The organism is Paenibacillus sacheonensis (genome assembly GCF_009909195.1).
GTDB lineage: Bacteria > Bacillota > Bacilli > Paenibacillales > Paenibacillaceae > Paenibacillus_Z > Paenibacillus_Z sacheonensis.
In genome coordinates, this window is the sequence record NZ_JAAAMU010000012.1 from 1 (window position 1) to 57671 (window position 57671).

Genomic DNA, 57671 nt, shown 5'->3' on the forward strand with positions numbered 1-57671 from the left:
GGCGAGGCCGCCGATGCCGGCGCGCGCATCGGTGCCGCGGCTGCCGAGCGCCGAGGCGGCGGCGATTCCGCCGCCGACCGCGAGGTACGCGCGGCAGCCCCCGAGCGCGGCGCCGAACGAGAGGACCGAGCCGGCGCGCGCCCAGAACGGCCGCCACAGCGGGAGTTCCTCGCCGTCGACGGACGGCGGCATAGCCGCGCCGCAGACTGCGAGCAGCAGATCCTGCTCCAGAAGCAGCTCCGGACCCGCCAGCGTCAGTTCCAGACCGGCTTCGCCTTCGGCGTTGCCGACAAGCAGGTTCGCCGTGCGCAGCGCATAACGGTCCATCGCGCCGCCTTCCGCGACGCCGTCCTTCCGCCAGCCCGGCCTTCCCAAGTCCTGCACCGTCGTATAGAAGCCCGGCTTCAATACCTGCATACTCATCTATCCTTCTCCTCGCAGCTGCTGCAGCATGTCCTTCGCCGTGATGGGAAGGAATCGGAGCGTATCGCCAGCCCGCAGCAGGAACGGTTCCGCCCGATCGGGATCGAAGAGCCGAATCGGCGTCCGACCGATCAATTGCCAGCCGCCCGGCGACGCCAACGGATAGATGCCCGTCCCGCCGCCAGCGATACCGACGGAGCCCGCGGGCACGCGGCTGCGCGGCGAAGGCCGGCGCGGCTGGGCAAGGTCCTCCGGAAGCCCCGTCAAATAAGGAAAGCCCGGCATAAAGCCGATCATCGCGACCTCGTATTTCCCTCCGGCATGCAGCGCGACGAATGCCTCTTCCAATATATCGGATCGCATGGCGCACTCCGCCAGATCTGGTCCGTATTCTCCGCCGTAGCAGACCGGAATATCAACCGTGCGGGCACCTGTCCCGTCAGCCGCGGCCGGAAGCCGAAGCAGCGGCTCGATGAAGGCAGCGGCCGCCTCGTAAGGCGGCGCCGCCTCTCCCCTATGGCCGAAACCGAGCAGCACGGGGTCATACACGACCGTAACCGTGTCGTACGCCGGTACGACGTCCATGATCCACTGCGCACCTTGACTGCGAATAAGCAGCGACAGTCCCGCCGCGCGCTTCCATAATGGAACGCCGTCCTCTTGCTTCAGCCCGATCACGATTGCACGGTCCCCGAGCGGCCGGATCTCGTAGGACGAGGTAGGATCCGATTGTATTTTATTCTCCATGTTTCACCATTATTCGACAAATCGATTTTAATGCAAACACCAGTTTGATCCAGTGCTAATCACTTCTAGTTTGTACCATTCCGTTCTTCTTGTCCAGCTACTTTTCCATGCTTTACCAGATCTTTTTTTCGACAAAATGGTCCGTATTACGAAGCATATCGATTAATGACTTCCACCAGCAAATCGTTCAATGCTTTAACTTCGTATTCCCCGACCTCGGGCTTCAAATGATCGTTCCCGATGCCGCTGTGATCCGTCAGGAACAAATACGTGCCTCCCGTAGCCGACGCCAAGAAGCGCATGATATATTCCGTATGCTCGTCGACGCCGCTGGATGCAACCGGAATAATCCGAATGCCTTCCGCCGCGGCCGTCTCCGTCAATTCCCGCAGCCGCTTCGTCACCTTGCGTTCGTGATGCGGCGGCGCGTCCATAACCAGAAACAGCAGCCTTGCCCGCGCATCGCCGCTCCATTCATGCTTGTCGATCGCGCTCGCCAGCGCCTCGTCTACGGCCTCCGGAAAATCGCCGCCTCCGGCCGCCTTCTGTTCGGAGAGCTGGGAGACCACCTTATCGATATCATCCGTGAACGGGAAAGCCTTCACGACATAATCGTCCGCGTGGTCGCGGTAAAAGTTCGCGCTGACCCGAATCCCGAGCCGCTGCCCGTTGTCCCGGTCGACCCGCTTCACGACGTCCTTCAGCTCCGTCTTCAAATAGTTCAGCTCATCCTGCATCGATCCTGTTGTGTCGACTAGCAGCATCAGATCGAGGGCGTCCGGCCCTTTGACCTCGTTCTCCAATTCGACCTTCAGCGCTTTCGCGCGCGGGACCGGGACGTTCTCATACTGCTTCTTCTGATTGCCGGACGTGACCAGCACCCCGTATTCCTCCTGCGTGCCCTGCTCATCGAACAGCCCGGCATACACATAGGCGACACCTTCATTGTTCGTGCGGGCCTCCCACGCGGTCTCCCCGTCGCTGCCGATTAATTCCACGGTTGCATCCATTATAGGCTCTCCGCCTGCGCTGACGTCGACCTCGAGCCGATGCTGCGGATAGATCGACCAATACGACTCGTTCTCCCGTCCCTCCTGGCTGGACAGAAGCTGCTGCCAATCCTGCCAGGCGGCCATGTCGTCCCATTCGCCGGCCGTCAATTGACCGGGTCTGGAATCGTCGTATTGCGACGACTCGCCCTTCGCCGGCGGCGACGTCGAAGCGCCGTCGTCGTCGACCGCAGGCTCATCCGCTTTGTCTGAGGTGCCCGAACCGTCGTCCGCGGCGGCGGCGTTATTGGTCGAACTGCTGGTCCCCTCGTCACCCGTTGCGTTGGCGGAGGAATCGGACGAGCCGGAATCTTTCGCGGCATTGCCGGAGTTCGCGGCATCGTTGTTGCCATCGCTCGAACTGCACCCGCCCAGCGCCGTCGTCAGCGCGAGCACGGCGGCCAGCAGCAGCCCCGCGGCGGTTCTCTTCCTGATCTTCCATGCCTGCATAGTCCAGACCTGCAGCCCTATTAGCTTCTCTCTCTCTCTCTTAAGGTTCTTCACTTTACCTGTCGTTTCATTTACGGTTTCATTTACGGTTTCATTCGCATTTTCTTCTACTCTGCCGTCTACGCTCTCCGTTTCTTGCTTCATGCGCGGATTCCGTTCCATACCCATTTCTTAGTCCCCCTTTATATTGTTTGGACAGTAAAAAAATGTAAACGGCCATTCTCTCTCCTGACGCAGCGCGAAACCGTATTGTTGCAAACCCGGCATGTCCGCATTACAATGGGGGAATATGTTTTTCCCGGATATGAAAACGTGCGCCGTCCGATTAAGGGCCGCCGTCTTCCCGGATGGAAAGGAGGCGGAATCCGCCTTGGAAACCTATCAATTGACCGAGCTGTCCATCACGTACGGCGGCGCGGCGACAAGGCTGTCTTTCTCGTCGGCCCGGCTCGTCATCGTCTCGGACGCCGGCTACAAGCTTTGGTACGTCGAGGTCGACGGCATGACGCAGCATGACTTGCTCCGCCGGTTCAACGAAACCGATCAGCTCGGCGTCGCCTTGAACGGCATTACGGCGGGAGGGCGGCCATTCGCGGGCAGCGGCTACTTCCACCCCAACGAGCAGCACCATGCGGCCGCCATCCGCGGCGACGGCGAGCTCCCCGGCTTCTAAGCCGCGCAAAGCCTGCATCGCGCTGAATCGCGCAGCATTACACTTAAATTGAACTATGCAGTCCAAAAAAGCAGCTCCGGCAACCCTCGAGAGGGTCGAACCGAAGCTGCTTTTTTGCGCGGCCTTATCGCCGGGGAAATCCGGCGGCGGACGGCATTTCTATTCAGCGCCTCGCTGGGCCTCACTGGGGCGCAATGCCTTTAAAGAATAATTCGAAGCTCATCGTCATGCGCGTATCGAGCGGCTCGTCGCCTTCCTCCATCGCCCATATGATAAGCGTGCCGAAATACGATTGGAACGCCTGCTGCGCCAGCATCTCCGCGGGCATGTCCTTGCGGATCTCTCCGTTCTCCTGCGCCTGCAGGATGAGCGGAAGCAGCGCTTCCGACAGCGCGTTCAACAGTTTGTTATGGGTATTGAGCGCGCTGTCTCTGCTCAGCATCGCTTGGAACAAGGCGCGCGTCAAAGGCTTGTTCATCTCGAACCGCTTCACCAGCTCGAATACCAACAGCTGCAGCCGCGGCACGAGCGGCCCCGGCGTATCCTTCAGCTTCCCCGCCTCGCTGATGGCGAATATTCCCTGCAGATCGCATAGGAGATCGTCTTTGGAAGAAAAATAGTTGAAAAAGGTGCCTTTGGCAACGCCGGCCAGCTTGGCGATCGCTTCGACCGTCGTCGGCTCGTACCCTTGTTCGGAAAATAAGGACATCGCCGCCTCTTTGATTCGCGTCCGCGTCTGTTCTTTCTTAAGCTCTCTCTGCATGCCTGAGTTCCTCCGTCATTCAGCCGTTCGGTTACGCCCATTGTAGCATAGCCCCGGAGTCCCGTAAACATAGATGACCGACGGTCATTTATTTGCTTATTACCGTTAAACTTAGCATTGAAGCGAAGAGTATCAAGAGCATATAACCCTTATTGGACGAGGGTTTCATGAATGTGAAATAATTATGACCAAGAGTTCAATATATTGATTTCTTCGATTTCATGCGCTATAACTAAACGTAGAGAATACCCATGCAAGAGGAGGACGGAAAGATGACAGAACGGTTCATCCGCGGTCTCGCCCGCGCAAAATGGTTGATTCTGCTGGGATGGCTGGCGATCGCCGCCATCTCCATGCTGGCGCTGCCCGACCTGGGGAGCATCGTCCGCCAGACGGAGCAAAAATTCATTCCGACCGATTCCGAGTCCGTCGTGGCCAAGAGCATGCTCGATCGGATCAATCCCGAGTCGACGACCAAGTCGAGCGCGATCCTGGTCTACTCGCGGGATGGCGGCTTGACGGACGAAGACAGGACCTGGCTGAAAGCCAAAGCCGCCGAACTCGCCGGCCTTAGCGGCAAGGACGGCTTCAAATCCGTTCAGTCAGCTTACGGGACGCCCGAGCTTGCTTCCAAGTTCCGCAGCCAGGACGGTACGACCGAGATGATTCTCGTCGGCTTCTCCGGCACGGACAACGACGCGTTGACTCAGGACGCGGTCGATTCGCTGAATGAGCGAATCCAAGGATCGCCGGCAGGCAGCAAGGTGGAACTGACGGGCAGCGCGCCGATCGGCAAGGACTTCCAGCAAAGCTCCTCGGACGGCTTGAAGAAGACCGAGCTGCTCACCGTGGGACTCGTCCTCGTCATTCTGCTTATCGTCTTCCGTTCCCCCGTCGCGCCATTCATCCCGCTTATCACGATCGGCATCTCGCTCGTCATCACGAGAGGTCTCGTCGCCGCGGCGACCTATTGGGGCATGCCGGTGTCCTCGTTCACCGAATCGTTTCTGATCGCCGTCATGTTCGGGGCGGGGACGGACTACTGCATCCTGCTTATTCAGCGTTTCCGCGAGGAGCTGAGCCGCGACGGGGATAAGGTCGAGGCGCTCGTGCGCACGGTGCGCACCGTCGGCAAGACGGTCGCCTTCTCGGCCAGCACCGTGTTCGTCGCGTTCTTCCTCATCGGCTTCGCGCAGTTCGGTCTGTACCAGTCCGCCGCCGGCGTCTCCATCGGCGTAGCCGTTACGCTTATCGCGGGACTGACGCTGACGCCGGCGCTGCTCATGGCTTTCGGCCAAGCGACGTTCTGGCCGTCCAAGATCGCAAGCGGCCAAGGACACGGCGATTCCAAGCTGTGGGGATCGATGGCCGCGCTAGCCGCGCGCAGACCTGTCGCGATCCTGCTTGTAACGGTCATCCTGCTGGCGCCGCTCACGCTGCTCTATCACAATAAACGTTCCTTCGACGATTTGGCCGAAATCAGCCCTAAGCTCGGATCCGTTCAGGGCTTCCGGCAGGTTGAACGTTCCTTCGGGTCCGGGGAGGTGTTCCCGCTCTCCGTCGCGATCACTTCGGACGCTTCCATGCGCACGCCGGAGGCGCTCGCCGCCATGGAAACGGCCAGCGCCAGCTTAGCTTCGCTGAGCGGCGTCAAGGAAGTTCGCAGCGCGGTTCGGCCGCTCGGCGCTCAACTGGCCGACCTGACGGTATCCGGCCAATTGACCCAAACCTCGCAGGCCTTGCAGCAGCTCAAGGACGGCGTCGATAAGGTCGCCGGCGGCCTGCGCGATGCCGAAGCCTCCGTCGCCGGCGGACAGGGCGACGTCGACAAGCTCGCGAGCGGGCTCCGCACGATGGCTTCCAAGACGAAAGAAGCGCAGACCGGCTTGAATCAAATCCACGGCGGACTGCAGCAGGCGTCCAAAGGCGCCGGCCAGCTGGCCGGCGGACTCTCGCAGAGCGCCGCCGTATCGTCTTCCTTGCGCACCGATTTGGATGCGCTGCTGAAGAGCCATCCGGAGCTGAAGGATGAAGCGGCCATGAAGCAGCTGCTCGGCAAGCTGCAGGCCCTCGAACGCAGCTTGAAGCAGCTCGAAGGCGGCGCCGATCGATTGTCGGCCAGCTTCTCGCAGCTGAACCCCGGCGTCTCGAAGGCCGCCGGCGGCCTTGGGCAGCTGGCGGCAGGCCAAACCGACGCAGCGGAGGGAGCCGCAAAGCTTGGCGGCGGCCTGAAGGAGCTGACGAGCGGCCTGAGCGCAGGGGCCGGCGGGCTCGGCGATGTCTCGAAAGGCCTGACGCAGGTGAAGGAAGCGACGGCTTCCATCGGAGACAGCCAGATCCCCGGCTGGAATTTGCCGCAGTCCGCGCTGGATAGTCCCGAGCTGCAGCAGGCGCTGGACTATTATATTTCCGCGGACGGCAAGACCGCGAAGCTCGATGTCGTGCTCGCCGTCAATCCGTACTCGCCCGAAGCGCAGGATACCGTCGGCCGAATCCGGGATGCGCTGCGCGCCAGCTTGAGCGGAAGCTCCCTGGCAAACGCGAAAGTCTACCTCTCCGGAACCTCCGCGCAGATCACGGAGCTGAAGGCGATCTCGAAGAGCGACTTCGTACGGACGGGCGCGTTCGTGCTGATCGGTATTTTCATCGTCCTGCTGATCATGCTCCGCTCCATTCTGGCGCCGCTTTACCTGCTGCTCTCGCTCGGCTTCAATTTCCTCGTGACGATGGGCATCGTGGAATTCATATTCGTGAAGCTGCTGGGCAAGGAAGGCTTGTCCTGGAGCGCATCGTTCTTTATCTTCCTCATCATCGTCGCGCTCGGCGTCGACTACAGCATCTTCCTGATGGCGCGCTTCAAGGAAGAATACCGCCCTGGCGGCATTACGCATGCGATGACGAAGGCGATGTCCACGACCGGAGGCGTCATCGTATCGGCGGCGATCATCATGGGCGGCACGTTCGCCGCGCTCATGATGTCCGGCGTGAATACGCTGCTGCAGATCGGTGCCGGCATCGTGATCGGACTCATCCTGTACGCGTTCGTCTTCATGGGACTCGTCGTTCCGGCGCTCGCCAATCTATTTGGCGAAGCTAACTGGTGGCCGTTCAGACGTGTGCAGAAGGAAGCGACCGGCCGCGCCGCGAACCGCGATCGTTCGTTGCAGCCAGCCGACGGCACGGAATAATCGGCCCTAACGAAATAGGAGCTGCCCTAAGCCGAATCGCTTAGGGCAGCTCCTATTTGCTATGCCTGCAAGTCTATTGCTCCATTGCTGTTATTCCATCCAATCGCGGGCCGCATGCCGGGTGTGCGAGAACAGCTCCGTCAGCTCCAGATGCTGCACGTATTCGAGCGCGCTTCTCGTCTCCTCCGAAATCTTGCCGCTCTCTTGAAGCGATACCAGGGAGGTGAAGGCACTGGGGTTCCAGCGGGTTTGACGCGCGATCGCAGCCAAGCCGTCGCGAACGGCGCCGTCCGGCACATCGTTCAGGATGGTGCTGTTGCGCACCCAGTCCGCCGCCCTGTCCTGCAGCTTCTGCATCGCCGGATGGGATCCTGCTATGTGGAACCAGTAGTTCGCATTGGAGAAGTCGCCTTCCATCCGGTGCATGATGCCATGCCAATAACAGCCCGTCGGATCGTCCTCGATTTCCTGCGAATAGGAATGCGAGGCGGCGAGGCTTTCATTGAGCAGATGCAGTCCAGCCTTCAGTGCGATATGCGCTGGCCGCGCGCTGGGCGGAAGCTTGGCAATACGGCCGTCCAGGTCCGCGTCCCACGCTTTCTTCGGCATAAGCGCCTGCAGCGTCTGCCGGGATTCCAATCGTTCCGCGATTTGCTCCAAATCATTGTTCATGCTGCAACCGCTCCTTCCGGCGTCGTAACGCCAGCTGTTAGTAAGTAGGCAAATCGTTAAGCATGCAGGAAGCCAATACAGAAAATCCCCGCCGTTATGAGTACGGAGGCCAGCAATCGGCGCGCCCCCTGCCGCTCTCGAAGCACCGCGACGGCCAAGACGGTGCCGAACACCGTTCCGATCTCCCGCATCGGCGCAAGCACCGCGAGCGGCGCGCCGCTCTGGGCGTACAGAAACAGGATGTAGCCGCTTGGCGCGAGCACGGAGGCGGCGACAATCCAGCGCTTGTTCATCCGCCATTCCGCCCGCAGCGCCGCGGGGCGATAGGCCACGAACGAAAGCGCGATGAAATTGCCGATATTCGTCATCTCGTTGAGAAGCGGCGGCTCGACATAGGCCAGCGCCTGTCTGTCCACGAGCGTGTACGCCGCGATGCAGAGCCCGACGGCCAATGCATAGCCGGTAACCGCTGGGCTGGCCGACAAGCGCAGCCCGTTGATCGTCGCGATCCCTGCCAGGATGAGCAGAAGTCCGACCCATCCGAAGAACGACAGCGATTCATGAAACCAGGCAACGCTGAGCAGCGGGACGAGCAGCGGACTCGTTCCCCGCATGATGGGATACGCCTGCGAGAGATCTCCGACGGTGTACGACTTGGCGAGCAGCAGGCAGTAGCAGCCGTGGATGACGGCCGATGCGCATAGGAGAAGAGAGGATTCTATTGTAAAGGATGCGTCCTGCCAATTCAATATCGCCCACGGCATGAATCCGACGAGGGGGATAAGCTGACAGTACCACAGAAAGGCATTTTTGTCCGCGCTCGATTTCGTCATCAGGTTCCAGGAAGCATGGAAGAAGCCCGACAGCAGCACGAGCGCGATCGATGAAGCGGCAATGCTCATCGTTATCGTCCTCCTCCGCATGCGAACGCGGTAATTCGAACCGCTTATGTGATTAATATCACAACCATATTTTGGATTGTACGTTCTCGCCTGTACCCTGTCAACGATTACGTTCTCCGTGTCCGGAGAACGACAAAGCCGCGCAGAGAGCGAATCTGCACGGCTTGCTTGTCTTTCCGTATGTTATCCGTATGGACCGCGCGGGTGAAAGCCCAGCAGCCGGGTCAGCCGCGGATTATCCTTCGCCCCGTCGATGGTCGACTGCGGCATGACATAGTTGACGAACGGGTAGAACCGCTGCGATACCCAGCGCCGGCCATACGTAACCTGCTGGACCATGCGTACCCGGTCGCTCTCGTTCTTGGCGCCCCGATGCCAGGTTTGGCCGTTGAACAGCAGCATGTCGCCTTTCTTCGCGAGAATGGAGACCGGTCCTTGACCGTTGTAGTACGGCGTTTCCTTCGGCGATGCCGGTTCCCTGCCGCTCCTGTGGCTGCCCGGCACCAGCTGGGTAGGGCCCATATCCTCGGTCACGTCCTGCAAATAATACATGGCGCTGAACATAAAGCACGGCATCTGAATGCGCGGATCCAGCAGGGCGCCCTCCGGAATCTCGAAAAACAAATCCTCGTCGACATGCCAGAAATCGATGCCCGTGCCGGGCTTCGTGTACAAGCCGTTGTTCGAAAACATATGGCAGTTCTTCCCCAGCACCGCTTCGGCGAACGCCACGGCCTCCGGCCGGTCGATCATTCGCAGGAAGCTGTCGCCGCGCTCGAACATTTTGGTTCTCAGCGTGTCGCCGTAGCCGTCATGCGGCTTCTCCGTGAACTCCCGCTCGAATTCGATGCGATAGGCATCCACGAATTCCTCGCTCAGCACGTTCCTGACGAGCGTAAAGCCGTTGCGGAAAAATTCTTCCTTATGAAATTCCAAATCGAATGCGCTTGGATTGGCCGTTGCCTTCTGTTCCGTGCTCATGCGCTTTCCCATCTCCCCGTAGCTATTATTCGCGTTCAGTCCCGCCGGCTGCTCATTCCAGGCGCGCGGCAGATCTGATATAGTTAGCTTAACGCATACGAGACCTCGCAGAATTGGACGATTTGACGAAAGACTGGGACTTTTTGACGGATTGGAGGCTGCCGCGTGGACCACTATGTGAACGAGCAGTTCATGGATAACCCCGCTTTTCCGTTTCGGGCCTTTCGGGCGCCGGTCGGTCAGGATTACGATCTTCATATCCATGACTTCGTCGAGATTATCTATGTCACGGAAGGCCATGGCATCCATCTCTTCCAAGACCGCGAGCTGCCGATCCGGGAAGGGGATATCTTCATCATCCACCGCCATGTTCCGCACGGCTACCGGCGGCTGCCGGATACGCCCTTGACGGTCAATAACGTCATCTTCGATCCGTATTATTTCGAGCAGGAGCTCTCGCATATGGCGGGCGTCAACGGCTTCATCGATTTCTACTACCTGGAACCGTTCCTTCAAGGGCAGGCGCGCGTCGGCACCTTCATGAACCTCAGCAAGCTGGAGCGCAGCCAAGCCATCGCCATCCTGGACAGCCTCGTCCGCGAGGATACGGACCGCGAATCCAATTACGAGCTGATGGTGCGCACGCATCTGCTGCAGCTGTTCATCTATCTCAGCCGCTGCTATGAACGTTCCGCGCAGAAGCCGATGGCCCGCATGGATAACGAAGCCGCTTTGTTCCGAACCGTATGCGCTTTCACGAAGCAGCATTACGCCCAGCCGCTGAGCCTGCAGCAGATCAGCGAGTTCTGCAACCTCAGCCAAACGACGTTCACGACCAAATTCAAGCAGCAGATCGGCATGACGTTCATCGAATTCCGCAATCGGATCCGACTGCTGGAGGCGAAGAAGCTTCTCGAGACGTCCCCTGCCAAAATCACCGCCATCTCGCTGGAGGTCGGCTTCGAGGATCTCAGCTTCTTCAATCGGATGTTCAAGCGGGAATTCGGATTGACGCCGAGCGCATACCGGTCGCACTTCCGACGGCGGCTGCCGCATTCGGGCGAACTGCCGGTACCGGATCACCCGCCCGAGACAGCCAGCCGATAAGGATTCGGAGGAAATGGCACAGACGCTGACGCACGCGCTGCGTCTTGGGACGGCGCCTCATGCGCAAACGAAAGAAGCTCCCGGGCCGCGATGGCTCGGGAGCTTTCATATAGGTAGGCCGCTAAGCCTGTCGCATGCGGCAAGGCTTATTTGCTGTGCAGCACTTCGGGCGTCGTCAGCTTGTCGTAGAAATCGACCGCTTTGTCCCTGTCGTCGGATTCGCGCAGCGCCATCGCGGAACGAGGGTGCTCATCCAGCATGCCCGTAATCATGTACGGGATGATGTAGCCCCATTCTTCTTTCTCGCGAAGCGGAATCATGTATTTCTCGATCATGTCCAGCACCGGACGTACGTTGTATCTGGTGTTCTTGAGATGCGCGACGAGCAGCTCGGTCGGGCAGTTGCCTGCCGCGCGGCCCATGCCGTATACGGAAGCGTCCAGGAATTCAACGCCTTTGTCGACCGAAATCAGCGTGTTGGCGAATGCCAGCTGCATGTTGTTATGCGTATGCACGCCAAGGCGTTTGCTAGGCAGATGCTTCTGGAATTTGCTGACGAGGTAGTCGAAATCCTTCGGATCCAGGCTGCCGTAGGAGTCCACGACGTAAACGACGTCGACGACGCTCGCTTCGATCAGCTCGAACGCTTCCAGCAATTGATTCTCCATGACGTTGGAGAGCGCCATGATGTTAAGCGTCGTCTCGTAGCCGCGGGAATGGAACACGTTCACGAGCTCGAGCGCCTTCTCGACGTCCTGGATGTAGCAGGCAACGCGGATCAGGTCAAGCAAGCTCTCCTCGCGCGGCAGGATGTCGTTCTCGTCCACGCGGCCGATGTCCACAAGCGCCGAGAGCTTCGTGTTCAGCTTATGCGGAATGACCTTGCGCAGGAAGTCGTCGTCCAGAAAACGCCATGGTCCCGCGGATTCGGCGCCTTTAAGCAGCTTCGGCGAGTTTTTGTATCCGACTTCCATATATTCGACGCCGGCTTCATTCAACGTATGGTACAGATGCTGAACGAATTCGACACTGAAATCCCAGTTATTGACGAGGCCCCCGTCGCGGATCGTGCAGTCGACGATTTTGCAATTGCTGTTGTTTTTTGCGTTCATGTGCGTGTACTCCTTTGGCCCATACTTTTCTTTTCATCATACTTGAAATCTGCCATGAACGCAAAAAAAATTTTGTCGCTTTAAAGCGTATCAGTGCCCGGCATCAGCGCCGCAATCGACTTCATGACCTATCATGCAACCCGTTTATCCATTATACGCAGATGGCCGTGCTGGAATCGGTTCGTCATGCACGATCTGTCTAAGCTTGTCGGAAAACCGCCTATGCGATGGTCCGCAAACATGGATTCCCGTCTTGAATTCGACAAAATCGCCATGATGAATTCAGTCATAATTGACTAATCCTCACTGTTCGGGCCAGTCTTATGCCCTACACCGACCTCGCGATGCCTGTGAAGTCCTAGTTCAAAAATGGCGCTTATCGCATGGTTGACCCTAATGTCTTATAACGATATATTACGAATATTACAATTTTAATCCTCCTAATTGTTTACAAATGCATGCTTTCTCCCACATTCTTCGGCTTCCGTAAACGCTATTGAATCCTTCATGTCCACTGATAATGTAAGCGCATACTTATGGCGATCCAATTGATTTCATTCGCCCGTCCTTTCGATTGGTGAAGCATCCCCTTGGGGATTTTTCATAGCAGTTACCACTTCAAAAAATAAGGGGGCTTATCATCGCTGCATCAGACGCTTGACGCTTGACGGCAGGCGGCATCACAAATCAAGAGGAGGATGAACATGTATCAGATGCGTCATCGGAAAACGTGGAAGCTGGGAAGGCTGTCTGTCCTATTACTTATGATCGTAAGCTTGATTGCGGGATGCTCCTCCAATTCATCCAACGGAAATACCGGCAATACCGGAAATAACGGGAATAACGGGAACAAAGGGAATACGGCCGACAATGACGGCGGCAATGCAGGCAGCAGCAGCGGTAAAAAGCTGAGCTTCAGCTACCTCCGGCCGACCTGGGGTCCCGCGACATACACGAAGAACGGCGCTTACGAGAAAGAATTGTTCAAACAGGCCAACGTCGACATCGACGTCCGGATCATCCCCGTCGTCGATTACGATTCCACGATCAAGACGACTGCCGCTTCCGGCGACATGCCCGACGCCGTTTGGGCCACGGGTCCGGTCGATCCGTTCTGGAAGGATCTGCAGGACCAGGATGCCTTCACGAAGCTCAACGACCTGCTCGACAAATACCCTGCCGTCAAGGCCGCGGTTCCGGACGGCATCTGGGACAAGATGAAGGACGACAAGGGCGACATCTACTTCATTCCGAACCTGATTTACCCGGTCGTGCCGTTCTTCATCAACTACCGGGCCGATATTTTCGAGAAGCTCGGCATCGCCGAACCGACGTCCATCGCCGAGCTCGAGGCCGCGCTGCAGAAGATCAAGGAAAGCGAACCCGGCATCGTGCCGATGACGCACGGCAATACCATTCCTTTCTGGGCCGGCAAGGACGTGGCGACCTCCTTCGGGGACGCTTACGGCTGGGCGCCGTCGAAGGACGATCCCAACAAGCTGCTGCCGCCCGAAATGCAGGATGAACACTTGAACTACATGTTCTGGCTGCAGGATCTGAAGAAAAAAGGCCTGTTCGACGAAGAAGCCGGCGTCAACCCGGACGCCTCGTTCGGCGAGACCAAGTTCAAGGCCGGCAAGGCAGCCGTTATCCTCGGCGGCAACCTGCAATCGCTGCTCCCCGAGCTGCGGAAGGCGGACCCGAAAGCCACGATCAAGACGATGTCCCCGCTTGCGGGTCCGGACGGGCAGAAGGGCGGCACGCGCGTTGTATTCCCGCAGGACCGCGGCTTCTACATCAACAAGAAGGCGGAGGGCAAGGCCGACCAAATCTTCCAATTCCTGAACTGGTCGCTAACCGACGGCTCCGATTTCCGCAGATACGGCATCGAGGGCAAGACGTATACGGTGGACGATCAAGGCCGGAAGGTGCCGATTCCCGACGACGAGCGCGAAAGCGACTACAAGTCGTCCCAAATCGAACCGCTCCGCTTCCTCGACCCGATGAGCGAGAAGCTGGACTGGCAGGCGATCGAGCTGCAGTTCGCCGGCGGCGGGATGCAGGATCAATTCGCCTACTACAAGAGCATGTTCGAGAAATACGCCGCGACCCCGTACAACGACTACAAAGATCCGACCGTCTCGTCCCCGACCAACGCGAAGATCGGGGCGCAGATCTACGAGGATTACATGGCCAAGGTCAGCGGAAGCATCCTGACGGACATGAAGCTGACCAAGGACGACTACATCAAGGCCCGCCAAAAGTGGCTGGATGCCGGCGAGCAAAAAATCATCGACGAAGTGAACGAGCTTCAAAAGGATAAATCCGAGCCGAATTACGTCGACTGATCCAGTCGATCGGACGGGCAGGGCGGCCGGTACAGGGCGGCCTTGTCCCGTTTTTTTGCAGCGAGAGCCAGAAAGGAATGAAGCGATGTGAGTAAACGGATATGGCAGTCGCGTTACATCTACCTGCTGATCTTGCCGACGATCGTGTATTTCGCTATCTTCACGTATACGCCGTTCTACGGCATCACGATCGCGTTCAAGGATTTCAAGATCATGTCTGGCATCATGCACAGCCCATGGGTCGGCTTCGAGCATTTCCGGTCGATGTTCGACTCGGAGAAATTCCCGGAGCTGTTGAAGAATACGATCATCATCAGCTTGTACCGGCTCGTCTTCGGCTTCCCGGTTCCGATCCTGTTCGCTCTGCTGCTGAACGAAGTGAGGCATCTGTGGTTCAAGCGGATCGTGCAGACGGTCACGTACTTCCCGCACTTCCTCTCCTGGGTCGTATTCGGCGGCATCATTTACAATTTCATCGGGCCGAGCGGCATCATTAACCTGCTGCTGGTGAACGCCGGTCTTGATAAGTTCAACTTCACGACCAACGCGGACGTGTTCCGTACGGTCATCGTCATCACGGCGATCATGAAGGAGTTCGGCTGGGGCGCCATTATCTATTTGGCTGCTCTCTCCGGCATCGACGCCCAGCTCTACGAAGCGGCCAAGATCGACGGCGCGGGCAAGATGCGGCAGATCTGGCATGTCACCCTGCCGGGCATCCGGCCCATCATCGCACTCCTCTTCTGCTTGCAGCTGGCGGGCATATTGGATGCGGGCTTCGATCAAATCTTCATCTTCCTCAACCCGGCCGTCTATGACGTCGGCGATATCATCGACACCTACGTCTACCGGCTTGGCCTCCTGCAGTCGCAGTTCGAGCTCGCTACGGCCGTCGGCTTGTTCAAGGGCATTATCGGGGTCATCCTGATCGTCAGCGCGAATAACGTCATACGCCGGATGGGGGAGAAATCGCTATGGTAGAAGCAGAACAAACCCCCGGCTTGGAACGCGTGGCCGAGAAAGAGAAGGATCTCGCGGCCATCAGCAGCAAGCTGGACGCCAATCCCGTTTGGGCGCAGACGGTCATCTATGTCATCCTCGTCGCCGCGGGGCTCGTAACGCTGGTGCCGATCGTCAATGTCTGGGCGGTCTCGCTCAGCGAAGCGCATGCCGTGTACAGCGATCCGATGATGCTCTGGCCGAAGTCGTTCACGCTGGAGGCGTACAAATATATTTTCCATACGAGCGTGCTGATGAAGTCGTTCGGCATTACCGTGTTCGTCGCCGTCGTGGGGACGTTCCTGAATCTCGTGTTCACGGCAACGGGCGCATACGGCTTGTCCAAGACGCATATACCGGGACATCGTTTCCTGCTGTGGCTGGTCATCATTCCCATGCTCTTCGGCGCGGGACTCATCCCGATGTATATCCTGCTGAAGAATCTGGGCTTGATGAACAGCGTCTGGGTACTGATCCTGCCGCAGCTGGTGGCGCCGTTCAATCTCATCTTGATGCGGAATTTCTTCTGGAGCATTCCGGAAAGCCTGGAGGAATCCGCTCGAATCGACGGGGCTTCCGAGATGCGCGTCCTGTGGAGCCTGATTCTGCCCCTGTCCAAGCCCGTCATCGCCACGGTCGGCCTGTTCTACGCGGTCGGCCACTGGAACGACTTCTTCAACGCCTTGTTCTTCATTACCGACAACAGCAAATGGCCGCTCCAAATGGTGCTGCGCTCCATTGTCATCGACTTCAACATGCTGAATATGGGCAGCCAGAACACCAGCACGCTGAACGACAGCAGCCGCATGGTCGTGCAGCCCGAGAACATCAAGGCGGCGACGATCATTTTCGCCATCGTGCCGATTCTGATCGTGTACCCGTTTCTGCAGAAGTATTTCGTCAAGGGCATCATGCTCGGATCCGTCAAAGGTTAACGCTTGCAGAGTCTACGACTGGAGGGAACGAACAATGAAGATAACCGAGGTACAGACAACGACCGAGGAGATTTTGGCGCACTATCAGGCATTCGGCTATGCGGTCATTCCGGACGCCCTGTCGGCGGAGGAGCTGGATTACTTGAACCGGCTTGTCGAGAGCGACATGGCATCGCATCCGGACGGCTGGCATAAGCCGATCGAAGGGGCCGTCGGCAACGGCAGCCTGCTCATGAAATACCCGCGCGAGATGGACGCGTTCATCCGGCATCGCACGCTGTTCCCTCTCATTCAAGAGGTGCTGCTCGGCGAAGCCAGGTATGCCCAGTTCGATTTTCGGGATATCTCGATGGAACGGGCAAGCAGCAGCCAGATGGGCTTTCATCGCGACATCAGCTGGTACGGCTCGACGGTCGGCGGGAAGATCTGGGATCCGGAGAACCCCTACAAGAGCACGTACACCTGCGTCATCTATTATTTGAAGGACGTGCACGAATGCTGTCCCGCATTCTGCATCGTGCCCTGCAGCCACGAATACGGTTCGCTGGCGGAGGCCAAGGCGGGCTTGGGGGATCAATACCGGGAAGTGCCGATTCGGGGAAAAGCGGGGACGGCGATTCTGTACAATATTACGACTTATCATACGCGCAACGGCGGCAAGCCGGAGTGCACGCACGGCAGGCGGACGATGCACAATTACCACTCCCGGACGACGAGCGCGCCGCTCACCAACTGGGCGACCGTGCCGGAGGAATTGGCGCTGAGCGACGATCGGGACACGCGGCTGTTCTACTCGCAATGGACGCCGAACCAGATCAAGCACGCGCGGGACCATTACGCGAAGCCGGTGCCGTCGTATTATCCGGTTAATGCGATCAAGTAGGAGCAGCGGCAAATCAAACAAGTACATTTGAATTATCATGATCCTATTGGCACGCTGCAAAAGCATGCATAGCCCAAAACAAAGCGGGGCGGATCGGACGTTGGCAGGGCAGCTGCCCTTAACGTCCTGATCCGCCCCGCTTCGCTTTTCTATGCTCCCGCTCTACACCATCGCGTCCGCGCGCACGACCTCATCGAACTTCTCGGCGGTAATCAGGCCGCTCCGAATGGCGGCTTCGCGCAGCGTCAGCCCTTCCTTGTGGGCCGTCTTCGCGATCGTCGCGGCATTCTCGTAGCCGATATGCGGATTCAGCGCCGTCACGAGCATGAGCGATTCATTGAGCAGCCGCGCGATCGCCTCGCGATTCGGCTCGATGCCCACGGCGCAATGCTCGTCGAAGGAGCGCATGGCATCGCCCAGCAGCCGCGCGGACTGCAGGAAATTGTGGATGATGACCGGCTTGAACACGTTCAGCTCGAAATTGCCCTGGCTCGCGGCGAAGCCGATCGACGCGTCGTTGCCCATGACCTGGCAGACGACCATCGTCATCGCCTCGCACTGGGTCGGATTCACCTTGCCGGGCATGATGGAGCTGCCCGGTTCGTTCTCGGGAATCCGCAGCTCGCCGATGCCGCAGCGCGGGCCGCTCGCCAGCCAGCGAACGTCGTTGGCGATCTTCATGAGATCCGCGGCCAGCGCTTTGAAAGCGCCGTGCACGAAGACGATCTCGTCATGGCTCGTCAGGGCATGGAATTTATTCGGCGCGCTGACGAACCGCTTGCCCGTCATGCCGCCGATCGCTTCGGCGACCTTCTCGCCGAAGCCCTGAGGCGCGTTCAGCCCCGTGCCGACGGCCGTGCCTCCGATGGCCAGCTCGCGGAGTTCTTCGCGGGCGATGCCGATGTTCCGCTCGGCCTTCTCCAGCATGCGGACCCAGCCGCTGATCTCTTGGCCGAGCGTGAGCGGCGTCGCATCCTGCAGATGCGTGCGGCCGATTTTGATTATGTCGGCGAAGGCTCTGCTCTTCTCCGCCAGCGTTGCCTTCAGCTGAGCGATCGCAGGCAGCACCGTATCCTCGACGGCGATCAGCGCTGCCACGTGCATGGCGGTCGGGAAAGTGTCGTTGGAGCTTTGGGAACGGTTAACGTCATCGTTGGGGTGCACCTTGGCGCCTGCATCCTCCGTGTCGCCGCCCGCCAGCAGCTGGCCTGCCCGGCGCGCAATGACTTCGTTGACGTTCATGTTCGACTGCGTGCCGCTGCCGGTCTGCCAGACGGCGAGCGGGAATTCTCCATCCCATCGGCCTGCGATGATTTCGTCCGCCGCGGCCGTTATCGCCCCCGCCTTGGCTTCGTCCAGCTTGCCGAGCCCGCCGTTGACGGACGCCGCCGCCTTCTTCAAATAAGCGAACGCCTGAATGAGCTCGCGCGGCATTTTCTCCGTGCCGATCTTGAAGTTATGGAGACTGCGTTCGGTCTGCGCCCCCCACAGCCGGTTCGCGTCGACCTTGATTTCGCCCATGGAGTCTTTTTCGATTCGGTAATCCGCCATTATGCCTTGCCCCTTCCTCTGGTTCAAGTGATACGCTGCGCGCTTCTTATGTCCCTAACGCAATCTATGTCTATTATTCAAGTAAAGAGGCGATGCATGAATCACCATGCGCCGCCTCTCGTTATGATTTCCTATTTATGGTCATGCGATACGGCCGAGTTCAGCCCGATTCAGGACTGTTCCGGAAAATGCCGCCGCAGCTCCTCCGGGAGCGGCCGGCTCGTTCTTGCCTGCGCATCCATCGCGACGCAAGTGACGAGCGCATCCCCGCATCGTTCCCCCGCCTGATTCACGATGACCTGCTTCAGGACGTAGCTCGTGCTCCCCGCCCGCTCCGCCTCGGTCGTGATGAGGAGCCTGTCGCCCTGCCTGCATTCCTTACGATAATTGATGTTGATGTTCACCGTCACCGTCTGGATGCCCATCGCAAGAAACGTCTCGTACGCGAGTCCCGACCGTTCATACCATTCCTCGCGGCCCCATTCCAAATACTCCAGGTACTTGGCATTGTTCACGTGTCCGTTGACATCGATCTCCGTCGAACGGACGACGATTTCTAGATTAACGCTGCCGCTGCCGATGCCATTCACTCTCCTTCGCGGGGATGCGGCCCTGCTTGCAGCCGTCTTGTTATCGAACTGCTCCTATGGTAGCGCTCCGTGCGGGCGAAGTCAAAACGCCCGATTCGGATATGCTGCGCGCCATGCACCTTCCAGCAAGCAAACAAGCCTTATGAACGCAAAAAGTTGCACGAAATGCAACATTGTAGAGCCAAAACGAGGTTTCACCTGGTTTTAGAGCTGAAATGTTGTCCTTCATGCAACGATGTGGAATTTACGCCTCATCCAAGCGGCAACTATGAATGAAGACTTATTGATCGGCGTCCATCCGCATCGCTTGCCTGCCTAACGGAAGCGAAGACGTATCCGTCCTGCTCAACAGGCGCTCCACGGCATATACCAAGCCCAGTACGGCCACCAGACCCGCCAGCGAAGCGGCGACGGAAACCGGAGTAACCCATAGAACGGCGGGATGCGTCAAGAAGGGAATCAGGGCCACGGCAATGATCGGCGGCGCGTTCAGCTTCATCGTCCGGACGAGCCAGATCGTCAATAGCGTGCAAATAAACAACGATACCGTGCCGCTGTCAACGGCGTACGCCATCGATCCGACGATCGAGGACAGCACCGCGCCGCAGGCGATGCCCGCCAGCTCCTTCATGCTCGGCGAACGGGTGATGAAGAGGAAGCCAAAGGCCCCAAGCGTCGGAAAAAACATCATATGCATGCCGGAGGAATGCGTGGACAGCCAATAGATGAACATGATATATAAGCCCAAGCCAACGGATCTGATAAACATGAAGTCCTACCTTTCTCCCACTGGAATAGCAGCGTACAAACCTTACATGCGATAGCAGCTTTCAAGAGTTTAGATCAGTTCGGCGCCTGCGTCAATACCAAATTCGCGCCAGCTTGTCGAACCGGCCGATGAAGAGTCGTGACCTGCCGCCGGGTCCTTTGCGCTACAAAAAGGAATGGTTAGACAAGGCATCTCCGTTCCGAAACAAGCACCTCCGCGCATCAAAAAAAGGGATGGAGCAGCACAAACGCCTGCTCCATCCCTTTGCTCGTCCCGCTTCTACCACTCCGCGAACGAGCCATCCTCGTACGCCAATCTCGGCGTATCCCAATCGCCGCCGTAACCGCGCTCGATCAACGCTTCCTCGTTGATCTCGATGCCGAGGCCGGGACCCTGCGGAACGGCAATATTGCCCCCTTCGATCCGGAACGGCTGCTTCAGGTAGCCTTCGCCCAGATCCCATTTCTCCGCCATGGAGGGATGCTCCTGGATGAGGAAATTCGGCGTGCAGGCATCGAGCTGCAGACACGAGGCCAGCGAGATCGGGCCGAGCGGATTATGCGGCGCGACGGAGGCGTAATGCACCTCGGCCAGCGCGGCGATTTTGCGGCCCTCGAAGATGCCCCCGGCATGGCACAGGTCCGGCTGCACGATGGCGACGGCCCCCTTCTCGAGCACCTCGCGGAAACCCCATCGCGTGAACAGCCGCTCGCCCGTCGCGATCGGAATGCTCGTCGACTGCGCGACGCGCAGCAGCGCATCCACGTTCTCCGGCAGGCAAGGCTCCTCGATGAACATCGGGTAATACGGCTCCAGCGCAGCCGCGAGCCGGATGGACATCGCCGGACTGACGCGCCCGTGGAAATCGATCGCGATGTCGAGCCCGCTGCCCGCCGCTGCGCGAATCGCCGCGAACTTCGAGGTCACGCCTTCCACGAAAGCGAGCGTGTCCACCTGCCGCACCGGCGCGTCGACGCCGATCTTGATCGCCGTGAATCCCGCTTCCATCCGCTTCTTCGCATTGAGCGCGATTTCGTCCGGAGTCGCTCCGCCGCAGTGGCTGTACATGCGAATCGTCTCTCGGCATTTGCCGCCTAGCATCTCGTAGACGGGCATGTTGTAGAACTTGCCCTTAATGTCCCACAGCGCCTGCTCGATGCCGCTGATCGCGCTCACCAGGACCGGTCCGCCTCGGTAAAACGTGCCGCGGTACATCACTTGCCAGTGATGCTCGATGCGCAGCGGGTCCTGACCGATCAGATACCGCTTCAGCTCTTCGACCGCCGTCGCGACGGTCAGCGCCCGGCCTTCGACGATCGGCTCTCCCCAGCCGCAGATCCCCTCGTCCGTCTCGATCTTCAGAAACAGCCAGCGCGGCTTTACGTGATACAGCTTCATGGCGGTGATTTTCATAACGCTTCGTCTCCTCCCGTGTCTTGGTCTTGAACTAGACATTGCTTGGTTCGTAGAACTCGCGATAAATGAAGGCAAATGCGATGTCTGGCCATTCCACGCCGACTCCCATCCGAGGACCGCCCTCCTACCCCTTATCCGCCCAAACCGGGAGCAGCGAGCCGCCGTCCATGTACATCGTCGTTCCCGTCATGTAGCCTGCATGATCGGACGAGAGGAACACGGCCGCTTCGCCGACCTCCGCCGTCGTCGCGAAGCGGCCAAGCGGAATACGCGAAGACACCTTGGCGATTCCGGCGCGCATGCGGTCGTCCTTGGGCTCGCCGAGCTGCGTGTAGCCCGGCGCGATGCCGACGACGCGGATCCCGTAGCCCGCCAGGTCGAGCGCCATGTTCTTGGTCAGCTTGTTCACCGCCGCCTTTGCCGCGGCATATACCGTCGCGTTAGACCACGTGCCCTCCGCATGGTTCGAGCTGATATGAATCAGAACGCCCTTCGTTCCTTGCTCCGCCATGATGCTCGCCGCACGCTGCGAGCAGAAATACAGTCCTCTCAGATCGGTATTCATCACTTCGTCGAACAGCTCCGGGGTCGTTTCCAAGAAAGGCCGCATCCGCGTAATGCCCGAATTCGCCACGTGCACGTCCAGCCGGTCGAACGAAGCACGGAAGCCGGCGTACAGTCGATCCACGCCTTCGATCGTCGAGATATCCGCCTGAACCGCCTCCGATCGGAGTCCCATCGCGCGAATTTCCGCCACGACGGCTTCCGCTCCTTCCGCGCTGCGGTTGTAATTGACGCACACGTCATAGCCCGCCCGGGCAAAAGCCAGCGCAATGCCCCTGCCGATACCTCTGCCCGATCCGGTTACCAGTGCCACTTTGCGTTCCAACGTCATCCCTCATCTCCTCTAAGCATTGTTTTTCTTGATTGCTCCCTTGCTTCATTGTTTCTTCGCCAGTACGCATTCCCAAATTTCCCCACTCCATTTCCTTCTTCGCTTTGCAATGCGTCATTCCTTCTTCGCTTTGAAATTCCGCCTTCCGCGCTTCGCGCTCGGTGATGCGCGTGCATCGCAAGCACGGATGAACCTGATGAAATTTCCGAAGCCATGACGATTCGCCCGTCGGCTTACCGCGGCTAGGCTTTTGAATTCATAAACGTGATGTCAACAAAAGAGCTCCGTCCCATGATCGGGACGGAGCTCTTTCCTGACGCCTATCGGCATCCGCTATGATCGCCGAAGGGGAGCGACCGGCGTTAATCTCGTTCGATTCTAATTCGGCATAACAGTCCGAAACGCGTGCGCTATTTGCCGGTAAACTCGCGCGAGCCGTTATCGCCGCTATACGGCGGAGCATTCGGAGCCGTTACGTAACAAATGATCAGTTTGTACGATTTGCCCGCCGGGATCGGCTGCTTGAAGGTCAGGATGAAGCTCGTATTCGTCGTGTCCGCCGTCGTAATCGTCACTTTGTCCGCGGTCAGCGCGTTGCCGGGACTGACGCGGTCGTTCATGCCTAGCGTCGCGATGCCGGTCGGCATCGTTTCGGTCGTGCTTTGTATCCAGTAGTTGCCGGGCGTAATGCCTTTGGTCCCGTCGACTCGCTGGTCGTAAGTCACTTTCAACTGGTTAGGGGCAATCTGCTGAAGATCCTTGAGCATGGGGATCGTTTCGGCGTTCGCGCCATGGGGAAGGGCAAATGCGAGAAGCAGTGCCAAAGCGAAACCAACGGCCGCCTTTATCTTGCCGCTTATGTACTTGTGCATACATGGATCCTCCTTTATTCCGCTTGTTTTAGAACAGCTTTGGACGTAAGGAGGTTTCCACCAAATGGGACAAATTATGCAGCCGCGAAAAAGGCGCCGTTCCAAGGAACGACGCCCCTAACGCCTAGCTGCGCGTCGCGGCATGCAAGTGACGAGCGCGCGATGCGCGGTGCTATCTGCTCCGCAGCTTCGAGAGCAGGCGGAGAATCTCGATGTACAGCCAGACGAGCGTCACGATCAGCCCGAATGCGCCGTACCATTCCATGTACTTCGGAGCGCCTCGCTCCGCGCCCTGCTCGATGAAGTCGAAATCTAGCACGAGGTTCAGCGCGGCGACAACCACGATCACGAGCGAAATGCCGATGCCGATAAGGCTACTGTCATGCAGGTAAGGAACCGTGACGTCAAACATGCCCAGCACCATGCTTACGAGATAAAGCAGCGCGATACCGGCCGTAGCCGCAAAGACGCCAAGCTTGAAATTCTCGGTCGCCCGGATGATCCGCGTCTTGTACGCGACCAGCAGCGCGAAGAATACGCACATCGTGACAAGCGCCGCCTGCAGCGTAATCCCGCCGTACGATGACTCATACGTTGCGCTGAGCGCACCGAGGAACGCGCCCTCCAGCGCGGCATAGACCGGCACCAGGAACGGTGCGGTACGCGGTTTGAAGCTGATGATCAGCGCGCAGATCAAGCCGCCGATCGCCCCGCCGATGACGTATGGCATCACGTCGTGGCCCTTGAAGTACATGCTCCAAGTCGCGAACGCGGCGCCGAGCAGCACCGCCAGCGTAATGAACGTTTTGTTCACGGTGCCGTCGATCGTCATCCGGTCCGCGCCGGAATGCGAGCCCGTGCGGTCGAACGTTTTCTCGTTTAAGGTTGGATTGCCGCTTCTGCCTAACATTGCTTGACCACCTCATCGTCATTTTTTACCAAGTATATCATAATCCGGGCGATTTAGAACAAGCCCATCTCCCGGGTCACGGCATCTGCAGCCGCGCGGAATAACCATTAACGTAACTTGCGCCGCGCGCATTTCCTTTCTAACCCTCCCGGCTAGAGCAGCGTACCAAGCAGAACGATAGGCGAGGCAGGAGCGGCATTGCTCTTGCCTCGCTTTTTTGCGGTCGCAGCCGGCCATCGCGGGCGGCCAGCGGCGTAGGTTGCAAGCCGCCGCCATGTAAGCTCCGCCCGCCGCCGCGGCTGCTGCGATTGAATACCATCGGAATGCCCCTGTAAACTGGACGATCCCCCTATTCAGCCCGTAATGCGCAAGCAGTATAGTAGGCACGTAACTGCTTTTCGGCGAGGGTTGTCAGCATGGACTGGAGGCGCATGGACGCATGGAAATGAAATGGACGCATTTTTCGATCGACGCGGATCTGCCGGGGAAAGCCTGGGGCACGGGCGGAATCGGATTGGGGGATTTCGACGGGGACGGCGATTTGGACGTCATCGTATCCCGCAGGGAAACACTAACGGCTTATTGGTTCGAACGCAAGGATGACGACACGTGGATCCGGCATATCATCGGCTCCTCGGAGCAGTTGGGAGGCGATGCGCTGGGCGGTGTTGCCGTCGACGTCGATCAGGACGGATGGCTGGACTACGTCACCAACGGCATCTGGTTCAAGAACCCCGGCAATTTGGCGGAGAATCCGGATACCCCGTGGGAGGCCCATCCTTTCGAGGGAGGCGGGCACGATATTATAGCGGCGGACATCAACGGCGACGGCAAAATGGATATCGTCTGCTACGATGGCAAGACGCTGTCATGGTTCGATACGTCGAACGGGCTGTTCCGGACGATCATCTGCGAAGGCCGAGATGATCATGGCGGCGTCGCTCCGTGCGGCGTGGGCGATCTGGCCGGCAACGGATATGCCGACATCGTGCTTCCCGGCGTCTGGTTCGAGAACCCGGGCAACGGCTACGGGGAATGGAAACGCCATGAATGGCCGCACCGGCCGATTCCGAATGCCGCTTACGGGACATGCATCCGCGCATGGGTCGTCGATATCAACGGCGACGGCGTGAACGATATCGTCTACACCGACTGCGATACCGGCTACTCGCATGTGTATTGGGCCGAGAATTTGGGCGGCGGCGAACGCTGGATCGTCCATCAGCTTCCCGATCCGCCGGGGCATCCCGATACGGGCTCCTTCCATTCGCTTGCGGTCGCCGACTTCAACCATGACGGCGTCCTGGAGATTTTCGCAGCGGAGCAGGAGGATCCGGACCGGGGCATGATGAACGGCGGCAAGCTGCCGATGAAGCCGCTGGATCTCAAGGAGCGCGGCGTCATCTGGGTGAACAAGGGCGAGAAGGGACTGCCGCGCTTCGAGCCGATCGTCATCCACGAAGGCCGGCCGGGCTGGCATGACGCGGTCATCGGCGACGTTAACGGCAATGGCAGTATGGATATCGTCAGCAAAGTATGGAATGCCAGCGGTCCGAACTATCACGTGGATTACTGGCGAAACGATACGTTATTGAAGTAACGGGTGCGAAAGCTTGCCGAAGCGAAGGGCAGTCCGAATGTCATCTGAGATGACTCGGGCTGCCTTTTTTGCGTAGAAGAGGAAGTAAAAGAGGTTGCCGGCAAGGCACGCTCCCCCGCTCGGCGTAGTCGCTGGGCTAATCGCACATTAGCACCTTGCTTGCGATTGCTTAACTGGTGAAATAAATGCAATTGTGCACCTATTTTTCTCGATTTGACCTACGTTTGAGGAATAAGTGCAAATCTGCACTTATTTCGATTCAAACGGCCTCATTCTCCGCGAAACCAATGAAATAGCTGCATGATTGCACTTATTTTTCCACTATTGTCGATTTTTCCGAAAATAGTTGCATATTTGCACTTATTTCCTCCTACAGCAGCTAACGGACGGGCCTCGAAACCCTAAAAGGGGCTGTCCCTAAGCCAACGGCTGAAACAACCCTTGTGCTTGTTTGCTTGCGCCTGCTGGCCGAGGCCTCTTTACTTCGGACTGCAATGCCCGCTCGCCCGAGTCGCCTAAGTCCGTTTGCCTGCATCATGCGCCTGCGCCATCGAAACCATTCCCCCTGCGCGTCCGCGCCTACGCCTACGCACCTTACCAATCATCGCTTCTCGATCCGCTCGTATTCCTCCATGAACGCAAGCTGCAGGCCCGCAAAGATATAATCGTACAGAAATAACAGCAAAAAGAAGAAGAACGAGATCCATACGGCATTGATCAGCAGGCCGAACAGGATGTTCAGCATGACCGCTTTGACGATCAGGCTCGTGGTCGCGCCCGTGCGGTCTCCGAATGCTCGCAGCGCGCGCGGGAACGCTTGAAGTATCGAGCAGTTCTCGGATACAAGCGTAAATTCCAGATAGACGAACCATACCCGAAGAATAAGAAAGGCAAGCAGGCTGACGACGGCGCCGAAGCCATGCAGGACATAGACCGCCAAACCGCCTCCGACTAACAGCAAAGCCAGCACGAGCAGGTTCAGCAGCAGGAACCGCCCGAAAAATCGCATGCCGTACGCATAGAAAACACGCAATGAAATCGATCGTTCATTGGCCGCCTGGCGAAGCAGTCCGATATAGCCGCCTTGGAAGAACGCCTGCACGAGCAGGAACGCAAGCAGTACGAGCACCGCCGCCGCCGCGCTGCCGGCAGACAGGCCGCCGTCCGCATTCATTTGCACGGTGCCCGCCATAAACCGCTGCTCGGTCACGGCGCTGACCGAAGGCAAGCCCATCTGCAGCGCAAGCTTGAACGCGAGATGCGGACTACCGTGAAAACCGTTCATCAGGATGCCGGTTAAAGCGGACAAGCCGTCAATGGCGACCGGCAGCCCCACGAGCAGCGGCAGTCCCGGTAATTTGCGAATGGCGCTGAGCAGCATCTCCTCGCCTCCTTTTTGCTTGTACTACGCAGTCCGCATGGAAAATGTTGCATTTCAAAAGAGATTGTGGAGCGCCTGCAGCGACGTAAGTCGGAACCATCGGATTCGCGGCTGCGCGAAATTTCCCGCGCTTTTGCCATCTTGCGGTCTCATTCCGGATCCCTGCCGCCTGCAAGCGGGCTGTGCTATAGTTATCCAAAAATGAATGCGGAAAGGGATGCGCAAACGCCATGCATACGATCATCAAACCCAAAATCCTGTACTTCGGCACCTCCGTCGTGCTGATCAGCACCGTCAACGAAGACGGCACGCCCAATCTGGCGCCCATGTCCTCGGCATGGTGGCTCAATCAATCCTGCATGCTCGGACTCAGCAGCAAATCGCAAACCGTTCAGAATCTGCTCCGCGAACGCGAATGCGTGCTGAACCTTCCCTCCGTCGACCTCATTCCCGCGATCGATCGCCTCACCCTGCTGACGGGGCGCAATCCGGTTCCGGAATCCAAGGCGGCCAGAGGCTACCGCCATGAAGCCGATAAATTCGGCATCGCCGGGTTAACGCCGCTTCCGTCGCTGGCCGTGCGGGCTCCGCGCGTTCAAGAATGCCCCGTCCATCTTGAGGCGTCTTTCGTGAAGCTGCATGCTTTCGAGGAGCCGAGTTCCCTTGTCGCGATCGAAGTACGGATCGAAAACGCGCATATCGAGGAACAGCTGCTGATGGAGGCGCATCCCCAATATATCAATCCGGCGAAGTGGAATCCGATGATCATGAATTTCTGCGAATACTTCGGCCTGGGCGAGCAGCAATCCGCATCCAGACTAGCGCCGGTCTTCGGACCGAATGCCGTAAACTAGCATGCGGTTTGTATAGCCAGCCTGCATTGCTGACTCATGCACGCGCCTCGTCCCCGGATCAGGGGTACCCTCACCGAAATGCTTAGGATACAATGGGGATAGTTTATATTCCGAGGTGAGGATATTGTCACGGCATACCTGGAAGGCTGCCGCCGAAGAAGCAGCCGCCGGCGGGCGCGATGTGATCAGCTTGACCTTCTGCTTGCCCGGCTTCGCCGCCGGGGAGGGATCGCCGCCGCTGCCGCCGGGCAACGAATTGGCCGAAGCGCTGCTAAACGCGATTTATCCGCTTGACGACCGCTGGACGGCAGCCATGAAGAAAGCGACAAGCCACGTGCTGAGAGACTGCGCATTCCGCGTATCGTCCCGCAGCGACGACGCGATTCGGTTCGTTTCTTCCGGCACGGCGGACTTGTTCGGCGTTACGCCAGCCACGAGCGCAGCGCTTCGGCTTGCTTCTTTGATGCAGGACGCGAACGAATCGGAGCGATTGCAGTCGCATCTGCGGAAGCTTTATCCCCCTGCGATTCTGGCATTCGGCAAGCTATTGGCCGCGCTGCTCGAGCTTCGTTCATCCGTCGTCTTCGAGCTGGCAACGGCCGCGGGCGAGCGGCGCGCTGCGGAGCTCAGCTTCACCCAAATGCAGGCAGCCTGTTCCTATATCGATGATACCGACGTTACTTCGCTTGTCCTGCGAGTCCGAGGCAGCCTGATCGCGCTCCATCCCGGGGCAAAGACATTCCATATCGACGGCGATGACGGAGCAGGGTACGACGGGAAAATGACCAAAGAGGTCCGACGGCAGCTATTGAAGTCGGCCGTTCCCCTTTCGCTTCCCCTCATTGTGGAGGCAGTGATCGAGCGGCTGACAACCTATCAGCCGAGCATTGACGAAGAGTCGACCCTCGATCTGCTGATCGAGCTGGATACCGATCCCGGCCTCAGCCTGGACGAGACGCTGCCGGTGTTCCGGAGACTCTACGCCCGCATGAACGCCGTGCTGGAACGCGACGACGGAGATGAGCATTCCTCCCCGATTACGATCGAAGACTATTCGGCGCTCGCGGAGCTCTCGGAACGGCTCCAGGGCAGCAACCCGCTCAAGGGCGCGCGGCGTGCCCTTCATCCGGCGGACCTGGCCGAGATGCATGCGCTGCTTGCGGAAAGCAAACCGATCGGCAGGCTGGCGCTGACGGGTGAAGGTGGAATGAATGACGAAGATGAGGACGCGGAGCATGATGCGCCGAGTCCGGCAGCGCGCGCCGCTAAGCTGAAAGCCGTCGCCGAACGCCGGAGGCTGGCGGCAGCCGCTTACGCCGATATCGTCAAGCTTACGGGCAGGCTGCTCCGCATGATCGACGCCCTGCAGGACATCGAGGCCGCTGCCTCGGGAAAATAATTTCCCAAAGAGCAGCGATAACGCGGTCTTTGCCGCCGAGCAGGCTGTTTCGAACCGAGCGGTTAGAACCAAACGGTCAGAACCGAGCGGTCAGCCAAACTTTCCAAGGAGTTGAGCCCATGATTCAATCCATCGTCCACATCGCGTTGGTCGTCGACGATTACGACGAAGCGATCGCCTTTTATACGAAGAAGCTGCATTTCACGCTGGTCGAGGACACCTATCAGCCCGAACAGGACAAACGATGGGTGGTCGTCTCTCCGCCGGGCTCCGTCGGCACGACGATTCTGCTCGCCAAAGCATCCAAACCCGAGCAAGAGCCGTTCGTCGGCAACCAGGCCGGGGGCAGGGTGTTTCTCTTCCTGAACACGGATGATTTCTGGCGGGATTACAACGATATGGTCGAGCGCGGCGTCGAATTCGTGCGGAAGCCCGCGGAACAGGATTACGGAACGGTCGCGGTGTTCAAGGATTTGTACGGAAACTTGTGGGATTTGCTGCAATTGAACGAGGATCATCCCATCGCGAAGCGAATGAAGTGAGCCCGGGAGATCAGACTAGAAACCGGCCGCAGCCGGAAAGAAAGGAACGCCATGTCCGTTAAAACGAACGCCTGCCGCATACTCGATAAGTGCCAAGCTGCCTATACGCTGCATGAATACGAATGGGACGAGGAGCATTTGGACGTCGAAACCGTAGCGGCCAAAGTAGGCTTGCAGCCCGGCCAGTTATTCAAAACGCTCGTCCTCCGGGGCGATAAAACCGGCGTCCTCGCCGCCTGTATCCCGGGAGATCGGGAGCTGAACCTGAAGAGCCTTGCTTCGGTCAGCGGCAACAAGAAGGTCGAGATGGTGCCGGTCAAAGACATCCAAGCCCTTACCGGCTATATACGCGGAGGCGTCTCGCCGCTCGGCATGAAGAAGAAGTATCCGTTCTACTTGCATGCGTCCATCCAAGCGATGCCGCTCGTCAGCATAAGCGCCGGCCGAAGAGGCTTGCAAATCTTCCTGCACGGGGACGACTTGATCGCTGCTTCGGAAGGGCAGCTTGCGGATATCGTGCAGTAGCATCAACGTAAGCTAGTGCTGCGACACATTGTATTGCCGCGACGATGGCAGGCCTCTTTAGCGGAGCGGGCATCAAGGGTTGCGCTAAATACGCAAAATATGCCACCGATCCCCCGTCCAACGAGATTGTTGTACTTAATACACAAATTAAGCCGCTCTAACCCCCGTCAGACCACGATTGTTGCACCAAATACACAAAATAAGGCACGGAGCCGGGTGTTACGGGTAAAAACGAGGGGTAAAGTTGCAAAAAGTACAGAAATAATGAAATCGCGAGCAAAATCGGAGCAAATTGTTGTATAACTTACAAAAATTGCTGTACAACCCTATAAAAATTGCTGTACAACCTACAAAAATGGAACTAGTCTGCATTCCGCCTGAGCCGCGATTGTCGGAGCTGGCATCGGACGTTGCACCACGAGCCACGCAGGCTGCCAGGCCGACTCCTCGCCGACCTGAAAAGACAACAAAGAAGCTGCCGGCCCGAGCCGACAGCTTCTTTGTTGTCCTTGGTTCTTTGTTGTCCTTGTTGTCCTTGTTGTCCTTGTTTCCTTGTTGTCCTTGCTTCCTTGTTGTCCTTGCTTCCTTGTTGTCCTTGCTTCCTTGTTATCCTTGCATCCCTATTGCCATACCTTCTTACATACGCGGAACCCGCTTACGCCAACTCCAGCAGCGCCATCCGCACCGCGCCGCCCGACGCATCATCCGGCGCCGCGACGCATGGCATCGACGGGTATTCCCGCTTCAGCAGCGTCTCGAATGCGTCCCGGACGTACGCGTTCTTGAGCAGCACGCTGCCCGCCAGCACGAGCCGGCCATCCTGCATGGCCAGCTTCTCCGCGACCGGAACCACGAGCTCGAGCAAGGAAGCCGCGCTGCGTTTCACGATGGCTTGCGCCGCGCTGTCCCCGGAATCGCAGGCCTCCGTGAGCAAGGGAGCGAGCGCCGCGATATCCTTCTTGTTGGTATGCTTGTCATGCGCGAAGCCGATCAATTCCCTGACCGACGACATGCCAAGGCGCGCATAGACGAGCTCCGTGATGACGGTCGGCTGAATCCGTCCGTCGCCGGCTTTCGCGACCGCCGACAGCAGATCGCGGCCGATGCTGTAGCCGCTCCCTTCGTCGTCGATCAGATAGCCGCATCCGCCCGTACGGTGCGTACTCCCCCCGTCATTGCGGCCGAAGCAGATCGAGCCCGTTCCCGCAATCAGGATCATCCCGACCGGGCTGTCGAGCGCGCCGCACAAGGCCGTCTCGTGATCGCCCGTGATAAGCAGTCCGCCTTCGTATCCGCAATCCCGGACATTGGCCGTGAGCCGCTCCTGCACGGCGGGATTACTGACGCCGGCCGCGCCGATGCAGATCTGCGCGCAATGCGCCAAGCCACCGCATGCCTTGGCGATCTCCGCCATGATCGTTTGGAAGCTGAGCCGAATGCTTTCTTCGTCCTGCCCGTTATAATTGATGGCGCCGGATACGAACGTATGAATCGGCCGCCCCCGCTCATCGGCAACGGTAACCGCGGTCTTCGTCCCGCCGCCGTCCAAGCCGGCTACGTATCTCATCTTTCTCCGCTCCTTCTCATGCGCCCTCGATGCTCAGCTTGCCCGTCGGAAGAATCTCGCCGCCCAGCACGCGGATCAAGGAAGCGATCGCGAGCGGCGTATATTCGAACGCGGCCAGGCCGCATGCACCGTCGCCAAGCTCCTCCAAATCGTACGGCTTGCCGAGCGCGACGGCCGTAACCTTGTGCCCGCTTGCCGCAAGCTTGCGCGCGAGTTTGAGCTGCCCGGCGTTCTCCCGTCCGTTGAACAGGCCGATCACAGAATGCCCATAGCCTTCTGCCTGCCGCAGCGTCCGTTCGATCTCTTCCTCGTCCGGGTCGATGCCGATCGTCGCGCTTGCCGCATCGAATGCTTCCGCCATCGCCGCCGGAAACGACAAGCCCGACTTCGCCTGACTGGAAGCCTGATCCGTCCGATACGGAGGGCTGCCGATGAAGATCGTGTCGCCGCCGCCCCTGCGCACGGTCTCGAGTTCGCCATGCACGAGGCAGATGCTCTCCTCGCTGATGGCCGCGGCTGCGCGGCGATGGGCGTCGGAACCGACGATGTTCAGATCGGATTCGCCGGTATCGCCGTATTTGCGCTTAACATACATGACCCGTTCGAGCGCGTCGTCGATGACGGACATCGGCAGTTCGCCGTCGTTCACCGCCTGCTCGATCAGCTCCGCCGCCTCGATGACGAGGGCTGGGGTATGACTGACGAAGACCAGATGCACGCCGGCTTGAATCGCGCCCAACGCGCCGCGCGCCGTGCCGTAATACTTCTTGATCGCATCCATCTCCAAGCAGTCGGACACGACGAGGCCGCCGTAGCCGAGCCGCTTCTTCAGCAGGTCGGTAATGATCGTCCGCGACATCGTGGCCGGCACGCCCGTCGTCTCGATCTGCGGGAAGAGAATATGCGAGCTCATGATCCCTTCGGCTCCGGCCGCGATGGCCGCCCGGAACGGCTTCAATTCCAGCTCCATCAGCTGCTCGAGCGACTTGTCGATGACGGGCAGCCCCAGATGGGAGTCGACGGCCGTATCGCCGTGACCCGGAAAATGCTTCACGGAAGACAGCACGCCGCCCTCCATCAGTCCGCGTATCATCTGCAGGCCGTACGTCTCGACCGTACCCGGCGTGTCCCCGTAAGATCGGACGTTGATGACCGGATTATGCTTGTTGTTATTGATATCGAGCACGGGCGCGAGATTGAAATTAATGCCAAGCGCGCGCAGCTCGCGAGCCGTGATACGCCCCGCTGCGTACGCATTCTCCGGCCGGCCCGTCGAGGCGGTCGCCATCGCGCCGGGCATGTTGGTCGCATCGGCCGGAAGCCGCGTTACCCGTCCGCCTTCTTGATCGATCGAGATCAGCGCCGGAAATCCGGTATGCTGCGTGATCGTATGCCGAAGCTCGCCGCAAAGCTCGCGAAGCTGCGACTTGTTCGCGATATTATGCGAGAACAGAATGATGTTCCCGATCTTGTAATCAGCGATCAGACGCTTCAAGTCCTCGGTCATGCCCGTGGACGGAAATCCGGTTACGATCAGCTGGCCGATCTTCTCCCGTAACGTTAAAGCTCTCATGCTAGCCCTCTCCTTACCTCATGCAGGCCCTGATTCAGCCCTGCATACAAACGAAATTCAATACAAATGATACCGCTGCTTTCGGTCCGCGAACGCCCGGCTCTCCTCGCGGAACTGCGCCAGCATGGCCGGGACGTCCACGGCATCGGCGCGGTACAGGTTATCGCCGCCGAGCAGATCGATGAACGGCCGGGAGCCTTCCTTGAACGGCGGCAGCCAAGCGAACGCCTCGTAATTCTCCTTGATCGCATAGAGCAGCGTGACGCCCGTATCGACGGGAAGCACGGCTCGCGCATCCGTGATGTGGAGCTGAACGCCGCCGCAAAGCTCGCCTTGATGCTTCGATGCCGTCGGCTTGTAGTACACGGGACGGAATCTCACGCCCGGCAGCTTCTTCGCGTTCATCTCGTCCGCAAGACGCTGCGGTTCGATGTACGGCGCGCCGATGATTTCGAACGGGAACGTCGTTCCCCTGCCTTCGGACAAATTCGTGCCTTCGAACAGGCATGTTCCGCCGTACAATAAAGCCGTCTCATAACGCGGAATACCCATGGACGGCTGCACCCAGAGACGGTTCGCGTCTGGAAAAGACATCGTCCGTTCCCAGCCCTCGCAAGGCACGACGTGCAGCTTGCAGTTCCAGCCCATCTCGTCGTTCGCCATCGTCGCCAGCTCGCCCACGGTCAGTCCGTAACGAACGGCCAATGGATAGTTGCCGACGAACGAGGTATAACCCGGCTTCAGCACATTGCCTTCCACCGTGACGCCGCCGAGCGGATTGAACCGGTCGAGGACGATGAATTCCTTGCCCGCCTTGGCGCAATCCTCGAGCGCGTAGAGCATCGTATAAATAAAGGTATAATAACGAATGCCGACATCCTGGATGTCATACACGACCGCATCGACTTCTTCGAGCATTTCCGGCGTAAGCCGCTTGGAATCTCGGCGATATAAGCTGTGCACCGGCACGCCCGTCTGCGGATCGGCATACGCCTCCACCAGACCGCCCGCATCCTGATCCCCGCGAACGCCATGCTCGGGCGAGAACAGCGCCGTCAAACGAAAGCGTTCATGCAGGATGCTGATCGTCGGCGCGAAATCGCGGTCCAAGCCGGTAGGCGACGTTATCAATCCAAGCCGCTTCCCTTGAAACAACCGGGCATGCTGCCCGATCCGATCGACGCCGTTCAGGATCATAGCAATGAATCCTGGCGCAGGCGCATCGTCTCTTCCGGCACCATGAACGTCTCGGCGTACTGCTTCCGCGCTTCGATGCCGCGCACGCGGGCAAGATGTTTATAGTATTCGAGGTACGGGAACGACTTGCTGCCCGTCACGAACCAATGCGTGGACACCGCCTTGACCCACAGCTCGTAAGCCTCGTGGTTGAAGTCGACGTAGACGTACGGCTTGTAGTCGACCGCGTCCTCCCAATTCTCCGCGTAATAGAGCTTCGGGGCGAAATGCGCCGGCAGCTCGCGCTCGAAGGAAGCGAGCCCCGCGAAGAACCGCGCATCGTTCACGATCCGGTGCGTCGTCATATGGTCCTTGTGCATGCTGTTCTTGAAATGCGTGATGATCACGTTCGGCTTCACTTGGCGGATGACGTCGCATACCCGGTAACGCATCTCGTCGCTGTCCTCCAGCTCGCCGTCCGGAATCTCGAACACGATCGCCTCGCCGCCTAGCATCGCCGCGAATTGCTCCGCTTCCCTGACCTTCTGCTCCCGATAATCCGCCATGTCTTGGCCCGCCGGAACGCCTCGTTCCCCGGCCGTAAGCGCCAAAGTGACGATCCGATCTCCTTTCAGGGCATGGCTCGCCAGCACGCCTCCCGCCGTTAATTCCGCATCCCCTACATGTCCGCCAATCGCCAATATCGTCAACCACTGCTCGCCCATTCGTTAAAACTCCCTCCGCATGATCGCAAAATGTTTGACCGTCTTGAAGCCGGCTTTCTCGTAGATCCGGATCGCCGGGTTCTTGATCCCCGTGTACAGCGACATATAGTCCGTGCCGATCGCCCGGAACGCCTCGCACAGCCGAAAGAACAGCAGGCTCCCGAGACCGTGGCCCTCGTGATCGGGGTGGACGCCGATGCCGGCAAAATAGCCCCTTCCGTTATCTTGACGGATAACAGGGCCGGCGAATCCAACCGCCTTGCCGCCTTGGGCGGCGATGACGACCGGAACGCCTTCCACCGCGCACTGCGCGATCTCGCGCTGCCAAAGCGGGTTGTCGAACCCGACCAGCATGGCTTCGATGCCGTTATGCAGCTGCGGATCGAAGAGCTCGACTTCGTAGCCTTCCGCATTCGCCTTCGCTTCCTTGGACCGCATCTCGTCCGGCCAATCGAAGTCCGATAGATTTAAGTACATCGCGCATTCCTGCGTTCGCTCGGCATAGCCGTGCGCCAGCAGGTAAACATGGAACGGGCTGCCGACAGGCACGCCTGGCGCATTGTTGTGTTCGTGCTTCGGCGTACCCGGGACGTACCAAGGCAGCATCATCGGATTGAAGAACAGCACGTCCGCCTGCTTCTTGCCGAGCTCCCGGAACCGCGCCTCGAGCGCGCCCAGCAGCATGCCGTAAGCGCCATCATTGCGATAAGCTTCCGCCAGCGCGATGCAGGTGATATAACCCGCCACGTCGCCCAGCGGCAGGTCGTCACCCGTGCAGCCGCACGCGAATCCCTGCGCCGCGCCGTGCTCGTCGAGCAGCACGAACGCATTCGCCGGGTCGTAATACGGATTAGACAAGAAGATGCGATCGAAGCTTGCCGCGTCCAGCTCCTTGTAATCTTCCGCGACCGCCGCGGCGTTCCACAACGTAAGAACGCCATCTAAATACCGATGCTCGAAAGAGGCGATCCTCATTCGACGTCACCTCGCATTTCGATTGATATGTGATTGTCGTTCGATAGTTGGCCGTTGCACCGCTTAATAAGAGATTTTCCCCATCACGACCGGACGCGCCGCGCCCGTGACGCTCGGCAGATTGTTCGTGCGCCTCGCAATCGCATAGTCGGCCAGCAGCGCGAACGCCACCGCTTCCTTCGCGTCGCTGCTCTGCCCGATGTCCTCCTGAACGAGCACTTCCACGCCCATCGGCCCCATCTCTTGCTTCAAGAATCCGAGCAGCGAAGGGTTGTAGCTTCCCCCGCCCCCGACGAGCATGACGTCGGCCGCATGCGAAGGCTGCACGTACCTGCGATAGGCGTCCCCGATCGACCACGCCGTCAGCATCGTGACGGTGGCAACCAAATCCTCGGCGGTCAGCCCGTGCGCGTCGCGATAGGCGATTAATTCATCCACGTAGACGGAACCGAACAGCTCTCTGCCCGTCGATTTCGGCAAAGGCAGCGCGTAGTACGCTTCATCCTGCAGGATTTCTAGCAGCTGGCGATTTATCTTCCCCGCGCTTGCGATCGCGCCGCCGACATCCATGGTCCGCTCCCCGCCGTACAACCGGCTAACCACGCCGTCGATCAGCATGTTCCCGGGTCCGGTATCGAACGCATAGACCTCCTCGGGCGCGCAGCCTGCGGGAAGGACCGTAATATTGCCGATGCCGCCGATATTTTGCAGCAGCAGCGTTCGGTCCGCTTCGCGGAACAGGCCGTATTCCGTGAACGGCACGAGCGGCGCGCCCTGCCCGCCGACCGCCATGTCGGCGACGCGGAAATCGGTCACGCACGGAATGCCGGTCCGCGCGGCGATGACCGCGCCTTCCCCGATTTGCACCGTGAAGCGAAGATCGCGTCCGTCCTCGATAAACGCGTCCGGCGCATGATAGATCGTCTGACCATGCGAACCGATGACCGCAATGTCCTCGGGCTTTAAGCCGGCGGACGCGATCACCGATAAAGCCGCCTCCGCATACAGCTCGCCGAGCCTGACGTTCATCCGTCCGACCCGGTCGATCGTGGCGCGGGACGGATCGAACAGCTCGAAGATCTCGTCGCGCACCGCCGCCGGGAATGCCGTGTTGGCGAAGGCAACCAGCTGCACGTCCGGCTGCCCGCCTGCATCCTCGCCGCCGGTGCCCGTTCCGCTTCCGTCCGCATCGCCGGCGATGCGGATCACCGCCGCGTCGATTCCGTCGACGGACGTCCCCGACATCAGGCCGACGGCATAACGTTCCTTGCGCGCCATCGCGCTCGCCGCCGCCATATCAGCCTTTGACCGCGCCTACCGTTACGCCCTCGAGGAAGTAACGCTGCAGGCTGAAGAACAGGATGAACATCGGCAGGGCGGAGATCGTGGCTCCTGCCATCATCGGCGCGAAGAACGTCGTATTCGCGAACCGGAAGTTTTTCAGGCCGACTTGAATCGTCTGCATATCCATCGTGTTCGTCACCAGGAACGGCCAGAAGAACGTGTTCCAGCTGTCCATGAACGTCAGGATCGCCATCACCGCAAGGACGGTTTTGGACAACGGGAGAATGATGCGCAAGTAGATCTGGAATTGATTGCAGCCTTCCATCTTCGCGCTCTCGATGATTTCCTTCGGAATCGAGGACATGAACTGCTTCGACAAGAAGATGTTATAGACCGTTACGAGGCCCGGTACGATAAGTGCCGTGTACGTATTTTGCAGATTGAACGTGTTGACGATCAGAATATAAAGCGGCACCTGCGTGACCTGGTAAGGAATCATCATCGCGACCAGCAGCAGCGTGAAGAGAAAAGCTCTGCCCCTGAATTTGATCTTGGAGAACGCGTAGCCCGCCATGCTGGCGAAGACGACGTTCGAGATCATGACGCTTCCGGCCACGAGCAGCGAGTTGCCGAGCCAGCGGAACGAATACTCGCTGTAATCGAAGAAGAATTTGTAGGAAGCGAACGAGATCTTGGACGGCCAGAGCGAATAGCTCATCGCGCCCGCTTCGACCGGATCGCCCAGCGAAGAGATGACCATGAAGTAGATCGGGAATATCGTGGCGAGCGCGAACAACAGCAGCAGCCCGATGATCGTCCCGTTGCGGAACAGCTTGGCTTTGCTCCGGTCCGGGTAGTTTCTGTACAGCGACATGTGCGAACCTCCTTCCTTAATACTCCACTTCTTTGCCGAAGAATTTAAACTGAACCAAGGCGACGACCGCGATCAAGCCCGCGAGCAGCAATGATTGGGCAGCCGCTTTGCCGAACTCGAAATATTTGAATGCATTGTTGAAGATCAATAAGCCGACCATCGTCGTCGCGTTATCCGGTCCGCCCCCCGTCATCAGATAGGCGTTCTGGAACACTTGGAACGACCCGATGACGCCGGTGACGAGCAGGAAAAGCGTCGTCGGCTTCAAGCAAGGAATGACGATATACCGCAGCTTCTGCAGGAAGGTCGCGCCGTCCAGGTCGGCCGCTTCGTAATAGCTGGTATCGATGCCGAGCAGCGCGGCCAGATAAATGATAATGCTCGTGCCGTGGCTCGACAGCCAGGCCATGAAGACGAGGGAGAACATCGCCGTGCTGCTGGAGCCCAGCCAGTTCTGGTTGCCGATGCCGAAGAGCGAGATCAGCTTATTGAAGATCCCGGTGTCCATCGGATCGAAGATCCACAGCCATACGACCGACAAAGCCACCCCGGAAGCGACCGCGGGCAAATAATACACGGCTTTGAACGACGTTTGCATCCATTTCTTCAGAGGCAATATGAGAATCGCTACCGCAAAGGAGAGCAGCAGCGCTACGGGCACGGTTAGGATCGTATAAATGATCGTGTTGCGGATGGATTTCCAGAAGAGCGCGTCCTTGAACGTCTCGGCGTAATTATCGAAACCGATGAACGTGGAGCCTAGCGGCTTGTAATCTTGAAAGCTGATGATGAAGGCGCTGGCGACCGGATAGGCCGTGAACAGCGCGAAGACGACGAGCGCCACCGCGATAAAGGCATAACCCCAGCTGTTATCGCTCTCTAGGCGGCGTCTGAAAAATGATTTCTTGGTTGGATTCATCAAGCTGCACCTCTTTTCCACTATCGAGTCGATGACCATGCGATAAAAAAGATTTCGGATAGCCCCTCACAATCAAGAGGCTATCCGAACGGGAAGATTACTCCTTGACGACGCCGTCTTCGCCGAACGTATCGATCGCCGCTTTCTTCACGGCGTCATACATGTCTTCGGGAGAGATTTCGCCGGCCAAGAGCGCCTGCAGCTTCGGAACGATGACTTCGTCTTCCAGCTTGATCGCTTTCGCGCCGAGCTCGACCGGGATGTCGGGACGCGCCGGAGCCGCATGGGAGAGAAGCACGCCCACGGCAGCGACGTTATCCGGATTGCGGTTCGTCGTCATGCCTTCGGCAGCTGTTTTGCCGGATTTCGTAATGTTGGCTACGAACAGGTCGTTATTCGTCGTCGCCGCTACTTTGCCGCTTGCGAGGAAGTAGGCTGCCTTCACGACGTTCGCTTTGTGCTCGGCGGATGGTTCTTTCTTGCCGCGGAACGTAACGTAGCCGTCTACCGCTACGGTCGTTACAGGCGGTTGTCCGGCGAACGAAGGCACCGGAAGGACGATATAGTCCGTTTTGATGCTGCCTTTGACCGCGCTGCCGTCGTTGGCGTCGATTTTCTCGTTATTTTTATTCGCGGAGTTCTCGAACGTCGCGAGGCCTTTGCCCGTGATCATCGTTTGGCCCGTCAGGAACATGTTCCAGCGTTTGCCCGCATCCACGGAGCTGAGCTCTTTCGGCATGGAACCGTCGTCGATCAGTTGGCGGATGTCCTTCAGCACTTCCAGGTAGTTCTTGCTCGTGTAGGCATATTTATTGTCCGTCGTGAACGCGTTCGGCATGCCCGCGCCTTTCACCAGAACGCCCAAGTAGTCTTTGGAAGCGACGCCGGCCGTCGCGAACACGAAGCCGTAACGGCTCGTCTTATTGCCTTCCTTCACGACGCCTTTCTTGATGGCTTCGCGGAACTCGTCATAGGTCCAGCCGTTCTTCTGCACGTTCTTGTAGTCGATGCCGGCCTTCTCGAGGAATTCCTTGTTGCCGCCGAGCGCATGCGCTTCCATGTAAGCCGGGAAGCCGTAGATGCCTGCGCCGTTCTTCATATATTCGAATGGCGCCGTATCGAAGTCGGAGATCATGTCCGGCGTCGCCGCGTCCTTGATGTCCATCAGCATGCCTTGCTGCACGTATTTGGAGATGCCGTCGGAGCCGATGAACGCGATATCCGGCGGGCTGCCGGCGTTCACTTGCGTATCCAGCTTCTGCGTCATGTCTTCCCAGCTTGCAGGTTCGATCTTGAGCGTCAGGTTCGGGTATTTCGCATTGAAATCTTTGGCCATTTGATCGAAATTCTCTTGATAAGTCGGAGATACGGGAGGCAGCAGCGCCGTGATGGTGTCTTTCGCGCCTGCCGCGTTGCCTGCGTTCGAAGCGCCGCCGGCGTTGTTTGAACCGTTATCGTTATTGTTGGAAGAACAGGCTGCCAGCGTCGTAACGGATAAACCGAGTGCCAGTACGGATGCCAAAACGCGAGATTTCGTCTTCATATGAATATCCTCCTTAAGGATTTCAGCATTATAGTGTCCTGTTCGTTGCTCATTAACCGATCTTGCTGCAATTGCGAATCGCTTTCTTCAAGCTGCCTTCGCTTCGTTCGAGTTCCCGTTCCGCTTCCGCATCATCCAACCCGGTAAGAATCATCATGATGGCAAGTTTGCAATTCATCGATGCCCGCTTCAAGAACTTCTCCGCCGTCTCCGCATCCTCGCCGGTAGCGGTCTGGATAATCCGGATCGAGCGGTCATTCAGCTTCATATTGCTCGCCTTCAAATCGACCATGAGATTGTTGTAGGTCTTGCCGAGCTTCACCATCGTACAAGTGGACAGCATGTTGAGCACCAGCTTCGTTGCCGTACCCGACTTCATTCGCGTCGAACCCATGATCACTTCGGGTCCGACAACGGGCGCGATGCATACGTCGCAGACCGCTTCAAGCTTGGAGTGCTTATTGTGCACGACGCCGATCGTCGCCGCGCCGAGCTCGGAAGCCCGTTTCAAACCGGCGATGACGAAGCTTGCGCTGCCGCTTGCCGATATCCCGACCACTGCGTCTCTCTCTGTAATGCCGCAGCGCTCAATTAGTGCAACCCCCTCCTCTGCGTTGTCTTCGAATCCTTCCACGGCGACCCGCAATGCGATATCCCCGCCCGCGATATGTCCTTGGACGAGCGATGCATCCGTACCGAACGTCGGCGGAATCTCCGATGCGTCGAGCACGCCGAGCCTGCCGGACGTGCCTGCGCCGATATAGAACATTCTTCCGCCGTTTTTCAGTTTGTGATGCAAAATATCAACCGCTTTCACGATTTGCGGAATTTCCGCATCGATCGCGGCAGGCACCTTCTGGTCCTCTTGATTCAAGAGCCGGAGCATCTCCTCGGTGGAGCATTCGTCGATCATCCGTGTCGCATGGTTAATCTCCTCTGTAGTCAATCCCGCTAAATATTCGTTCATAACCATTCTCCTACCCTGATATCGTGATGTCAGATTAGCTAACACACTTATTCTTTCTAAGACCCATATTAAACTTCAGCGACTTAATCCGTCAATAGATTCTGAAATAAAATTTTATACTAAAATTAATATTTGTTTTTTTATTTTGGAAATCGACGCAAAAAAAGACATGTTCAGCCGTAGCTTACCCATGTCTCCCGTTTTATAAGTGGCTTATTTGCGATGCTTGCCCGCAAGGATGTTGTGCGTCTTCGTCAGAAACTTCTTCACGTTCTGATACTCGGCGCTAGCCACGCCGGCGAACAGCATGTCGATGACGGTCAGCATCGCGATTCTCGAACCCATCGCGCCGCTGCGAATCGTCAGTTCCGGCGTGGAGATGCTAAGCAGGATATCCGACTTGTCCGCCAGCTCGCTCTTATTATACTTGGTGATAGATATCGACGTCGCCCCGTTCTTCTTGGCAACCTCCAGCGTTTCCAGAATCTCCGCCGTATCGCCGGAATTGGAGACGAAGAACGCCACGTCGCCCTTGCCGAGCAGCGTCGCGGCCGTCAACTGGCTGTGGCTGTCCGTATAGGAATGGCACATCTTATTAATGCGGCTGAATTTTTGCTCCGCGTCTTTGCATACGATGCCCGAAGCGCCGACGCCGAAGAAGATAATCCGGTCGCTCTCGCGCAGCACCTTAACGGCCTTCGCCACTTGGTCGCGGTCGATGACGCTGAGCGTGTCCTCAATGGACTTTATGTTGTTGCGCGCGATGTTGGAGATAATGATGGACAGGTCGTCGCCGGGCTGAATATCGGTATACTGGTCCTTCGTTTCTTCGTCTCTGGAACCCAGGGAAGCCGAAATGCTGACGATGAAGCTCCGATAGCCGCTGTAACCGAGCGTCTTGCAGAAGCGCAGCACGGAAGCATCGCTCGTCTTGCTCATCTGCGCAAGGCTCTTGATCGAGAGATGCGGCACTTCTTCGGTGTTCTCCAATATAAAATCGGCAACCAGTTTCTCAACGGGCGTCATGCTGTCCTTCATGTCCCGAATCTTAATCAAAATGTTGTCGTTTATCGCCATTATCGACCCGCCCTCGTCAAATTCACTATTATCTTACGGGTATTCCCCCTAAAACACAAGGAATAGTTACACCTCGTGTCATGGTTGAGGAATCCATTATTAGAAATTTTATTTCAAAACAAATTTTTATTATGGAATTAAAAATCTATTTTTTATTGTTACCCCATCTTCGAAGTGCTATAATGGGCCCATATAAATCTCCTGCTTCACGACTCCAACCAAGAGGTGGTTCCCATGAAGAAAGAAAGCATCAAAATCGCCATTATCGGATCCGGCAGTACCTATACCCCGGAATTGATCGAAGGCATGATCAAGCGCAAGGACGTGCTGCCGATCGGCGAGCTCGTGCTCATGGATATCGACGAACGCAAGCTGCAAACCGTCGGCGCGTTGTGCGAGCGCATGATCGAAGCCGCGAACGTGCCTTGCCGCGTCATCATGACGCAGGAGCTGGACGTCGCGCTTCGCGATGCCGATTTCGTCCTCGGCCAGATCCGCGTCGGCAAGCTGCCGGCACGCGTGCTCGACGAGAAGATTCCCCTCAAATACGACATGATCGGCCAGGAAACCTGCGGCATCGGCGGTTTCTTCAAAGCCATGCGCACCATTCCGGTCATGCTGGACATCGCGGCTCGCATGAAGGAGCTTTGCCCGGACGCTTGGCTGATCAACTTCTCCAACCCGGCGGGCATCATTACGGAAGCGATCCTGAACCATACCGGCGTCAAAATGCTCGGTCTCTGCAACGTGCCGTACAACATGTTCAAGAGCATCCGCGAGTCGCTCGATCTCGATCATCCGAACATCGAGTACATCGGACTGAATCACCTCAGCTGGATTACGGGCATCGAGCAGGATGGCAAGGATTATCTCAAAACCGCCCTGGAAATGGGCCTCAACAGCGAGACGATGAAGAACATTCCGGCGAGCGGCTTCAGCAAAGAGCTGATCCAAATGGCCGGCGCGATTCCGTCCTCGTACCTGGAATATTACTACTTCAAGAACAAGAAGCTGCAGGTCGTGCGCGACATGGAGCTCTCCCGCGGCGAGAAATGCATTCAGATCGAGGAAGAGCTGCTCGGCATCTATTCCGATTCCGAGCTGCATTCCAAGCCGGAGCTGCTCTCGACCCGCGGCGGCGCCAATTACTCCGAGGTCGCCATCAGCCTCGTGGACGCCATCTATAATGACAAGCAGGAGGTTCACGTCGTGAACTTGCTCAACAACGGCGCCTTGGATTTCATGGAAGACAGCGACGCCGTCGAAGTGTGCGCGGTCGTCGGCAAGGACGGCGCGAAGCCGATCAAGATCGAGAACTTCGACAACCAGCACATCATCGACTACATGCGGATGATCAAAGCGTACGAGCGCGAGACCGTCGAAGCCGCCGTAACCGGCAGCGAGGACGCGGCGATGCGCGCCTTGCTCATGAATCCGCTGGTCGGCGACTACAACGCGGCCAAAGGGGCTTTCGATGAATTGAAGGAAGCGCACAAAGAATATTTGCCGCAGTTCTATAAGGAAGAAGCGAAGAAATAATGGAACGCTATATTATCGGCGTCGACGGCGGCAACAGCAAAACCGACTACTTCCTGTTCGATCTGCAGGGACGCTTCGTCGATCATCTGAACGCCGGCACGTGCAGCCATGAACAGTATTCGGATGGCTACGCCAGCTCTTACCGGGTCATGAGCGAGAAGATCCGCCTGCTGCTCGAGCGCAACGGATTGACGATGGCCCATATTGCCGCAGGTGCTTTCGGACTGGCCGGCGCGGACATCCCTTCCCAGAAGGAGCAGCTCTGCGCCGTCGTCGAGCGGCTCGGATTCACCAACTATGCCGTCGACAACGATTCGTTCCTCGGCATCAAGGCGGGCAGCGAGCGAGGCTACGGCATCTGCTCCATTAACGGCTCCGGCACCGTGGCAGGAGGCATCTCCCCGAGCGGGCAGCGTCTCCAAATCGGCGGCATCGGCAGCGAGCTGGCCGGCGACGAAGCAGGCGGCTTCTACCTCGGGCGGAAAGTGATGCGCGCGGTGTACGACGCGCTTTACCGGCTAGGGCCGCAGACGTCGATGGCGGAACCCGTCATGGCGCTGCTCGGCGTCCCTGCCAAGGAAGCTTTCATGGAATTCGCCGTGGAGGGCACGGTGAACCGCACGCTGCCGAACACGGAGCTGATCCGGATTCTGTGGCGCGCCGCCGAAGCCGGAGACCCCGCCGCCCTCGGCATCGTCGATCATTCCGCCCGGCAGCTGGCGCAATCCGCGGCCGGATGCCTGCATCACCTGGACTTCGACGGCGAAGCGGAAGTCGACGTCGTGCTCGCCGGCTCCGTGTGGGTGAAGGCGGATCGTCCGCTGCTGTTCGAGCGGTTCAAGCATTATATGGCCGAACTGGCCGGCCGGCCGTGCAGGTACATCATGCTGCAGGAGCCTCCGGCGACCGGCGCCGTGCTGTGGGCGCTGGAGCTCGCGCATTGCCGGCCGGTCGATGCGGACATGCGGCGCAGCGTGATCGAGAGCGTCCGGCAGCAGCAGCACTAGCAGCACGCATATCAAAAAACCGTTCCTGCGAAGAAGGCGAGCGCCTTGATCCTTCGCAGGAACGGTTTTTATTTTTTCCACGCTATTTCCCCAGCGGCAGCCGCACCTTGAACGAGGTTCTTCCCCCATCGCTCGCCGCGGCAATCGCGCCATGGTGCAGCTCGACGATGTTTTTGGCGATGGCGAGGCCAAGGCCCGAGCCGCCCGTATTGCGCGAACGCGAATGCTCGCCGCGGTAGAACCGCTCGAACAGCAGCGGGATGGTCGATGCCGGCAGCGGCTCGCCGTAGTTCGCGATCTCGACGACGGTCTGCCCGAAGTCGGTCCACGCCGCGATATCGATCCGCTTGCCGTCCTTGCCGTATTGGATCGCATTGACGATCAAGTTCTCGAACACCCGGACAAGCTTGTCCCCGTCCGCATCGACGATGATCGGATGATCGGGAAGCATCAAGACGCACGCCATCCCCGCCTGTTCGAATTGCAGCCGGAATTGGGCGGCCAGCTGCCCGAGCATCTCGACGAGATTGATCGGCGACAGCCGAAGTCCCATGCCGCCGCTCGTCCTCGTGAATTCGAATAAATCGTCGATCATCGATTTCAAGTGCATCGATTTCTCGTAAGCGATCCGAACGTACTGCCTCAGCTCCACTTCATCCCGGTAACGGTCCTCTTCGATCAGCCCCAAATACCCGACGATCGACGTCAGCGGCGTCCGCAAATCATGGGAAACGTTCGTGACCAGCTCGACCTTCGTCCGCTCGGCGCGCCGCTCCTCTTCGATGGACAGCTTCAGCTGCGCGGTCATCGTGTTGATATTTTCCGCCAGTCCCGCAAGCTCGTCATCTCCGCGAATAGGGAAACGATAGTCGAAATTCCCGCCTGCAATCCGCTCGATCCCCTGCGAGATGTCCATCAGGTAGCGAATGGTCGGGTGGCTGAGCGCGAAGAAATAGACAATGAACAGGATGAGGCAAACCACGGTAAAAGTGAGCGGAGCGCCGAATTCCGAATCCAGCATCCGCAGGAGAACGACGAGATAAGGAAATTCCATCCGGTATGCGGCAAGCGCGACCAAGCCCAGCATACCGGCCGTCAGGACGGACGCCGCCGCGCTTAAGCCGAACAAGAACAGCATTTTGAAGCGAAGGCTCTTCCACGGTTTACGGATCAATTTTGTACCCTACTCCCCATACGGTCTGAATCAGCTTGACGCCGCCCAGCTCGCTCTCCAATTTATCGCGAAGCTTGCTGATATGAACCATGACGGTGTTGGTGGTCGACTCCAGGAACTTGTCCTTCCATACCGATTCGAAGATCGCTTCCGCGCTGAACACCTGCCCCGGATGGCTCGCCAGCAGATGCAAGATATCGAACTCCGTCGACGTCAAATTCACGTTCCGATCCTCGACCGTAACCGCGTGCGCCTTCTTGTTTATCTTCAAAGCATGAAGCTGAATCTCGTCCTGCTCTTGCGATGGCTGGATCTGCGCGTTCAAATAATGCGATCTGCGCAGCAGCGACTTCACTCTGGCGAGCAGCTCGAGGGCATTGAACGGTTTGACCATATAATCGTCCGCGCCCGTCGTCAGCCCCAAGATCTTGTCCATGTCTTCGGCTTTGGCGCTCAGCATCAGGATCGGAATGCTGTACGCCTCGCGCACCGCCCGGACGACCTCCAGGCCGTCCATCTCCGGCATCATGACGTCGAGGACGATCAATTGGATCGGCTCCTTGGCGATCACGTCCATTGCCTCGCGGCCGTTGCTTGCCGTCAGGACTTGGTATCCTTCGTTGGTCAAATAGATTTTGATCAGCTTCGCGATCTCGAGATCGTCGTCGGCGATCAGGATTTGTATCGGCATCATCGTCTCTCTCCGTCTTGTTAAGGTTAGAATCCATGCGTTCGCTGCTCTAGCTTATCAGAAATCGTCCCCGTAACCGACCCCGCGAATCCACAAATAAGAAAATCTTAAGGATTCCTTTATCGCGTCTTACGAACTTCCGCGGCCTTACGCGTTATCTTGGAGATAGAGCAACGGACAAGAATTCAATCGGGAGGTTATTCCATCATGAAAACCAAGCTATACGTTCTATACGGCGGCAAATCCGTCGAACACGAAGTGTCATTGAAAACGGCGGTGACGGTTCTTCTATCCATCGACGAAAGCCGCTTCGAGGTCTATCCCGTCTACATTACGCGGGACGGCTTGTGGTGCACGCCGGGCCGGCTTGCCAAGGAAGGCTTGACGGTTGAACGGCTGATCGCCCGGCCGTCTTACCGGGACACGGCCAGCTCGATCGGCGAAATCCTGTCTGGGGTGATGGCGCTGCCCGGACCGAAAGTCGTCATGCCGCTGCTGCACGGCTCGAACGGCGAGGATGGCACCGTGCAAGGCCTGATGGAGCTGCTGAACGTTCCGTACGTCGGCAACGGCGTGCTGGCCTCCGCCCTGGCCTTGGACAAGGCGATGTCGAAGGAGATTTTGGCCCAAGCCGGCATTCGCCAAACGGACTACCGGGTATGCCGCTTCGACGAGTGGAGCTCGGACGGCATGGCGGTCGTGCGGGACGTCGAGGCGCGCATCGGGTATCCGTGCTACGTGAAGCCAGCCTCCCTCGGTTCCAGCATCGGCATCAGCAGGTGCACGAACCGCGGGGAATTGCGGGCCGGCATCCAAGAGGCGTTCGCTTACGATAAGAAGCTCGTGTTCGAACGCGAGGTGGCCGGCAGGGAGATTCAAGTGGCCGTCATCGGCAACGAGAGACCGCTGGCCTCGCTGCCCGGCGAATTCATCCATGACCGCGCCTTCTTCGACTACGAGTCCAAGTACATGGACAAACGGCTGACGATGTCCATTCCGGCCGAGTTGTCCGCCGGCTTGACCGAGCGCATTCGCGAGCTGGCCGTTCGGGCTTATCGGGCCCACGGCTGCGAGGGCTTGGCCCGCGTCGACTTCTTCCTCGACGGAGAAGGCGAATTGTTTCTGAACGAGATCAATGCGCTTCCCGGTTTTACGAATTTCAGCATGTATCCGGTCATGTGGGAACGTACCGACGGCACGTCCTACGCGGCGCTGATCGAGCAGCTGATCGGCCACGCCGTTGCGCGTCATGAAGACAAACAAACGATTCGCTATTCGAGGTGAGGAAAGAGGTGAGCGAGGTGAGCGAGGTGAGCGAGGTGAACGGCATGCTGAGAGAGACATGGGCCGAAGTTAGTTTGAACCGCATTCGCGAGAATATGCTGCGCATTCGCAAATCGCTGCCGTATTCCGTCAAGCTGATGGCCGTCGTGAAGGCGAACGGCTACGGGCACGGCGACATCGAATCGGCTGCGGCTGCGGAACGGGCTGGCGCGGATTATTTGGCGGTCGCCTACATCGAGGAAGCGCTCCGGCTGCGCGGGGCCGGCATGAAGCTGCCTATTCTCGTCTTGACGCCCATTCGGCCGGAGCACGTGCAGCTGGCGCTGGAGCTCGACTTGACGTTAACGGTCACCGGCGCGCGATGGTTTGCCGAGATGCGGGCTTATAAGCCTTACGCTTCCGCGGGAAAGCTTCGGGTTCACGTGAAGATGGATACGGGACTCGGGCGGATCGGCATCCGGGCGAAGACGGAATGGGACGAGCTTGTGCCTTGGCTACGCGCGAAGGATATCGAGGTGGACGGCTTCTATACGCATTTCGCGACGGCCGGCGAAGCCGACACGACTTTCCTGGAGCAGCAAGCGGCGCGTTTTATGGAAATGAAGCAATGGGGACGCGCTTCCCGCTTGGCGATCCGGCATTATCATTGCGCGGGCAGCGCGGCGGCGCTCCGTTTTCCTCATCTGGCCATGGATATGGTTCGGATCGGGGCAGCGATGTACGGCTATTATCCGGAGAAGCTCGTCCATTCGATCAAGCTGGAGCCTGCCTTAAGCCTTCATAGCCGCCTGATTCACGTGAAGAAGCTGGCTAGAGGCGAATATCTCGGCTACAACAATTCGTACCGGGCCGACGAGGACGAATGGATCGGGACCGTGCCGATCGGATATGCCGACGGCTGGACGCAGCGAATGCAAGGCACGGACGTGCTGATCGAAGGGCGGCGAGCCCCCATAGTCGGCAAGATCTGCATGGACCAGCTGATGATCAAGCTTCCGGGACCGTGCGCGGAAGGCGCCTTAGTCACCTTCATCGGCACTCAGGGCGAACAGCGTATCACGTTCTCGGAGCTTGCCGCCCATATCGGAAGCGTCGCGCAGGAGATATCCACGTCGATCGGCGTCCGAGTCGAACGAACTTATACCGACACCGAGGAGGTTTATGCGAGATGGAACAACCCAACCAAGCCGAACGACATCAAACCGAACGTCAACAGACCGGCTGTCAGCAAGTCGATTGCCGGCAAACAAGCCGCTATCTGATCGATACGGCCGTTCAAGCGGCCAATGCCGCGATTCATGAAGGGTATTTGGTCTTGATCAATCGCGAGCATCCCATCGGACAGCCGATTGCGCCCGACTTTCTCGTGCCGCTTAGCTCGGTCCCGGCTATCCATGCCCTGAGCGATGGCATCCTGTTGGAACGGACCAGCTTGCGGCAGTTGGCTGCGCTGCTCGAGGCCTGCCAAGGGATGAACGAGATTATCGCGGTCAGCGGCTATCGGACCAAATCGGAGCAGGAGCGAATCTATGCATCCTCGTTGGCCGAGCATGGCGCGGAATACACGGCGCGCTACGTCGCATGGCCCGACCGGAGCGAGCATCAGACGGGTTTGGCCATCGACGTCGGCAAGCTGAACAAGGACGTGGATTTTATCGCGCCGGCCTTCCCCGACATAGGCGTCTGCAAGAGGTTCAAGCAGCTGGCGGCCCGGTATGGGTTCATTCAACGCTATAAGGAAGGCAAGGAATCGTTAACCCGGATATCCTGCGAACCGTGGCATTTCCGGTACGTCGGCTATCCCCACGCCGAGATCATGGAGCGCAACGATTGGTGCTTGGAGGAATATATCGATGTGCTCGAGGACTATCCGTTCGAGGGCGATCATCTCGTATTCGAGGATGAGTGGTCAACCGTGGAGATTTACTATGCAGCGGCGAGCGCAGGGACTTCTATAACCGGGACTTCTACGACGGGGACTTCTACGACCATTCCTCTCGTTGAATGCGATCGGTACGACTTGTCGGGCAACAACAGGAATGGATTCATCGTGACCGCATTTCGCGATAAAGGACTTGCCGCTTATGTCTAAACCGAATTTCGGCGGGCTCGATTGGATCAAATTCATCGCCGCCGTCTTGGTGGTTGCCAATCATACCGGCCCGCTTCTCACATACAGCGGCACGGCCGATTTTCTGATCAGCAATCTGCTTACCCGCATTGCCGTTCCGGTCTTTTTCATGACGGCCGGGTTTCTATTTTTCCGCAAACTGACCGACGACCCGCGGAAGAACCGGCAAGCGCTGCGCGGCTACATGCTGAAAACCGGGAAGCTGTATGCGATCGCGATTCTGCTGTACATTCCGTTGAATATATACACGGGTTATTTTTCCGATTCCTTCACGCCGTATTCGCTGTTCAAGGATATCGTGTTCGACGGCACCTTCTATCATCTGTGGTATTTGCCGGCTTTACTGCTGGGCTTGCCGATTACGGTCCTGCTTTATCGGAAACTGTCTCTGAAAGGCATGCTGGCCGCGGCGGGGTGCTTGTACGTCGCGGGGCTGCTCGGGGATAGCTACTACGGGCTCATTCAAGGCAGCAACGGAATCGTCCATGCGTACGACGGCATGTTCACCGTCTTCGACTTCACGCGCAACGGGCTGTTCTATGCCCCCGTTTATTTGGCGCTCGGGGCTTTGGCAGCCAAGGGCAAGCCTCCGGCGAGAACGCCGTTCGCCAATGCGGTCTTGTTTGCCGGATCGCTCGGCCTGATGTTCGCCGAAGGATCGCTGCTGCACGCGGCGGGCATGCCAAGGCATGACAGCATGTACGTGTTCGCGCTTCCCGCCACGTACTTCTTGTTTCATTGGGCGATGCAGTGGAAGGTCCGGTCGGGCAAAACGTTCCGGGAGTGGCGGGTATGGATCTACATCCTGCATCCGATCGCCATCGTGCTCGTTCGCGGAGCGGCGGAGGCGACGAACCTGGAAGGTCTGTTCATCGCGAACAGCCTGTTCCATTTTGCCGCCGTCTGCTTGTTGTCGGTCGGCATGGCGGCCGCCGCCGTATGGCTGATCGCGATCAGCCGGAAATTCCGGCCGGCCCGCGCCTTGTCGTCGCGATTGAGCTAACACGCAAAGGCACCCGGTACGGGTGCCTTTCGTCGGTTTATATATGCGAGAAGTCCACATCGATATAAGGCGTGTCATGCAGCAAATTGGAATAAAAGAAGCGCCGCGCTTGCTCATCCCACTCGCTCCAATCGGGAGCATTGAAATCCCTGCTTCGATAGAGAGCGGATAACACCCGCGCTTGCCTTAAATCGATGAATAAAGGAATTTTCTTCAGCCAGGCTTCGCTGATCGCGTTCTCCTTGCAATAGCCGTTCATGAAGTTGGAATAGAAGCGCTTGGTTATCTCTACTCTACGCGTTCCGTCCACGACCCAAGGGATCGGAATTTCGTAAAATAAAGGCACGGCGATGTCCGACACGTACCAGCTGTACTCCGCCTCGTCAAAGTCGATGATATGGGCCTCATCCCCGTCATGGAGATAATTGCCGCAGCTGACGTCCCCGTGTATAAGTCCAAAGTCGTCTCTATCCTTCGGAAGATTGCCGACTTCCGCCATCAACCGGTCGAAGCCATCGTATAATTCCGGCGGACAATGCGTTTTGAACGAAGCCAATAAAGCGTTGTCGTGCCATTCATTACGTCGTTCCCGGGGCGCATAGCAGCGGGAATGCTTGTGTATCTTCCCAACCATCCGGCCGATGTTCGTATAGAAGACATCGCTCTCCTCGGCTATTCTCGCCTGCCGGCCAGGGAGCTTTTCGAAAGCCGTCACGACGAAGGCTTCGTCAATCGTATGCACAAGCTCGCCCGCCATCGACGGGACCGGTCTAGCTACGCGTACGCCGGATTCCGCCAAGTAAAGGACGAACGCTAATTCCGCTTTCGTTAATGCCTCGTTCCGATGCGAGACATGGGCCATTCTTAGAATCACTTCGCGCCCGCCGGCCAACCCCGAATAAACGACGTTTTGAAACCCGTTTAATGCGATCAAAGAGTCCTTGCGTATGCCATAACGTTCCGCGGCTTGATGCAGGAGATCCCTAGTGAACAGCTGTTTGATGTGTTTTTGCACAGGCTTCCTTTTCACCTCCTGCAGTCGGCGTGCTCTTCCCCGTCTAGTTCACGGCATCGATCCTGTCGCTGCTTGCTTTCGCGCATCGTTTGCACACTTGAATTTGGCCGCCGTCCGTTTTGTTCTTGGTATACAGCAGCTTGATCCTCGCAGCCGAACAAACCGGGCACGTCCCTCTGCCTCTCGATGGCATTTTCCACAGCGCTCTTCCTCTGTGCGGTTTGGACATCGCCGTTCACCTCCCTTCATCGTTACCTTGGCGATATCCCAATCATAACCATGGCAGGAGCCTTGCGGATAGATAAGAAACAGTTAGAAACCATTTCTTGCTTAAGGGGTCTCTTCGCAAAAAAAAATAAGCCACGAGGGCGTGGCTACTTTTTCGAATACACGATCTTTTTAATGCTATCGCAGGAAAGGCAGAATTGATCCGATAACTGAACGATGTTGGCGCCGCCCGTAAAGTGTTTGCGGATTTCATCGTTTCTTTGACTCAAGTAGGATCTTCCTCCCGAGTTTTCGCCCCACTTCTTGCGCGCCCGCTCCGGCGTTGGAATGTACAGCATTCCGCCTTGGACGTACTTTTGGACTTCCTTCAGCAGCTCTTCCGGAAGGATAATATCGGCATTCACATATTTCATGGTCGCTCTGCCCCTTAAAATTTTTTTAGAATTTTAGGTAGCAAAGTCTAGACTACGACGCACGGTCGCCATGCAGCGAGCTTAGGCGGAAATCGCTTCTTCTGCTCCATACAACAACCGCCGTTGTTTGTAGTGTAGACTTTGCATGGAGCAGATCTGTTTAAAACCAACCATCTTTAACCCTCCTCTCCTAAGGATAAGAATGAGTTCGATTCCGACGATCCCATATCCTTCGCGCATTTCCCGACTTTCCAATAAAAGTTAACAAGGCAGCTTCATTATAAAGGCCGGCTGCTTCCGATAATAGGTAAAAAACGGGTAGAGCGGTTTATTACCCGGCACCCTCTCCGTTTTACCCAAGCGCCAAAAGACGCTACAATGAAGCTATTGCGCTGCCGCCCGGCCGGGGCCGGTGCCCTGATCGCGGCGGACACTACACAGATTGCGAGGGATGTACATGAATCAAGATACGATGGACCTGTTCCGAACGTTGACGGCGTTCCAATCCGCGTCCGGCTTCGAACGGGAGCTGCGGGGCTTCGTCCGCGGAGAATTGGAGAAATATACGAATGAAATCGTGCAGGATCGCCTCGGAAGCATCTTCGGCGTGCTGCGCGGCGACGAGCAAGGTCCCGTTATCATGGCGGCCGGCCATATGGATGAGGTGGGCTTCCTCATTAACGGCATTACCGAGAACGGCATGCTCCGCTTCCAGACGCTGGGCGGCTGGTTCAGCCAAGTGCTGCCGGCGCAGCGCGTCCAAGTGATGACGGACAACGGCCCGCTCGTCGGCATTATCGGCACGACGCCGGTTCATTTGCTCGACGAGGCGGCACGCGGCAAACCGCTTGACGTGAAAGGCATGTACATCGACATCGGCGCCGACAGCAAAGCCCATGCGCAGGAGATCGGCGTGCGCATCGGTCAGCAGGCGGTGCCCTACTGCGAATTCACGCCGCTTGCGAATCCGAAGAAAATCATGGCCAAAGCCTGGGACAACCGCTACGGCGTCGGCCTGGCGATCGAGCTGCTGAAGGAACTGCAGGGCAAGAAGCTCCCGAACGTGCTCTACTCCGGCGCTACCGTTCAGGAAGAGCTCGGCCTGCGGGGAGCCCGAACGGCGGCCGGCATGATCCAGCCGGATCTGTTCTTCGCCATGGATGCCAGCGCCGCGAACGACATGAACGGCGACAAATCGGCCTTCGGCCAGCTTGGCCAAGGCGCGCTCTTGCGCATCTATGATCCGACGATGCTGACGCACAGAGGCATGGTGGAATATGTATTGGACACGGCGCAAACGCATCATATCCCGTATCAGTATTTCGTCTCGCCGGGCGGCACGGACGCAGGCGCCGTCCACACGATGGGCAGCGGCATCCCTTCGACGGTCATCGGGGTATGCGCGCGCTACATTCATACGTCCGCTTCCGTCCTGCATACGGACGATTACGACGCGGCGAAGGAATTGCTCGTGAAGCTCGTGTCCAATTGCGATGCGACGACGTACCGGACCATTCTCGACCGTTCTTAGGCTGCGTTTGAAGAGAGTATGATACGGCTGAATGCGGACTTGAATACGGGCTTGATCGCCGCTCGAATACCGCTTGAATACGAGCTTAAATAGCGCTTAATTGCCGCTCGAATAGCAGCTCGAATAGCGCTCTCTACAGCAAACACACCGTTCTTTCGAACGGTGTGTTTGCTGTAGAGAAGCCGCTGCATGGTAAGGGAGTCGTCATAAGGGAGTTCAGCATAAATAAGTTCAGAGTAAGGGAGTTCAGCACGCGGTGGAACCTGTCGCGCGTTCAACATAGTTTCCGGGCTGATGCCTAACGCTTGTCAGCGTTGCTATTCCTCCGAAAATACAGCTATATAAACGCTAACGGTTGCGGTGAACGTTATTTGTCGCATAGGAGCTGATCAGCTGGGCAAAATCGCCTAATAAGCCTCCTGACAATCGTTAGCGATATAAAAAGGCCATTTCGAACCGATTAGCGCTTCCTGCAATCGTTAGCTGCAAAATTCGATTGATTCCCGAGCAAGACGATATGGGTTGGAATCGGCAACCTGCGCAGCCCGATCGCGTTTCTCGATTTCGATTTTCTCGACAAGCAAACACGCCGTTCTTCCGAACGGCGTGTTTGCGTATGCGATGAATGCTGACGCATCCACAATTTTCATTGCGCCCCTTTCGAAACATTACGCCGTATCGCTACGTCCATAACGTGAAAGGCTAGAATGAAAGGGAGGGTGCATGAAATGAAAGAGAGACGAACCGGGCGGATCGCCCTGACACCAATACGCACGCGGCTGTTGTCAGCCGTTCTCATAGCGATGGCCGTGACCCTTTGCGCCGGCTGCAGCGCATCGAACCGGAACGCGGACAACGCCGCGTCCGAACCCGCGAGGCCGAGCGCGCTGATCTCCACGGAAATGAGCGCAGGCAAAAATCCGTTCGAAGTGGCCGGCATCGAGAATCCGCAGGCATTCATCGATGTATTCGACACGGTAAAAACCGCGATCGCCCAAGGCGACAAAGCGGAAGTCGCCAATCGTATCTTGTATCCGCTCCGCGTAAACGGACCGTCCGGCAGCGAAAAGATTCAGACAAGAGGCGATTTCGTCAAGCGCTACGACGCGATCATCACGCAGCCGATCAAGGACGCCATCGCGCGGCAATCGTCCGACAATCTATTCGTGAATTACCAAGGCGTCATGGTCGGCAACGGCGAGATGTGGTTCGCGGGCAGCGCGGATACCCCGCAGGTCATCGGCATCATCGCCATCAATCACGATTTTGACGGCGGCCTCGGTCATTGAAAGAGACTGCGCTGGAACTCGGCGATGCTCGCGTACTCGTCCTCCAGCTTGTCCGTAATCCGCAAGTAAATCGGCAGCAGCCTCTGATACAGGGCTGCTGCTTCTTTATTAGGCTGATGCGCGTGCGTGGCCCCTACCATCCGATCGACGATGTCGAACGAATCCGCGCGTCCGATCGCGACAAGACCAAGAACGACGGCGCCCAGGCAGGAGCTCTCGAAGCTTGCCGGAATGACGACCTCCTGATCGAAGATATCGGCCATCATTTGGCGCCACAGCTCCGAACGGGCGAAGCCGCCCGTCGCGTGGATCCGCTTCGGCTTGCCCGTCGTCTCCTCGAGCGCCTTCAGCACCGCGTACAGATTATAATTGATGCCTTCCAGCACGGCCCGCATCATATGCTCCTTGCCATGGTGCAGCGTCAGCCCGATGAATGAACCGCGGGCGTCGGCATTCCACAGCGGCGCCCGCTCCCCCGTCAAGTACGGATGGAAGAGCAGCCCGTCGGAGCCCGGACGGACCCGCTCCATGATTTGCGTCAGCAGATCGTACGCGTCCATGCCGAGCAGCTTCGCGGTCTCGGTCTCCGAACCGCCGAGCTCGTCCCGGAGCCAGCGGAAGATGACGCCGCCGTTGTTGACGGCGCCGCCGATGACCCAGCGGTCTGCCGTCAATGCATAGCAGAAATATCGGCCCTTGGGGTCGGTGACCGGCTTGTCCACGACCGTGCGAACCGCGCCGCTCGTGCCGATCGTCACGGCGACGACGCCCGGCTCGGTCGCGTTGACGCCGAGATTGGACAGCACGCCGTCGCTTGCGCCCACGACGAACGGCGTCTCCGGCAGCAGTCCCATCGCTTCCGCGTATTCCGGCCGCATGCCCCGCATCACATGCGTCGTCGGCACGAGCGTCGACAGTCGGTCCGGCGCAACGCCGGCGATTTGCAGCGCCTCGGCGTCCCAATCCAGCCGCTCCAAATTAAACATGCCCGTGGCGGAAGCGATGGAATGATCGATCACGTACAAGCCGAACAGCTTGCCGAACACATACTCCTTGATGGATACGAATTTGTAAGCCGCGCCGAATACGTCGGGCACATCGTGGCGCAGCCATAACAGCTTCGTGATCGGCGACATCGGGTGAATCGGCG

At 58.2% G+C, this 57671-nt stretch carries 53 protein-coding genes (1 of these 53 running past the window's edge); 20 read left to right on the forward strand and 33 right to left on the reverse strand.

The window, feature by feature from the left end; all coding sequences use genetic code 11:
- The 3 genes from GT003_RS20745 to GT003_RS20755 form a co-directional block, all read right to left on the reverse strand.
- Positions 1-423, reverse strand: a 423-nt coding sequence (locus GT003_RS20745) for a 5-oxoprolinase subunit C family protein (protein WP_487247393.1), incomplete at its 3' end; no start/stop codon positions are given.
- Complete coding sequence (pxpB, locus tag GT003_RS20750; RefSeq protein WP_161701411.1) at positions 424-1170, reverse strand: 5-oxoprolinase subunit PxpB; 747 nt, start codon at positions 1168-1170, stop codon at positions 424-426. It abuts the gene before it with no gap.
- 146 nt (positions 1171-1316) lie between these two features.
- Positions 1317-2837: a vWA domain-containing protein gene (locus tag GT003_RS20755; RefSeq protein WP_161701413.1), complete on the reverse strand. Its 1521-nt coding sequence runs from the start codon at positions 2835-2837 to the stop codon at positions 1317-1319.
- Between the two features lie 202 nt (positions 2838-3039).
- Between GT003_RS20755 and GT003_RS20760 the strand changes: the two genes are divergently transcribed.
- On the forward strand, positions 3040-3342 hold the full coding sequence (locus tag GT003_RS20760) for a hypothetical protein (RefSeq protein ID WP_161701415.1): 303 nt from the start codon (positions 3040-3042) through the stop codon (positions 3340-3342).
- A 181-nt stretch (positions 3343-3523) separates the two neighbouring features.
- On the opposite strand, the gene GT003_RS20765 is transcribed toward GT003_RS20760, so the two are convergent.
- Positions 3524-4105, reverse strand: a complete 582-nt coding sequence (locus GT003_RS20765; protein ID WP_161701417.1) for a TetR/AcrR family transcriptional regulator — start codon at positions 4103-4105, stop codon at positions 3524-3526.
- Between the two features lie 272 nt (positions 4106-4377).
- Here GT003_RS20765 and GT003_RS20770 point away from each other — a divergent pair, with 272 nt between their 5' ends.
- The gene (locus GT003_RS20770) at positions 4378-7293 is read left to right on the forward strand and encodes an MMPL family transporter (protein WP_161701419.1); all 2916 of its coding nucleotides are present in this window, start codon (positions 4378-4380) and stop codon (positions 7291-7293) included.
- Positions 7294-7383: 90 nt separating this feature from the next.
- Here the strand turns inward: GT003_RS20770 and GT003_RS20775 are convergent, their stop codons facing one another.
- The 3 genes from GT003_RS20775 to GT003_RS20785 all read right to left on the reverse strand — a co-directional run bounded on the left by GT003_RS20775 (position 7384) and on the right by GT003_RS20785 (position 9848).
- Positions 7384-7965 carry a hypothetical protein gene (locus GT003_RS20775; RefSeq protein ID WP_161701421.1) on the reverse strand — a complete coding sequence of 194 codons (582 nt, stop codon included), beginning with the start codon at positions 7963-7965 and terminating at the stop codon, positions 7384-7386.
- 56 nt (positions 7966-8021) lie between these two features.
- Positions 8022-8867, reverse strand: a complete 846-nt coding sequence (locus tag GT003_RS20780; protein ID WP_161701423.1) for a DMT family transporter — start codon at positions 8865-8867, stop codon at positions 8022-8024.
- Between the two features lie 183 nt (positions 8868-9050).
- The gene (locus GT003_RS20785) at positions 9051-9848 is read right to left on the reverse strand and encodes a phytanoyl-CoA dioxygenase family protein (protein ID WP_161701425.1); all 798 of its coding nucleotides are present in this window, start codon (positions 9846-9848) and stop codon (positions 9051-9053) included.
- A gap of 165 nt (positions 9849-10013) precedes the next feature.
- On the opposite strand from GT003_RS20785, the gene GT003_RS20790 reads away from it, so the two are divergent.
- Positions 10014-10955 carry a helix-turn-helix domain-containing protein gene (locus GT003_RS20790; protein WP_161701427.1) on the forward strand — a complete coding sequence of 314 codons (942 nt, stop codon included), beginning with the start codon at positions 10014-10016 and terminating at the stop codon, positions 10953-10955.
- 146 nt (positions 10956-11101) lie between these two features.
- On the opposite strand, the gene GT003_RS20795 is transcribed toward GT003_RS20790, so the two are convergent.
- Complete coding sequence (locus tag GT003_RS20795) at positions 11102-12067, reverse strand: aldolase catalytic domain-containing protein (protein WP_161701429.1); 966 nt, start codon at positions 12065-12067, stop codon at positions 11102-11104.
- 704 nt (positions 12068-12771) lie between these two features.
- Between GT003_RS20795 and GT003_RS20800 the strand changes: the two genes are divergently transcribed.
- From GT003_RS20800 to GT003_RS20815, 4 genes are all read left to right on the forward strand, one after another.
- Positions 12772-14415, forward strand: coding sequence for a type 2 periplasmic-binding domain-containing protein (locus GT003_RS20800; RefSeq protein ID WP_161701431.1), 1644 nt, complete (start codon positions 12772-12774; stop codon positions 14413-14415).
- Between the two features lie 87 nt (positions 14416-14502).
- Positions 14503-15396, forward strand: a complete 894-nt coding sequence (locus GT003_RS20805; protein ID WP_338045963.1) for an ABC transporter permease — start codon at positions 14503-14505, stop codon at positions 15394-15396.
- Positions 15390-16349 (forward strand): carbohydrate ABC transporter permease, encoded by a 960-nt coding sequence (locus GT003_RS20810; protein WP_161701433.1) that lies wholly within the window; start codon positions 15390-15392, stop codon positions 16347-16349. Before GT003_RS20805 ends, GT003_RS20810 begins: the two co-directional genes overlap by 7 nt.
- Positions 16350-16383: 34 nt before the next feature.
- Positions 16384-17232 carry a phytanoyl-CoA dioxygenase family protein gene (locus GT003_RS20815; protein WP_161701435.1) on the forward strand — a complete coding sequence of 283 codons (849 nt, stop codon included), beginning with the start codon at positions 16384-16386 and terminating at the stop codon, positions 17230-17232.
- Positions 17233-17394: 162 nt separating this feature from the next.
- On the opposite strand, the gene fumC is transcribed toward GT003_RS20815, so the two are convergent.
- From fumC to GT003_RS20850, 7 genes are all read right to left on the reverse strand, one after another.
- Positions 17395-18783: a class II fumarate hydratase gene (gene fumC, locus GT003_RS20820; RefSeq protein ID WP_161701436.1), complete on the reverse strand. Its 1389-nt coding sequence runs from the start codon at positions 18781-18783 to the stop codon at positions 17395-17397.
- A gap of 170 nt (positions 18784-18953) precedes the next feature.
- Positions 18954-19373: an acyl-CoA thioesterase gene (locus tag GT003_RS20825; protein ID WP_338045964.1), complete on the reverse strand. Its 420-nt coding sequence runs from the start codon at positions 19371-19373 to the stop codon at positions 18954-18956.
- Positions 19374-19653: 280 nt separating this feature from the next.
- On the reverse strand, positions 19654-20142 hold the full coding sequence (locus GT003_RS20830; protein ID WP_161701437.1) for a hypothetical protein: 489 nt from the start codon (positions 20140-20142) through the stop codon (positions 19654-19656).
- Between the two features lie 279 nt (positions 20143-20421).
- Positions 20422-21555: a galactonate dehydratase gene (dgoD, locus tag GT003_RS20835; RefSeq protein ID WP_161701438.1), complete on the reverse strand. Its 1134-nt coding sequence runs from the start codon at positions 21553-21555 to the stop codon at positions 20422-20424.
- A gap of 127 nt (positions 21556-21682) precedes the next feature.
- Positions 21683-22453 (reverse strand): SDR family NAD(P)-dependent oxidoreductase, encoded by a 771-nt coding sequence (locus GT003_RS20840; RefSeq protein ID WP_161701439.1) that lies wholly within the window; start codon positions 22451-22453, stop codon positions 21683-21685.
- A gap of 410 nt (positions 22454-22863) precedes the next feature.
- A complete protein-coding gene (locus GT003_RS20845; RefSeq protein ID WP_161701440.1) occupies positions 22864-23325 on the reverse strand; it encodes a hypothetical protein in 462 nt (153 codons plus the stop codon).
- Between the two features lie 172 nt (positions 23326-23497).
- A complete protein-coding gene (locus GT003_RS20850) occupies positions 23498-24235 on the reverse strand; it encodes a Bax inhibitor-1/YccA family protein (protein ID WP_161701441.1) in 738 nt (245 codons plus the stop codon).
- Positions 24236-24674: 439 nt separating this feature from the next.
- Between GT003_RS20850 and GT003_RS20855 the strand changes: the two genes are divergently transcribed.
- Entirely contained in the window at positions 24675-25835 is a 1161-nt protein-coding gene (locus tag GT003_RS20855; RefSeq protein WP_161701442.1) for an FG-GAP repeat domain-containing protein, read from the forward strand.
- Between the two features lie 601 nt (positions 25836-26436).
- Here the strand turns inward: GT003_RS20855 and GT003_RS20860 are convergent.
- Complete coding sequence (locus GT003_RS20860) at positions 26437-27216, reverse strand: hypothetical protein (RefSeq protein WP_161701443.1); 780 nt, start codon at positions 27214-27216, stop codon at positions 26437-26439.
- 230 nt (positions 27217-27446) lie between these two features.
- Here GT003_RS20860 and GT003_RS20865 point away from each other — a divergent pair, with 230 nt between their 5' ends.
- The 4 genes from GT003_RS20865 to ybaK all read left to right on the forward strand — a co-directional run bounded on the left by GT003_RS20865 (position 27447) and on the right by ybaK (position 30536).
- On the forward strand, positions 27447-28070 hold the full coding sequence (locus GT003_RS20865) for a flavin reductase family protein (protein ID WP_161701444.1): 624 nt from the start codon (positions 27447-27449) through the stop codon (positions 28068-28070).
- Positions 28071-28194: 124 nt separating this feature from the next.
- Positions 28195-29469, forward strand: a complete 1275-nt coding sequence (locus GT003_RS20870; RefSeq protein ID WP_161701445.1) for a hypothetical protein — start codon at positions 28195-28197, stop codon at positions 29467-29469.
- Between the two features lie 119 nt (positions 29470-29588).
- Positions 29589-30011, forward strand: a complete 423-nt coding sequence (locus tag GT003_RS20875) for a VOC family protein (RefSeq protein WP_161701446.1) — start codon at positions 29589-29591, stop codon at positions 30009-30011.
- A 51-nt stretch (positions 30012-30062) separates the two neighbouring features.
- A complete protein-coding gene (gene ybaK, locus GT003_RS20880) occupies positions 30063-30536 on the forward strand; it encodes a Cys-tRNA(Pro) deacylase (RefSeq protein ID WP_161701447.1) in 474 nt (157 codons plus the stop codon).
- Between the two features lie 655 nt (positions 30537-31191).
- Here ybaK and GT003_RS20885 read toward each other — a convergent pair.
- From GT003_RS20885 to GT003_RS20935, 11 genes are all read right to left on the reverse strand, one after another.
- Positions 31192-32103 carry an N-acetylglucosamine kinase gene (locus tag GT003_RS20885; protein ID WP_161701448.1) on the reverse strand — a complete coding sequence of 304 codons (912 nt, stop codon included), beginning with the start codon at positions 32101-32103 and terminating at the stop codon, positions 31192-31194.
- 16 nt (positions 32104-32119) lie between these two features.
- Positions 32120-33676, reverse strand: a complete 1557-nt coding sequence (locus tag GT003_RS20890; protein ID WP_161701449.1) for a glycoside hydrolase family 3 protein — start codon at positions 33674-33676, stop codon at positions 32120-32122.
- A 57-nt stretch (positions 33677-33733) separates the two neighbouring features.
- Complete coding sequence (locus tag GT003_RS20895) at positions 33734-34873, reverse strand: exo-beta-N-acetylmuramidase NamZ family protein (protein ID WP_161701451.1); 1140 nt, start codon at positions 34871-34873, stop codon at positions 33734-33736.
- Positions 34870-35577, reverse strand: coding sequence for a PIG-L deacetylase family protein (locus GT003_RS20900; RefSeq protein WP_161701453.1), 708 nt, complete (start codon positions 35575-35577; stop codon positions 34870-34872). Before GT003_RS20900 ends, GT003_RS20895 begins: the two co-directional genes overlap by 4 nt.
- Before the next feature lie 3 nt (positions 35578-35580).
- Complete coding sequence (locus GT003_RS20905) at positions 35581-36552, reverse strand: GNAT family N-acetyltransferase (RefSeq protein WP_161701455.1); 972 nt, start codon at positions 36550-36552, stop codon at positions 35581-35583.
- 63 nt (positions 36553-36615) lie between these two features.
- Positions 36616-37848: an anhydro-N-acetylmuramic acid kinase gene (locus GT003_RS20910; RefSeq protein WP_161701457.1), complete on the reverse strand. Its 1233-nt coding sequence runs from the start codon at positions 37846-37848 to the stop codon at positions 36616-36618.
- Between the two features lies 1 nt (position 37849).
- Positions 37850-38710, reverse strand: a complete 861-nt coding sequence (locus GT003_RS20915; RefSeq protein ID WP_161701459.1) for a carbohydrate ABC transporter permease — start codon at positions 38708-38710, stop codon at positions 37850-37852.
- A 16-nt stretch (positions 38711-38726) separates the two neighbouring features.
- Positions 38727-39629 carry a carbohydrate ABC transporter permease gene (locus GT003_RS20920; RefSeq protein ID WP_161701461.1) on the reverse strand — a complete coding sequence of 301 codons (903 nt, stop codon included), beginning with the start codon at positions 39627-39629 and terminating at the stop codon, positions 38727-38729.
- 97 nt (positions 39630-39726) lie between these two features.
- Positions 39727-41172, reverse strand: a complete 1446-nt coding sequence (locus tag GT003_RS20925) for an ABC transporter substrate-binding protein (RefSeq protein ID WP_161701463.1) — start codon at positions 41170-41172, stop codon at positions 39727-39729.
- 52 nt (positions 41173-41224) lie between these two features.
- Positions 41225-42139 (reverse strand): N-acetylmuramic acid 6-phosphate etherase, encoded by a 915-nt coding sequence (gene murQ, locus GT003_RS20930; RefSeq protein ID WP_161701466.1) that lies wholly within the window; start codon positions 42137-42139, stop codon positions 41225-41227.
- Between the two features lie 213 nt (positions 42140-42352).
- Positions 42353-43216: a MurR/RpiR family transcriptional regulator gene (locus GT003_RS20935; protein ID WP_161701468.1), complete on the reverse strand. Its 864-nt coding sequence runs from the start codon at positions 43214-43216 to the stop codon at positions 42353-42355.
- 234 nt (positions 43217-43450) lie between these two features.
- Here GT003_RS20935 and GT003_RS20940 point away from each other — a divergent pair, with 234 nt between their 5' ends.
- Together GT003_RS20940 and GT003_RS20945 are read left to right on the forward strand one after the other, a co-directional pair.
- Complete coding sequence (locus GT003_RS20940) at positions 43451-44755, forward strand: 6-phospho-beta-glucosidase (protein ID WP_161701470.1); 1305 nt, start codon at positions 43451-43453, stop codon at positions 44753-44755.
- The gene (locus GT003_RS20945; protein ID WP_170312294.1) at positions 44755-45762 is read left to right on the forward strand and encodes an N-acetylglucosamine kinase; all 1008 of its coding nucleotides are present in this window, start codon (positions 44755-44757) and stop codon (positions 45760-45762) included. Before GT003_RS20940 ends, GT003_RS20945 begins: the two co-directional genes overlap by 1 nt.
- 82 nt (positions 45763-45844) lie before the next feature.
- Here the strand turns inward: GT003_RS20945 and GT003_RS20950 are convergent, their stop codons facing one another.
- Complete coding sequence (locus GT003_RS20950) at positions 45845-46936, reverse strand: sensor histidine kinase (RefSeq protein WP_161701472.1); 1092 nt, start codon at positions 46934-46936, stop codon at positions 45845-45847.
- The gene (locus GT003_RS20955) at positions 46926-47630 is read right to left on the reverse strand and encodes a response regulator transcription factor (RefSeq protein ID WP_161701474.1); all 705 of its coding nucleotides are present in this window, start codon (positions 47628-47630) and stop codon (positions 46926-46928) included. The genes GT003_RS20950 and GT003_RS20955 overlap by 11 nt, the downstream gene beginning before the upstream one ends.
- A gap of 204 nt (positions 47631-47834) precedes the next feature.
- On the opposite strand from GT003_RS20955, the gene GT003_RS20960 reads away from it, so the two are divergent.
- From GT003_RS20960 to GT003_RS20975, 4 genes are read left to right on the forward strand one after another with little or no spacing between them, the layout of a single operon-like run.
- On the forward strand, positions 47835-48911 hold the full coding sequence (locus GT003_RS20960; protein ID WP_161701476.1) for a D-alanine--D-alanine ligase family protein: 1077 nt from the start codon (positions 47835-47837) through the stop codon (positions 48909-48911).
- A gap of 8 nt (positions 48912-48919) precedes the next feature.
- Complete coding sequence (alr, locus tag GT003_RS20965) at positions 48920-50173, forward strand: alanine racemase (RefSeq protein WP_338045965.1); 1254 nt, start codon at positions 48920-48922, stop codon at positions 50171-50173.
- The gene (locus GT003_RS20970; RefSeq protein ID WP_161701478.1) at positions 50080-51003 is read left to right on the forward strand and encodes a D-alanyl-D-alanine carboxypeptidase family protein; all 924 of its coding nucleotides are present in this window, start codon (positions 50080-50082) and stop codon (positions 51001-51003) included. Before alr ends, GT003_RS20970 begins: the two co-directional genes overlap by 94 nt.
- Positions 50996-52045: an acyltransferase gene (locus GT003_RS20975; RefSeq protein ID WP_161701480.1), complete on the forward strand. Its 1050-nt coding sequence runs from the start codon at positions 50996-50998 to the stop codon at positions 52043-52045. Before GT003_RS20970 ends, GT003_RS20975 begins: the two co-directional genes overlap by 8 nt.
- A gap of 37 nt (positions 52046-52082) precedes the next feature.
- Here GT003_RS20975 and GT003_RS20980 read toward each other — a convergent pair whose 3' ends face one another.
- The 3 genes from GT003_RS20980 to GT003_RS20990 all read right to left on the reverse strand — a co-directional run bounded on the left by GT003_RS20980 (position 52083) and on the right by GT003_RS20990 (position 53701).
- Positions 52083-53060: a phosphotransferase gene (locus tag GT003_RS20980; RefSeq protein WP_161701482.1), complete on the reverse strand. Its 978-nt coding sequence runs from the start codon at positions 53058-53060 to the stop codon at positions 52083-52085.
- A gap of 43 nt (positions 53061-53103) precedes the next feature.
- On the reverse strand, positions 53104-53289 hold the full coding sequence (locus GT003_RS20985) for a hypothetical protein (protein WP_161701484.1): 186 nt from the start codon (positions 53287-53289) through the stop codon (positions 53104-53106).
- 145 nt (positions 53290-53434) lie between these two features.
- Entirely contained in the window at positions 53435-53701 is a 267-nt protein-coding gene (locus tag GT003_RS20990; protein ID WP_161701486.1) for a CD3324 family protein, read from the reverse strand.
- Between the two features lie 457 nt (positions 53702-54158).
- Here GT003_RS20990 and GT003_RS20995 point away from each other — a divergent pair, with 457 nt between their 5' ends.
- Both GT003_RS20995 and GT003_RS21000 read left to right on the forward strand, forming a co-directional pair.
- Positions 54159-55232: a M42 family metallopeptidase gene (locus GT003_RS20995; RefSeq protein WP_161701488.1), complete on the forward strand. Its 1074-nt coding sequence runs from the start codon at positions 54159-54161 to the stop codon at positions 55230-55232.
- Between the two features lie 728 nt (positions 55233-55960).
- Positions 55961-56521 (forward strand): hypothetical protein, encoded by a 561-nt coding sequence (locus GT003_RS21000; RefSeq protein ID WP_161701490.1) that lies wholly within the window; start codon positions 55961-55963, stop codon positions 56519-56521.
- On the opposite strand, the gene gntK is transcribed toward GT003_RS21000, so the two are convergent.
- Positions 56515-57671, reverse strand: partial view of a gluconokinase gene (gntK, locus tag GT003_RS21005; RefSeq protein ID WP_161701492.1) — the 3' portion only. 394 nt of this gene lie beyond the right edge of the window; 1157 of the gene's 1551 nt are visible here — the last part of the coding sequence; its start codon lies off the right edge, out of view; it ends in the stop codon at positions 56515-56517. The two genes, GT003_RS21000 and gntK, sit on opposite strands and share 7 nt — an antisense overlap.

Coding starts and splice junctions, on each gene's coding strand:
- pxpB (WP_161701411.1), bottom strand. CDS start 1,170: ATGGAGAATAAAATACAATCGGATCCTACCTCGTCCTACGAGATCCGG.
- GT003_RS20755 (WP_161701413.1), bottom strand. CDS start 2,837: ATGGGTATGGAACGGAATCCGCGCATGAAGCAAGAAACGGAGAGCGTA.
- GT003_RS20765 (WP_161701417.1), bottom strand. CDS start 4,105: ATGCAGAGAGAGCTTAAGAAAGAACAGACGCGGACGCGAATCAAAGAG.
- GT003_RS20770 (WP_161701419.1), top strand. CDS start 4,378: ATGACAGAACGGTTCATCCGCGGTCTCGCCCGCGCAAAATGGTTGATT.
- GT003_RS20775 (WP_161701421.1), bottom strand. CDS start 7,965: ATGAACAATGATTTGGAGCAAATCGCGGAACGATTGGAATCCCGGCAG.
- GT003_RS20780 (WP_161701423.1), bottom strand. CDS start 8,867: ATGAGCATTGCCGCTTCATCGATCGCGCTCGTGCTGCTGTCGGGCTTC.
- GT003_RS20785 (WP_161701425.1), bottom strand. CDS start 9,848: ATGAGCACGGAACAGAAGGCAACGGCCAATCCAAGCGCATTCGATTTG.
- GT003_RS20795 (WP_161701429.1), bottom strand. CDS start 12,067: ATGAACGCAAAAAACAACAGCAATTGCAAAATCGTCGACTGCACGATC.
- GT003_RS20800 (WP_161701431.1), top strand. CDS start 12,772: ATGTATCAGATGCGTCATCGGAAAACGTGGAAGCTGGGAAGGCTGTCT.
- GT003_RS20810 (WP_161701433.1), top strand. CDS start 15,390: ATGGTAGAAGCAGAACAAACCCCCGGCTTGGAACGCGTGGCCGAGAAA.
- GT003_RS20815 (WP_161701435.1), top strand. CDS start 16,384: ATGAAGATAACCGAGGTACAGACAACGACCGAGGAGATTTTGGCGCAC.
- fumC (WP_161701436.1), bottom strand. CDS start 18,783: ATGGCGGATTACCGAATCGAAAAAGACTCCATGGGCGAAATCAAGGTC.
- GT003_RS20830 (WP_161701437.1), bottom strand. CDS start 20,142: ATGTTTATCAGATCCGTTGGCTTGGGCTTATATATCATGTTCATCTAT.
- dgoD (WP_161701438.1), bottom strand. CDS start 21,555: ATGAAAATCACCGCCATGAAGCTGTATCACGTAAAGCCGCGCTGGCTG.
- GT003_RS20840 (WP_161701439.1), bottom strand. CDS start 22,453: ATGACGTTGGAACGCAAAGTGGCACTGGTAACCGGATCGGGCAGAGGT.
- GT003_RS20845 (WP_161701440.1), bottom strand. CDS start 23,325: ATGCACAAGTACATAAGCGGCAAGATAAAGGCGGCCGTTGGTTTCGCT.
- GT003_RS20850 (WP_161701441.1), bottom strand. CDS start 24,235: ATGTTAGGCAGAAGCGGCAATCCAACCTTAAACGAGAAAACGTTCGAC.
- GT003_RS20855 (WP_161701442.1), top strand. CDS start 24,675: ATGGAAATGAAATGGACGCATTTTTCGATCGACGCGGATCTGCCGGGG.
- GT003_RS20860 (WP_161701443.1), bottom strand. CDS start 27,216: ATGCTGCTCAGCGCCATTCGCAAATTACCGGGACTGCCGCTGCTCGTG.
- GT003_RS20865 (WP_161701444.1), top strand. CDS start 27,447: ATGCATACGATCATCAAACCCAAAATCCTGTACTTCGGCACCTCCGTC.
- GT003_RS20875 (WP_161701446.1), top strand. CDS start 29,589: ATGATTCAATCCATCGTCCACATCGCGTTGGTCGTCGACGATTACGAC.
- ybaK (WP_161701447.1), top strand. CDS start 30,063: ATGTCCGTTAAAACGAACGCCTGCCGCATACTCGATAAGTGCCAAGCT.
- GT003_RS20885 (WP_161701448.1), bottom strand. CDS start 32,103: ATGAGATACGTAGCCGGCTTGGACGGCGGCGGGACGAAGACCGCGGTT.
- GT003_RS20890 (WP_161701449.1), bottom strand. CDS start 33,676: ATGAGAGCTTTAACGTTACGGGAGAAGATCGGCCAGCTGATCGTAACC.
- GT003_RS20895 (WP_161701451.1), bottom strand. CDS start 34,873: ATGATCCTGAACGGCGTCGATCGGATCGGGCAGCATGCCCGGTTGTTT.
- GT003_RS20900 (WP_161701453.1), bottom strand. CDS start 35,577: ATGGGCGAGCAGTGGTTGACGATATTGGCGATTGGCGGACATGTAGGG.
- GT003_RS20905 (WP_161701455.1), bottom strand. CDS start 36,552: ATGAGGATCGCCTCTTTCGAGCATCGGTATTTAGATGGCGTTCTTACG.
- GT003_RS20910 (WP_161701457.1), bottom strand. CDS start 37,848: ATGGCGGCGGCGAGCGCGATGGCGCGCAAGGAACGTTATGCCGTCGGC.
- GT003_RS20915 (WP_161701459.1), bottom strand. CDS start 38,710: ATGTCGCTGTACAGAAACTACCCGGACCGGAGCAAAGCCAAGCTGTTC.
- GT003_RS20920 (WP_161701461.1), bottom strand. CDS start 39,629: ATGAATCCAACCAAGAAATCATTTTTCAGACGCCGCCTAGAGAGCGAT.
- GT003_RS20925 (WP_161701463.1), bottom strand. CDS start 41,172: ATGAAGACGAAATCTCGCGTTTTGGCATCCGTACTGGCACTCGGTTTA.
- murQ (WP_161701466.1), bottom strand. CDS start 42,139: ATGAACGAATATTTAGCGGGATTGACTACAGAGGAGATTAACCATGCG.
- GT003_RS20935 (WP_161701468.1), bottom strand. CDS start 43,216: ATGGCGATAAACGACAACATTTTGATTAAGATTCGGGACATGAAGGAC.
- GT003_RS20940 (WP_161701470.1), top strand. CDS start 43,451: ATGAAGAAAGAAAGCATCAAAATCGCCATTATCGGATCCGGCAGTACC.
- GT003_RS20945 (WP_170312294.1), top strand. CDS start 44,755: ATGGAACGCTATATTATCGGCGTCGACGGCGGCAACAGCAAAACCGAC.
- GT003_RS20955 (WP_161701474.1), bottom strand. CDS start 47,630: ATGATGCCGATACAAATCCTGATCGCCGACGACGATCTCGAGATCGCG.
- GT003_RS20960 (WP_161701476.1), top strand. CDS start 47,835: ATGAAAACCAAGCTATACGTTCTATACGGCGGCAAATCCGTCGAACAC.
- GT003_RS20970 (WP_161701478.1), top strand. CDS start 50,080: ATGGAACAACCCAACCAAGCCGAACGACATCAAACCGAACGTCAACAG.
- GT003_RS20975 (WP_161701480.1), top strand. CDS start 50,996: ATGTCTAAACCGAATTTCGGCGGGCTCGATTGGATCAAATTCATCGCC.
- GT003_RS20985 (WP_161701484.1), bottom strand. CDS start 53,289: ATGTCCAAACCGCACAGAGGAAGAGCGCTGTGGAAAATGCCATCGAGA.
- GT003_RS20990 (WP_161701486.1), bottom strand. CDS start 53,701: ATGAAATATGTGAATGCCGATATTATCCTTCCGGAAGAGCTGCTGAAG.
- GT003_RS20995 (WP_161701488.1), top strand. CDS start 54,159: ATGAATCAAGATACGATGGACCTGTTCCGAACGTTGACGGCGTTCCAA.
- GT003_RS21000 (WP_161701490.1), top strand. CDS start 55,961: ATGAAAGAGAGACGAACCGGGCGGATCGCCCTGACACCAATACGCACG.